The sequence below is a fragment of the Flaviramulus sp. genome (genome assembly GCF_982512915.1).
The window spans coordinates 1-57,671 of sequence record NZ_CEWOCJ010000017.1 but is presented as its reverse complement, the minus strand read 5'-3'; the positions used below and the strand labels follow the sequence as shown (position 1 = coordinate 57,671).

General features: G+C 31.8%; 55 protein-coding genes and 2 tRNA genes (1 of these 57 running past the window's edge). 26 read left to right on the top strand and 31 right to left on the bottom strand.

What is annotated here, in order from left to right; translation table 11 throughout:
- Together purB and AC1XJX_RS11060 are read right to left on the bottom strand one after the other, a co-directional pair.
- On the bottom strand, window positions 1-192 hold the 5' end (the start) of the coding sequence (gene purB, locus AC1XJX_RS11065; RefSeq protein ID WP_482004044.1) for an adenylosuccinate lyase. 1,152 nt of this gene lie to the left of the window's left edge; only the first 192 of its 1,344 coding nucleotides appear in the window; it begins with the start codon at window positions 190-192; its stop codon lies beyond the left edge, outside the window.
- A gap of 72 nt (window positions 193-264) precedes the next feature.
- Window positions 265-834 (bottom strand): adenylosuccinate lyase, encoded by a 570-nt coding sequence (locus AC1XJX_RS11060; RefSeq protein WP_482004043.1) that lies wholly within the window; start codon window positions 832-834, stop codon window positions 265-267.
- A gap of 41 nt (window positions 835-875) precedes the next feature.
- Between AC1XJX_RS11060 and AC1XJX_RS11055 the strand changes: the two genes are divergently transcribed.
- Both AC1XJX_RS11055 and AC1XJX_RS11050 read left to right on the top strand, forming a co-directional pair.
- A complete protein-coding gene (locus tag AC1XJX_RS11055) occupies window positions 876-1,349 on the top strand; it encodes a heme-binding domain-containing protein (RefSeq protein WP_482004042.1) in 474 nt (157 codons plus the stop codon).
- 76 nt (window positions 1,350-1,425) lie between these two features.
- A complete protein-coding gene (locus AC1XJX_RS11050) occupies window positions 1,426-2,664 on the top strand; it encodes a glycosyltransferase (protein WP_482004041.1) in 1,239 nt (412 codons plus the stop codon).
- Here AC1XJX_RS11050 and AC1XJX_RS11045 read toward each other — a convergent pair.
- Entirely contained in the window at window positions 2,661-3,107 is a 447-nt protein-coding gene (locus tag AC1XJX_RS11045; RefSeq protein WP_482004040.1) for a KTSC domain-containing protein, read from the bottom strand. The genes AC1XJX_RS11050 and AC1XJX_RS11045 overlap by 4 nt on opposite strands.
- A 111-nt stretch (window positions 3,108-3,218) precedes the next feature.
- On the opposite strand from AC1XJX_RS11045, the gene AC1XJX_RS11040 reads away from it, so the two are divergent.
- On the top strand, window positions 3,219-4,859 hold the full coding sequence (locus AC1XJX_RS11040) for an ABC-F family ATP-binding cassette domain-containing protein (protein ID WP_482004039.1): 1,641 nt from the start codon (window positions 3,219-3,221) through the stop codon (window positions 4,857-4,859).
- Window position 4,860: 1 nt separating this feature from the next.
- On the opposite strand, the gene AC1XJX_RS11035 is transcribed toward AC1XJX_RS11040, so the two are convergent.
- The gene (locus AC1XJX_RS11035; protein ID WP_482004038.1) at window positions 4,861-5,655 is read right to left on the bottom strand and encodes a transglutaminase domain-containing protein; all 795 of its coding nucleotides are present in this window, start codon (window positions 5,653-5,655) and stop codon (window positions 4,861-4,863) included.
- A 144-nt stretch (window positions 5,656-5,799) separates the two neighbouring features.
- Window positions 5,800-6,480: an SIR2 family NAD-dependent protein deacylase gene (locus AC1XJX_RS11030; RefSeq protein WP_482004037.1), complete on the bottom strand. Its 681-nt coding sequence runs from the start codon at window positions 6,478-6,480 to the stop codon at window positions 5,800-5,802.
- Window positions 6,481-6,505: 25 nt separating this feature from the next.
- On the opposite strand from AC1XJX_RS11030, the gene AC1XJX_RS11025 reads away from it, so the two are divergent.
- Window positions 6,506-7,162 carry a TrmH family RNA methyltransferase gene (locus AC1XJX_RS11025; RefSeq protein ID WP_482004036.1) on the top strand — a complete coding sequence of 219 codons (657 nt, stop codon included), beginning with the start codon at window positions 6,506-6,508 and terminating at the stop codon, window positions 7,160-7,162.
- Window positions 7,163-7,218: 56 nt separating this feature from the next.
- On the opposite strand, the gene AC1XJX_RS11020 is transcribed toward AC1XJX_RS11025, so the two are convergent.
- The 4 genes from AC1XJX_RS11020 to AC1XJX_RS11005 all read right to left on the bottom strand — a co-directional run bounded on the left by AC1XJX_RS11020 (window position 7,219) and on the right by AC1XJX_RS11005 (window position 11,984).
- Window positions 7,219-7,995 carry a carboxypeptidase-like regulatory domain-containing protein gene (locus AC1XJX_RS11020; RefSeq protein WP_482004035.1) on the bottom strand — a complete coding sequence of 259 codons (777 nt, stop codon included), beginning with the start codon at window positions 7,993-7,995 and terminating at the stop codon, window positions 7,219-7,221.
- A gap of 104 nt (window positions 7,996-8,099) precedes the next feature.
- Entirely contained in the window at window positions 8,100-9,938 is a 1,839-nt protein-coding gene (locus AC1XJX_RS11015; protein WP_482004034.1) for a DEAD/DEAH box helicase, read from the bottom strand.
- A 405-nt stretch (window positions 9,939-10,343) separates the two neighbouring features.
- A complete protein-coding gene (locus AC1XJX_RS11010) occupies window positions 10,344-10,919 on the bottom strand; it encodes a DUF6090 family protein (RefSeq protein WP_482004033.1) in 576 nt (191 codons plus the stop codon).
- A gap of 186 nt (window positions 10,920-11,105) precedes the next feature.
- Window positions 11,106-11,984, bottom strand: a complete 879-nt coding sequence (locus AC1XJX_RS11005) for a LysR family transcriptional regulator (RefSeq protein WP_482004032.1) — start codon at window positions 11,982-11,984, stop codon at window positions 11,106-11,108.
- 94 nt (window positions 11,985-12,078) lie between these two features.
- Here AC1XJX_RS11005 and hutH point away from each other — a divergent pair, with 94 nt between their 5' ends.
- From hutH to hutI, 3 genes are read left to right on the top strand one after another with little or no spacing between them, the layout of a single operon-like run.
- The gene (hutH, locus tag AC1XJX_RS11000; RefSeq protein WP_482004031.1) at window positions 12,079-13,569 is read left to right on the top strand and encodes a histidine ammonia-lyase; all 1,491 of its coding nucleotides are present in this window, start codon (window positions 12,079-12,081) and stop codon (window positions 13,567-13,569) included.
- Window positions 13,570-13,581: 12 nt separating this feature from the next.
- Window positions 13,582-15,579 carry a urocanate hydratase gene (locus AC1XJX_RS10995; protein WP_482004049.1) on the top strand — a complete coding sequence of 666 codons (1,998 nt, stop codon included), beginning with the start codon at window positions 13,582-13,584 and terminating at the stop codon, window positions 15,577-15,579.
- On the top strand, window positions 15,579-16,817 hold the full coding sequence (gene hutI, locus AC1XJX_RS10990; RefSeq protein ID WP_482004030.1) for an imidazolonepropionase: 1,239 nt from the start codon (window positions 15,579-15,581) through the stop codon (window positions 16,815-16,817). The genes AC1XJX_RS10995 and hutI overlap by 1 nt, the downstream gene beginning before the upstream one ends.
- Window positions 16,818-17,009: 192 nt before the next feature.
- On the opposite strand, the gene AC1XJX_RS10985 is transcribed toward hutI, so the two are convergent.
- From AC1XJX_RS10985 to AC1XJX_RS10955, 7 genes are all read right to left on the bottom strand, one after another.
- A complete protein-coding gene (locus AC1XJX_RS10985; protein WP_482004029.1) occupies window positions 17,010-18,707 on the bottom strand; it encodes an AMP-binding protein in 1,698 nt (565 codons plus the stop codon).
- Between the two features lie 161 nt (window positions 18,708-18,868).
- The gene (locus AC1XJX_RS10980) at window positions 18,869-19,588 is read right to left on the bottom strand and encodes a GNAT family N-acetyltransferase (RefSeq protein ID WP_482004028.1); all 720 of its coding nucleotides are present in this window, start codon (window positions 19,586-19,588) and stop codon (window positions 18,869-18,871) included.
- A 167-nt stretch (window positions 19,589-19,755) separates the two neighbouring features.
- Entirely contained in the window at window positions 19,756-20,604 is an 849-nt protein-coding gene (locus AC1XJX_RS10975) for an IS3 family transposase (protein WP_482004048.1), read from the bottom strand.
- Window positions 20,550-20,714: a hypothetical protein gene (locus tag AC1XJX_RS10970; RefSeq protein ID WP_482004027.1), complete on the bottom strand. Its 165-nt coding sequence runs from the start codon at window positions 20,712-20,714 to the stop codon at window positions 20,550-20,552. The genes AC1XJX_RS10975 and AC1XJX_RS10970 overlap by 55 nt, the downstream gene beginning before the upstream one ends.
- 13 nt (window positions 20,715-20,727) lie before the next feature.
- Window positions 20,728-21,063 carry a transposase gene (locus tag AC1XJX_RS10965; RefSeq protein ID WP_482004026.1) on the bottom strand — a complete coding sequence of 112 codons (336 nt, stop codon included), beginning with the start codon at window positions 21,061-21,063 and terminating at the stop codon, window positions 20,728-20,730.
- A gap of 268 nt (window positions 21,064-21,331) precedes the next feature.
- Window positions 21,332-22,564, bottom strand: coding sequence for a M48 family metallopeptidase (locus AC1XJX_RS10960; protein WP_482004025.1), 1,233 nt, complete (start codon window positions 22,562-22,564; stop codon window positions 21,332-21,334).
- Window positions 22,565-22,568: 4 nt separating this feature from the next.
- Window positions 22,569-23,363 carry a TrmH family RNA methyltransferase gene (locus AC1XJX_RS10955; RefSeq protein WP_482004024.1) on the bottom strand — a complete coding sequence of 265 codons (795 nt, stop codon included), beginning with the start codon at window positions 23,361-23,363 and terminating at the stop codon, window positions 22,569-22,571.
- Between the two features lie 80 nt (window positions 23,364-23,443).
- Between AC1XJX_RS10955 and AC1XJX_RS10950 the strand changes: the two genes are divergently transcribed.
- Window positions 23,444-24,235 (top strand): DUF6503 family protein, encoded by a 792-nt coding sequence (locus AC1XJX_RS10950; protein ID WP_482004023.1) that lies wholly within the window; start codon window positions 23,444-23,446, stop codon window positions 24,233-24,235.
- Window positions 24,236-24,268: 33 nt separating this feature from the next.
- Here the strand turns inward: AC1XJX_RS10950 and AC1XJX_RS10945 are convergent, their stop codons facing one another.
- From AC1XJX_RS10945 to AC1XJX_RS10935, 3 genes are all read right to left on the bottom strand, one after another.
- A complete protein-coding gene (locus AC1XJX_RS10945) occupies window positions 24,269-25,573 on the bottom strand; it encodes an amidohydrolase family protein (protein WP_482004022.1) in 1,305 nt (434 codons plus the stop codon).
- A gap of 12 nt (window positions 25,574-25,585) precedes the next feature.
- On the bottom strand, window positions 25,586-28,579 hold the full coding sequence (locus tag AC1XJX_RS10940; protein WP_482004021.1) for an amidohydrolase family protein: 2,994 nt from the start codon (window positions 28,577-28,579) through the stop codon (window positions 25,586-25,588).
- Window positions 28,580-28,674: 95 nt separating this feature from the next.
- Window positions 28,675-29,736 (bottom strand): DUF3810 domain-containing protein, encoded by a 1,062-nt coding sequence (locus tag AC1XJX_RS10935; protein WP_482004020.1) that lies wholly within the window; start codon window positions 29,734-29,736, stop codon window positions 28,675-28,677.
- A gap of 72 nt (window positions 29,737-29,808) precedes the next feature.
- Between AC1XJX_RS10935 and AC1XJX_RS10930 the strand changes: the two genes are divergently transcribed.
- Complete coding sequence (locus AC1XJX_RS10930; RefSeq protein ID WP_482004019.1) at window positions 29,809-31,269, top strand: aminoacyl-histidine dipeptidase; 1,461 nt, start codon at window positions 29,809-29,811, stop codon at window positions 31,267-31,269.
- A 136-nt stretch (window positions 31,270-31,405) separates the two neighbouring features.
- On the opposite strand, the gene yidD is transcribed toward AC1XJX_RS10930, so the two are convergent.
- The 5 genes from yidD to AC1XJX_RS10905 form a co-directional block, all read right to left on the bottom strand.
- The gene (gene yidD / locus AC1XJX_RS10925) at window positions 31,406-31,627 is read right to left on the bottom strand and encodes a membrane protein insertion efficiency factor YidD (RefSeq protein WP_482004018.1); all 222 of its coding nucleotides are present in this window, start codon (window positions 31,625-31,627) and stop codon (window positions 31,406-31,408) included.
- Window positions 31,628-31,733: 106 nt separating this feature from the next.
- Window positions 31,734-33,215 (bottom strand): cysteine--tRNA ligase, encoded by a 1,482-nt coding sequence (cysS, locus tag AC1XJX_RS10920; RefSeq protein ID WP_482004017.1) that lies wholly within the window; start codon window positions 33,213-33,215, stop codon window positions 31,734-31,736.
- A 32-nt stretch (window positions 33,216-33,247) separates the two neighbouring features.
- The gene (gene folE / locus AC1XJX_RS10915; RefSeq protein WP_482004016.1) at window positions 33,248-33,925 is read right to left on the bottom strand and encodes a GTP cyclohydrolase I FolE; all 678 of its coding nucleotides are present in this window, start codon (window positions 33,923-33,925) and stop codon (window positions 33,248-33,250) included.
- Window positions 33,926-34,094: 169 nt separating this feature from the next.
- A complete protein-coding gene (locus AC1XJX_RS10910) occupies window positions 34,095-35,621 on the bottom strand; it encodes an OmpP1/FadL family transporter (protein WP_482004015.1) in 1,527 nt (508 codons plus the stop codon).
- A gap of 26 nt (window positions 35,622-35,647) precedes the next feature.
- On the bottom strand, window positions 35,648-36,820 hold the full coding sequence (locus AC1XJX_RS10905) for a hypothetical protein (protein WP_482004014.1): 1,173 nt from the start codon (window positions 36,818-36,820) through the stop codon (window positions 35,648-35,650).
- A 99-nt stretch (window positions 36,821-36,919) separates the two neighbouring features.
- Between AC1XJX_RS10905 and proS the strand changes: the two genes are divergently transcribed.
- From proS to AC1XJX_RS10875, 6 genes are all read left to right on the top strand, one after another.
- Entirely contained in the window at window positions 36,920-38,398 is a 1,479-nt protein-coding gene (gene proS, locus AC1XJX_RS10900; protein ID WP_482004013.1) for a proline--tRNA ligase, read from the top strand.
- Window positions 38,399-38,546: 148 nt separating this feature from the next.
- Window positions 38,547-38,618 (top strand) — tRNA-Glu (locus AC1XJX_RS10895).
- A 27-nt stretch (window positions 38,619-38,645) separates the two neighbouring features.
- The gene (rpsT, locus tag AC1XJX_RS10890) at window positions 38,646-38,897 is read left to right on the top strand and encodes a 30S ribosomal protein S20 (RefSeq protein ID WP_482004012.1); all 252 of its coding nucleotides are present in this window, start codon (window positions 38,646-38,648) and stop codon (window positions 38,895-38,897) included.
- A gap of 307 nt (window positions 38,898-39,204) precedes the next feature.
- Window positions 39,205-39,747, top strand: a complete 543-nt coding sequence (locus AC1XJX_RS10885; RefSeq protein WP_482004011.1) for a YceI family protein — start codon at window positions 39,205-39,207, stop codon at window positions 39,745-39,747.
- A gap of 28 nt (window positions 39,748-39,775) precedes the next feature.
- A complete protein-coding gene (locus AC1XJX_RS10880) occupies window positions 39,776-41,041 on the top strand; it encodes a hypothetical protein (RefSeq protein WP_482004010.1) in 1,266 nt (421 codons plus the stop codon).
- Window positions 41,042-41,155: 114 nt separating this feature from the next.
- Window positions 41,156-41,734, top strand: a complete 579-nt coding sequence (locus AC1XJX_RS10875; RefSeq protein WP_482004009.1) for a hypothetical protein — start codon at window positions 41,156-41,158, stop codon at window positions 41,732-41,734.
- Between the two features lie 81 nt (window positions 41,735-41,815).
- Here AC1XJX_RS10875 and rho read toward each other — a convergent pair whose 3' ends face one another.
- On the bottom strand, window positions 41,816-43,432 hold the full coding sequence (gene rho, locus AC1XJX_RS10870) for a transcription termination factor Rho (RefSeq protein ID WP_482004008.1): 1,617 nt from the start codon (window positions 43,430-43,432) through the stop codon (window positions 41,816-41,818).
- 186 nt (window positions 43,433-43,618) lie between these two features.
- Here rho and AC1XJX_RS10865 point away from each other — a divergent pair, with 186 nt between their 5' ends.
- Window positions 43,619-44,029 (top strand): DUF4293 domain-containing protein, encoded by a 411-nt coding sequence (locus AC1XJX_RS10865; RefSeq protein WP_482004007.1) that lies wholly within the window; start codon window positions 43,619-43,621, stop codon window positions 44,027-44,029.
- A 180-nt stretch (window positions 44,030-44,209) separates the two neighbouring features.
- On the opposite strand, the gene AC1XJX_RS10860 is transcribed toward AC1XJX_RS10865, so the two are convergent.
- A complete protein-coding gene (locus tag AC1XJX_RS10860) occupies window positions 44,210-44,707 on the bottom strand; it encodes a metallophosphoesterase family protein (RefSeq protein WP_482004006.1) in 498 nt (165 codons plus the stop codon).
- A gap of 374 nt (window positions 44,708-45,081) precedes the next feature.
- Between AC1XJX_RS10860 and truA the strand changes: the two genes are divergently transcribed.
- Both truA and AC1XJX_RS10850 read left to right on the top strand, forming a co-directional pair.
- Entirely contained in the window at window positions 45,082-45,831 is a 750-nt protein-coding gene (truA, locus tag AC1XJX_RS10855; protein ID WP_482004005.1) for a tRNA pseudouridine(38-40) synthase TruA, read from the top strand.
- On the top strand, window positions 45,824-47,593 hold the full coding sequence (locus AC1XJX_RS10850; protein WP_482004004.1) for an ABC transporter ATP-binding protein: 1,770 nt from the start codon (window positions 45,824-45,826) through the stop codon (window positions 47,591-47,593). The genes truA and AC1XJX_RS10850 overlap by 8 nt, the downstream gene beginning before the upstream one ends.
- A 467-nt stretch (window positions 47,594-48,060) precedes the next feature.
- Here the strand turns inward: AC1XJX_RS10850 and AC1XJX_RS10845 are convergent, their stop codons facing one another.
- Genes AC1XJX_RS10845 through folP form a run of 4 tightly spaced genes read right to left on the bottom strand, consistent with a single transcriptional unit; the run spans window position 48,061 to window position 51,179 of the window.
- Window positions 48,061-48,852: a DUF3667 domain-containing protein gene (locus AC1XJX_RS10845; RefSeq protein WP_482004003.1), complete on the bottom strand. Its 792-nt coding sequence runs from the start codon at window positions 48,850-48,852 to the stop codon at window positions 48,061-48,063.
- On the bottom strand, window positions 48,852-49,637 hold the full coding sequence (locus tag AC1XJX_RS10840; RefSeq protein WP_482004002.1) for a diadenylate cyclase: 786 nt from the start codon (window positions 49,635-49,637) through the stop codon (window positions 48,852-48,854). The genes AC1XJX_RS10845 and AC1XJX_RS10840 overlap by 1 nt, the downstream gene beginning before the upstream one ends.
- A 35-nt stretch (window positions 49,638-49,672) precedes the next feature.
- Window positions 49,673-50,353, bottom strand: coding sequence for a hypothetical protein (locus tag AC1XJX_RS10835; RefSeq protein WP_482004001.1), 681 nt, complete (start codon window positions 50,351-50,353; stop codon window positions 49,673-49,675).
- A 1-nt stretch (window position 50,354) separates the two neighbouring features.
- On the bottom strand, window positions 50,355-51,179 hold the full coding sequence (gene folP / locus AC1XJX_RS10830) for a dihydropteroate synthase (RefSeq protein ID WP_482004000.1): 825 nt from the start codon (window positions 51,177-51,179) through the stop codon (window positions 50,355-50,357).
- Between the two features lie 104 nt (window positions 51,180-51,283).
- Here folP and AC1XJX_RS10825 point away from each other — a divergent pair, with 104 nt between their 5' ends.
- From AC1XJX_RS10825 to AC1XJX_RS10795, 7 genes are all read left to right on the top strand, one after another.
- On the top strand, window positions 51,284-51,820 hold the full coding sequence (locus AC1XJX_RS10825) for a DUF1599 domain-containing protein (RefSeq protein ID WP_482003999.1): 537 nt from the start codon (window positions 51,284-51,286) through the stop codon (window positions 51,818-51,820).
- A gap of 5 nt (window positions 51,821-51,825) precedes the next feature.
- On the top strand, window positions 51,826-52,920 hold the full coding sequence (locus tag AC1XJX_RS10820; protein ID WP_482003998.1) for a BT_3928 family protein: 1,095 nt from the start codon (window positions 51,826-51,828) through the stop codon (window positions 52,918-52,920).
- Window positions 52,921-52,946: 26 nt separating this feature from the next.
- A complete protein-coding gene (locus tag AC1XJX_RS10815; protein ID WP_482004047.1) occupies window positions 52,947-54,023 on the top strand; it encodes an ABC transporter permease in 1,077 nt (358 codons plus the stop codon).
- A gap of 6 nt (window positions 54,024-54,029) precedes the next feature.
- A complete protein-coding gene (locus tag AC1XJX_RS10810) occupies window positions 54,030-54,515 on the top strand; it encodes a TlpA family protein disulfide reductase (RefSeq protein WP_482003997.1) in 486 nt (161 codons plus the stop codon).
- A gap of 41 nt (window positions 54,516-54,556) precedes the next feature.
- Window positions 54,557-55,306 carry a triose-phosphate isomerase gene (gene tpiA / locus AC1XJX_RS10805; protein WP_482003996.1) on the top strand — a complete coding sequence of 250 codons (750 nt, stop codon included), beginning with the start codon at window positions 54,557-54,559 and terminating at the stop codon, window positions 55,304-55,306.
- A gap of 143 nt (window positions 55,307-55,449) precedes the next feature.
- The gene (gene prmA, locus AC1XJX_RS10800; protein WP_482003995.1) at window positions 55,450-56,286 is read left to right on the top strand and encodes a 50S ribosomal protein L11 methyltransferase; all 837 of its coding nucleotides are present in this window, start codon (window positions 55,450-55,452) and stop codon (window positions 56,284-56,286) included.
- Between the two features lie 32 nt (window positions 56,287-56,318).
- Window positions 56,319-56,594 (top strand): ATP-dependent Clp protease adaptor ClpS, encoded by a 276-nt coding sequence (locus AC1XJX_RS10795; RefSeq protein ID WP_482003994.1) that lies wholly within the window; start codon window positions 56,319-56,321, stop codon window positions 56,592-56,594.
- Window positions 56,595-56,596: 2 nt separating this feature from the next.
- Here the strand turns inward: AC1XJX_RS10795 and AC1XJX_RS10790 are convergent, their stop codons facing one another.
- Complete coding sequence (locus tag AC1XJX_RS10790) at window positions 56,597-57,391, bottom strand: sulfite exporter TauE/SafE family protein (protein WP_482003993.1); 795 nt, start codon at window positions 57,389-57,391, stop codon at window positions 56,597-56,599.
- Window positions 57,392-57,547: 156 nt separating this feature from the next.
- Here AC1XJX_RS10790 and AC1XJX_RS10785 point away from each other — a divergent pair.
- Window positions 57,548-57,621, top strand: a tRNA-Arg gene (locus AC1XJX_RS10785).
- The last annotated feature ends 50 nt before the right edge of the window (window positions 57,622-57,671 follow it).

The window sequence follows — 57,671 nt, the reverse complement described above, 5'->3', positions numbered from 1 at the left end:
TTCAAAAACTGAATTTTCAACAGCTTTAAGTTGTGGTAAAGGGATTTCACACAAAGCAATAAAGTATTCAATTTCAACTAAAACACGATATTTTATTAAAGCTTCTTCAGAAAAATAATTAGCTAATTCATTTACTTTATTTCTATATCTTCCATCAATTGGTGAGATGGCATTTAATGCTGATAATAACATATTTGCTTTGTTTTTTTGAAGTTGCAAAGATACAAAGAAAGTTAGAAGTGTAAAGTTTGAATTAATAACTTATTATTGGATTTTTTTAATTTTTTTTAAAATGTGCTTAGCTCTGGATTTATAACCAGCACTTTCGCTTTGAAAGTTTTGCTGTAAAATTTCAGACAGTTCCTCATAAATCCATTTTGAATTTTTTCCAAATAGAAAAAGTGTTTCCATTGTATAAGCTTTTGTGGCTGTTTTTTGATTGGAAATTAACCAATCAAAACAAGATTCAACAATGCGTTTTTCATACACGGGTAATAAGGTTTTTTTTATTGTATTTTGTTGCTTAGAAGAGAAAGTTGTTGCTATAAATTGACACACCTTTGCAACTGGTCGAACTGCAGAGTTTAAATGAATTTTATGGATATTCTTTGTAAAAAAATCTAAATGAGGTACCAAAGCATAAATATTATCATTAATAACAAACTCAAAAACCCAAGCAGCACGATAAGATACTTTATCATCAACCATAAACATAATTTCTAAAAGTTTCGGAAATAAGTTCATGTCTTTTAAAACCATATCGGCATATTTTAGCCTACTTTTTTTACTAGCATCAACAAAGCTCAATTCTTTATAGAATTCTTCAAGTGTCATGGAATAATTTTCATATTTTTATATTTCTAAATTTATTTAAAATGAAATTAATAAAAAAGATATTATTAGCATTATTGTTGGTGTTTGTTGTTGCTCAATTTTTTGGGCCAGAAAAAAATCTAGGAAACCTTAGTTCTATTGAGCCCTTTTTAGCTGAAACTAATCCGCCTGAAGATGTAAAACTAATTTTAAAAGAAACTTGTTATGACTGCCATAGTGATGTTACAAGATATCCTTGGTACAATAATATAACACCAGTTAATTATTGGTTGAATGATCATGTTAAAGATGGTAAAAAACATTTTAATATGTCTAATTGGGAAGGTAGTTCTGTGAAGAGAAAAGATCATAAATTTGAAGAACTTATTGAAATGGTTGAAGAAAAAGAAATGCCATTAGAGTCTTACACTTGGACACATAGTGAAGCAAAACTTTCAGACAATCAAATAAAATCAGTTGTAGATTGGGCAAAAAATGTACGAATGATGTATGCCCTTGAGCCAAAACCAGAGTAACTATTTCTGTTTTTTGGTTATAGTTTATATCCAAAAAAAATAGAAAATTTTACATTGAAAAAATATTTTTGAATTAGTGGTAAAAAACCTCTTAATAATCGGTTTTGTTTGGCCAGAACCAAAAAGTTCTGCTGCAGGAAGCAGGATTTTGCAGCTAATTGATGCGTTTCAGATTAGTGATTACAAAATAACTTTCGCTTCCCCTTGTTCAAAAAGTAAAAACGCTTTTGATCTTGAATCTATTGGGGTTTCTCAAAAAACTATAGAACTAAATAATCCTAGTTTTGATGTTTTTGTAAAAAAACTGAATCCAAACGTTGTTTTGTTTGACCGTTTTATGATGGAAGAACAATTTGGCTGGCGCGTATCAGAGCAGTGTCCGGATGCTTTAAGAATTTTAGATACCGAAGATTTACATTGCTTAAGAAAAGGAAGGCATCTAGCCTTTAAAGACAATAAGCCTTTTGATCTTTCTTATTTATTCAACGATATTGCTAAACGAGAAATTGCAAGTATATACAGGTGTGATTTGAGTTTGATTATTTCTGAGTCTGAAATGCAGATTTTAAAAAATGATTTTAAAGTTGATGAAGCACTACTAGTTTATTTGCCTTTTCAATTAGAAGTTATTAATGATGAAAGTTTTAAAAAACTTCCAGATTTTAACGAAAGACAGCACTTTGTAACCATTGGTAATTTTTTGCACGAACCCAATTATAATGCAGTTTTATATTTAAAAGAAACTATTTGGCCATTAATAAGAAAACAATTACCCAAGGTACATTTAAATATTTATGGTGCTTATGCTTCACAAAAAGTTATGCAACTACACAACGAAAAATATGGTTTTTTAATAAAAGGTTTTGCTGATGATGTGAATAAAGTTATGAAACTATCTAAAGTTTGTTTAGCACCTATTAGGTTTGGTGCTGGTTTAAAAGGGAAATTAGTAGATGCCATGCAAAATGGTACTCCTTGCGTAACTTCAACTATTGGAGCAGAGGGTATGTTTGGAGCATTAAACCCTAATGGTTTTATTGAAGATAATCCAGAAGAGTTTGCTAAAAAGTGTGTGCAACTTTATACCGATGAAATTCTATGGAAAGAAAAGCAACAAAGCGGATTTAATATTATAAATGTACGTTTTAATAAACCTTATTTTCAACATAAATTAATTACAATAATAAATGAGAATGTTAGATTTTTAAAGCAAAAACGCATGAATAATTTTACAGGACAAATGTTACATCATCATACCATTCAAAGCACCAAGTTTATGAGTAAATGGATTGAAGAAAAGAATAAAATTAATTAAGCTTCCACTTCACTTTTTTTAATTTTACGATACAAAAAGTTATTAAATATGTTGCGTTTGGCAAAACGCGTTAACTTATCAGCTTGACAAAGTTTGATGTATAATGCTTTATTTACACCAAAAAACTCATAAGTTTCACCATCTAAAAATGTTATTTCTAAAACCATGCCTTTGTGTTGCCAATCTATAATTGGCGCACAAATAGTTTCATTAAAAGAATCTAAATTAGCTGCTTTCGTTTCAGGAGAAATACTTACAAGAAAATGATATGCATCAATAATTTGTCGGCTTTTTAATTCTGCTTCGATTCCTTTTTCATCACCAGCTTGAAACTTATCAGGATGCCATTCTTTTACCAAATTTCTATAAGTAGTTTTTAGAGTTTTTAAACTCATATCATTCTCAATACCAAACAATTTCTTGTATTCACTAATACGTTTCATGTGATTTTTTTTCTAAATAAGGCGCGAAGATAGTCTTTTAAATGAATCTACTTTAATATTTCTTCATACTATCTTGTTTTTTAATAGCTTTGCAGCTTTCAAAAATATACTATGATTTCAGTTGATAATTTAGCAGTAGAGTTTGGTGGTAGTGCATTGTTTAGTGACGTGTCTTTCACTATAAATGAAAATGATAAAATTGCCCTAATGGGTAAAAATGGTGCAGGAAAATCTACAATGATGAAGATTGTTTCTGGAAAACAGAAAGCGAGTAGAGGGCATGTGCGTTTTCCAAAAGATGTCGTGATAGCCTACTTGCCTCAGCATTTGTTAACTAAGGATGATTGTACTGTTTTTGAGGAAGCTTCAAAAGCCTTCAATCATGTATTTACCATGCGGGACGAGATGGATCGTTTAAACAAAGAGTTGGAAACCAGAACAGATTACGAGTCTGATTCGTACATGAAAATTATTGAACAAGTATCAGATTTAGGAGAAAAATTTTATGCCTTAGAAGATGTTAATTATGATGCTGAGGTAGAAAAAGCATTAAGAGGTTTAGGTTTTAAACGTGAAGATTTTAATCGATTAACAAGTGAATTTAGTGGTGGTTATCGCATGCGGATTGAATTGGCTAAAATTTTATTACAAAAACCAGATCTCATTTTATTGGATGAGCCTACTAATCATATTGATATTGAATCTGTTATTTGGTTAGAAGACTTTTTGCTGAATAAAGCCAAAGCGGTTATGGTTATCTCTCACGACAAGGCTTTTATTGATAATATTACCAATAGAACTATTGAAGTGACTATGGGGCGTATTTACGATTATAAAGCAAATTATTCTCATTATTTACAATTAAGAGAAGATAGACGTTCACATCAAATTAAAGCATTCCAAGAACAACAAAAATTTATTGCTGATAACATGGCTTTTATTGAACGTTTTAAAGGCACCTATTCTAAAACGAATCAAGTGAGTTCTAGAGAACGTATGCTAGAGAAATTAGAAATTATTGAAATTGATGAGGTTGATACTTCTGCTTTAAAATTAAGGTTTCCCCCAGCACCGCGATCTGGAGATTATCCAGTAACGGTTAAAGATTTATCAAAATCTTATGATGAACATATTGTATTTAAAAATGCTAATATGTCTATTGCTCGTGGTGAAAAAGTATCATTTGTTGGACGAAATGGTGAAGGAAAATCAACGATGATTAAATCTATTTTAGGTGAAATCGATTTTGAAGGGCATTGTGCTTTAGGGCATAATGTAAAAGTAGGATACTTTGCTCAAAATCAAGCCTCTTTATTGGATGATAACTTAACTATTTTTCAAACGGTTGATGAGGTTGCAGAAGGCGATATACGTACGCAAATTAAAACTATTTTAGGGGGTTTTATGTTTAAAGGAGATGATATTGATAAAAAAGTAAGTGTACTTTCTGGTGGAGAAAAAACAAGATTAGCCATGGTAAAATTACTCTTGGAGCCAGTTAATTTATTGATTCTGGATGAGCCAACAAATCATCTTGATTTAAAATCTAAAGATGTTTTAAAAGAGGCTTTAAGGAATTTCGAAGGTACTTTGATTCTGGTTTCTCACGATCGTGATTTTCTGCAAGGGTTATCTCAAAAAGTTTTCGAATTTAAAGATCAACGTGTTATTGAGCATTTTGAAACCATTGATGACTTTTTGGTTCGTAATCGTATTGAGAATTTAAAACAGATAGATTTAAAAAATAAGTAAATTAAAATGAATCATCCAGCAGTTCGACCTTTATCGTTTGTTTAATCGGAATAGCTGCTGGTCCAAATTGATTAAACATAGGAACGTCTGCTGCATCTCGACCATAAGCAACAGATACATAGCTCCCTTTTTTTTGAGTTTGTGTAGCGTCAAAAATATACCACTGGTTACCCACAAAAGCTTCAAACCATGCATGCATATCCATCGGCTTCAATTCATGTAAATAACCAACTACCATACGTGCGGGGATACTTAAACTTCTGCATAATGCAATCCCTAAATGAGCTAAATCTCTGCATACGCCTTGTTGTTTGTAATTAACTTCTATAGCCGAAATAGGGTAGTTGCTACTTTCAGGAATATAAGCTATGTTGTCTTTAAGCCAAGTTTCAATAGCTTCTACTTGATTGTAACCAGGTAATTGATTTAATGTTATATTATTAGCTAAATCACTAAACCGGTCTGATTCACAGTATCTGCTTGGAAGTAAATAAATAAGAACATTATCTGGAAGATTTTCAATTTGTACAAAAGGCGCATTTTTTTCAATATTAACATCCTTTGATGTTTTTACATTAGCCTTAGTTGATATGGTAAATAAACCAGGAGGTGCTGTAATACGTTGGCATAAATTCCCGTAAGTATCTGTGTATTCGTAGGCTTTTATTTTTGGTTTAATAGTGTATTTTTCACTAGCAATCCATTGTTTTGCACCACTTCTAGGTCTTAACATTAATATAAATGGCGTGGGTATTTCAATGTTAAATACCAATTTACAGCTTACTCGTAATAACATAATCCATTTATATTTAAATATTAAATCTAATAAAAGTAGATTATAAAATTAGGATAATAAAACTGTATTTTACTTGTGTTTTATGTATTAATCTAGGTGGTATTTTAAAATAAGAATAAAAAAATCATCTTAAAATAACAAATATCATGGTATAAGTAGTTTTATCAATTGTTTAATACCAATTGTTGCAAGTTCTGGTATTACGGTTAAATTCTTTCCACTATTTATGCTTGGCTTTGGGTCAATAAAATAAGTTGGCGTGTTTTCTGGCACATAATGCATTAAACTGGCTGCAGGATATACTTGCATTGAAGTTCCTATAATAATCAAAATATCTGCGGTTTCACAAATTTCAACAGCATGCTCAATCATCGGAACATCTTCTCCAAACCAAACAATATGTGGCCTTAATTGATAACCTTTTTTGCACGTATCTCCTAAGATTAGGTCTTTTTTCCACTCTAAAACATCAGTTTCATTAAACGTGCTTCTTACTTTTAATAGTTCACCATGTAAATGGATAACACGGCTACTGCCAGCACGCTCATGCAAATCATCTACATTTTGAGTAATAATTGAAACGCTAAAACCTTTTTCTAAATTAGCTAAATATTTATGGGCCTCATTTGGTTTTACTTCAAATAATTGTTTTCTACGTTGATTGTAAAAGTCTAATACTAATTCTGGATTTTTTCTAAATCCCTCAGGGGTTGCAACTTCCATAACATCATGGCCTTCCCATAAACCATTTTCATCTCTAAAGGTTTTTATACCACTTTCGGCACTCATACCAGCTCCCGTTAGTATAACTATATGTTTTTTCATGTTATAAATTTACTAATTTTGGTGCATGATAGATTTAAAACTTTTAGAACATTTAGAAACATATTTAACCGACTCTAGAAAGCAAAAATTCTCAAATGTTTTATCACAACGCACCAAACATTTCACAGTAGCTACAGAAGATGTTTATCAACTACATAACACCAGTGCAGTTATTAGAAGTTGCGATGTATTTGGTGTGCAGGAAGTTAATATAATTGAAGAGCGAAACACGAAGCGTATTGATAGAGAAATTGCCATGGGAGCTCAGAAATGGGTAGATTTAAATAGATACAACTCTGTAAAAGCATGTATTTATGATTTAAAATTGAAAGGCTATCAAATTGTTGCTACAACACCACATACTAACGATACGTTATTACATGATTTTGATGTAACTAAAAAATCATGTTTTTTCTTTGGGAGAGAGACAGAAGGTTTATCTCAAGAAGTTTTAGATGCTGCAGATTGTTACTTAAAAATTCCAATGGTTGGTTTTACCGAAAGTTTAAATATATCAGTTTCTGCAGCAATTATACTTCAAGAGGTTACAACCAAACTAAAACAAACAAGTATTAATTGGCAATTATCGCAAAATGAAATTTTTGATAAACGTTTAGATTGGTGTAAAAAAACATTAAAAAGTTATGATGATATTGTTGCTCGTTTTTATGAAACTAAATGATACAAAAAGAGGAAATCAATATTGATTTCCTCTTTAATAATTTTTTTATATTAAGTTTATAATCTTTTACTTCTTCCTCTACTTAATAGTTTATATTCTTCATAACACTCACTTATGGCATCCAAAATTTGTAAATCGTTAGCACTTTGAATAAACCCTTTTGAGTAGTTACATTGGTTCACTATTTCATCCAAATCTATTCTATCTACTTGTAATAGTACGGTTAGCATTTCTCTATCAAAACGAGAGGCTAATAAATTTCTAATTTCATCATCCTCTTTCATCTGTTTCAGTTTGCGTAATTCGTTTGGTTTTTTTCCAAACATACGATACAAAAAATCTGCAGGATTAAAAATAGAGCCTATAACTTTGGTTAAGCCTGATGTTTTACCAGCTTCATAACCTTTACTTGATAAACCAGAAATACTATATCTGTAATTATCATTCATCACAGGTACTTGTTTAATATCTACTTCTAAATAGCCTGTTAGCTTTAATTGATTTACAACGACCTCTTCTAGAGCGAGAGCTAATTCTGTTAATTCTATGTTAGAACTTCCAAACTTTATCCAATCATTTGTTACTCTAACTTTTATAGATTTGAAACCTAAATATGAAAAGTGAAGGGTATCATTAACTTTAGCAGTAATGGAAAATTCTCCTTTGTTGTTTGAGGTAGTGCCAATAACTTGATTAAGATTAACGATGTTTACACTTTCTAAGGGTACATCATCGGAAGCATTAATAACTACGCCAAAAACTTTATCAATCTCTTGAGCTTTTCCTACAAAGGAAAAGCATAAAAGCATAAATAGGATTAGCGTATTCTTCATATAATTTTCTTAATCAGCACTAATTTTGCTATAAAAGTACTAAACTAAATAACAAAACTAGGTCTGAAAGTTTTATTTTGACTTAAAATTAACAAAAAAATGAGCTATCTTCTAGAACGTCTAGCTACAGAAGGTCTTGAACCAGAATCTGATCTTCGTGATCTATCTGAATTTGAATCACCTCCAGAACGTCTAGGTTTTGATCCACCCTCGCTTCTTCGTCTATCACCTCTGTTGCCAGAACTAGTTTTTCTCTCATCACGATTTCCACCACTTCTTTTTCTATCTTGTCTTCCGCCACCGCCTCCACCACGGTTTTCAGAAACTTCTACATTAACAAAACGACCTTCGTGTTTAAAGTCAGTAAAAAATGCTAAAACTTTTTCTTTAAGTTCGTTTTCAGTATTAAAAAACGAGAAGCTTTCTTTTGTTTCAACTTTAAAAACATCATCTCTACCAAGCTCTAATTGTTCTTTTAAGAAATCTTTTAACTTCATCCAATCAAAACCATCTTTACTACCAACATTTATAAAGTATCTTGTAGAATCAGATTTTCCACCAAAATCTCTTCTACCTTCACGACCATCTTCACGATCGTTATCTCTATCAAAAGAACCTTCAGCAATATTTAAGTTTTTAGATTTTTGGTAGTAATTATAGAAACGCGTAAACTCAACTGAGAAGAATTTTTTAATTAATTCATCCTTGGTTGTGTCTTCAAACATCTCTTTAATATTGGTAAGATATTTGTCAATTTCATGGTTAATCTCAGTGTTATGGATTTTATTTGCAAGCGACATTAATTGTACTTCGCATATTTCCATACCATCTGGAATATCTTTTTTCTCGAAGGCTTTATTGATGATACGCTCGATACTTTTTATTTTTCTAACTTCACTTTTTGAAACAATAACCATGGAAACACCCGTTTTTCCAGCACGTCCTGTACGTCCAGAACGATGCGTATAAGTTTCAATTTCATCAGGTAATTGGTAATTTATTACGTGTGTAATATCATCAACATCAATACCACGTGCTGCAACATCAGTAGCAACAAGCATCTGGATTTGGTTTTTTCTAAAGGCGTTCATTACCAAATCACGTTGGTTTTGGCTTAAATCACCGTGTAAAGCACCAGCATTGTAACCATCCTCTATAAGTTGTTCGGCTACTTTTTGGGTATCGCGTTTGGTTCTACAAAATACAACTGAAAAAATATCAGGATTAGCATCGGCTAAACGTTTTAAAGCATTGTATCGATCTCTGGCGTTTACTAAATAATATTCATGAGACACTTGGCTAGTACTTTCATTTTTATTTCCAACAGTTATTTCCTGTGGATTTTCCATGAATTTTTTAGCAATAACAGATACCTCTTTGGGCATGGTTGCACTAAATAGCCAAGTACATTTATCTTCTGGAGTGTTGGATAAAATATCTGTAATATCTTCATAAAAACCCATGTTTAGCATCTCATCAGCTTCATCTAAAACAGCATATTCAATTTTAGAAATATCAACTAAACGTCTACTAATCATATCTTTAATTCGCCCTGGTGTTGCTACAATAATTTGTGCACCTTTTTTTACATCTCTAGCTTGATCGGTAATACTCGACCCTCCATAAACAGCTACAACATTAAGTCCTTTACAATATTTACCATACAATTTCATTTCGTTGGTAATCTGTAAACAAAGCTCTCTAGTTGGCGATAAAATTAAACCTTGCGTTGTTCTGCTATCAATATTAATTTTTTGTAACATTGGGAAGCCAAAAGCAGCTGTTTTTCCTGTACCTGTTTGTGCTAATGCTACCAAATCAGTTTCATTGTTTAATAAAATAGGAATTGCTTTTTCTTGTACTTCACTAGGTTTTGTAAAACCTAAGTCTGTAATAGCTTGCAGTAAGTCTTCATTAAGACCTAGTTCTTGGAATGTGTTCATTCTTGTGTATAAGTATTCGATTATATTATGCAGTGCTACATAAGAAGGGAATCGACATACTTAAACCTAAACTTCTAGTAACACATCCTCACTCTGAGGAATTTTAATCCTTAACCCGGATTTCAAGCGGCAAAGATAAGCTTTTATTTGAATAAACAATTTTTTGCAGTTTTAAGATGCTTTAAGCATTCAAAAGTATTTTATTTTTTGGAATTCGTAAATTTAAACATTTCACTGCGCTATCTCCCTTGTCAGGGAGCTTAAACAATTAATCAGCGGTGCGCAAAGGCGAACCGTTCAAGTGTTAATACAATTATTTGAGAATTATTAGGTTTAATTAGTTGTTTTTATTAATTCGGACTGTTTAGTACTCAGGCTATGCGAAGTGTTCAGAATAGTTTTTATTTACTTATGTTTATTAATATAACCTTTATTATCGTCAAGTAAACTTGAGTAAGATTCTAAAAGCGTTTGCTCACCATCAATCACATCTGCTAATAAATGGTAAAATTTTATTTTTACTTCATCATTTCTTTCGTTAAGATTATCATAAACAAAATCCGCTAAACGTTTTATTTTATCAGAGAGAATATTGGTTTGTGATTCAATATCCAATAATTGCGATATAATTTGAAATTCTAATAGTTCAGCCTTATTAGAAATAAAAAATCTTAGGCTCACATTTTTTATAGATGCAACTTGAAAACCTCCCGAACTTGTTATTATTTCGCTTAGCGTCTGTTCATTATTACCAATTTCATTATCAATTATTTCATAAAGTTTTAGGTGTCTGTTTAATACACTATCTACTTCTATTTGACTTGATTTAATTTCATTTTCTATAGCCAATAGTGTCTTTTCGATATACTTCTCGTTGTCTACATTTTCTTTATAGTTACTTATCGAAACAGCAATTAATATACCAATTGCAACGATTACAATTTCTTGAAAAATGTATACGACCTTCTTTTTCTTTTTCATTTAACCCTATATTTATTTTGTACAACTACTTGATAATAAATTGTTTTAATAATTTATATCTGTTACTAAACGAAGATATATGATTTTTTTTTCAAAGTCAAATCCCAACTAAAACTATAAAATTTATTATTTAATTTCTGTTAGTCTTGAAATCATTCCATTAATCAAATTATTAAGAATATTAACTTACAATAAAGGAATGAATTTATCCAATATAGGATTTCTATTTTCTTTATTCCAAATTGCATAAAGTGTGGTTCTTTGCTTTATTTTATGTAATTCAATAAATTTTAAATTTGAATTGTTCTCGTTTATTAATGATTTTGGAACTATCGAAATACCAAAGTTGTTTTCTACCAATTTATAAATAGAACCTGCGTGAATAGTGTTATGAGAAACCAAAGGGCTAAAACCACTTTCATCAAAAATAGTCATCACTTTTTCATAATAGGAAGCACTATATTCTGGATCGAATAAAATAAAATGTGCTTCTTTAAATTGTGATAAATTTTTAAAGTTTGAAGCATCAATCGCATGATTTTTAGGTAAAACCAAACAAAAAGGCTCTTTTAAAATAGGATGACTTTCTAAACCTCTAGGGATTCTGTCGAGCCTTACAAACCCAATATCTATATCTTGGGCTAACAGTCCTTCAATTTGTTTGCTATTGTCCATTTCTTTTAAACTAAAGAGCACATTTGGATGATCTTTAGTGAATTTTAACAGCAAATTTGGAATAATTTTTTGCATTGCAGAACCTACATAGCCAAAGTTTAACTTACCGTCTTTACCATTTTCAAGCAACTTGGCGTGATTTAAAATAGTATCTAAGTTTTTTAAGTTTTTTGATAACTCTTCTTTTAGATACATTCCGGTAGGTGTAAGTTTTACTTGTCTATTATGTCTTTCAAATAATTTAACATCCAAATGTGCTTCCATTTCTTTTATTTGTCTGCTTAATCCAGGTTGAGAAATAAAAAGTGTTTCAGCAGCTTTTCTGAAGTGTAAAACATCTGCAATAGCTAAAAAATATTTGATGTGTCTAAATTCTAATTGATAACTCATGGTTATTAATTATTAAATATATTAGTATTAATAAGCATCAAAAATATCAATAAATTTGTAATAAACAGATTTAGATCTTATATTTATTCAGCACATGTTTGTATACGGAATTGATAAGCTTACAGTAGATAAAGTAATGGCAATAGCCAATGGATTATTAAAAGCCTCTTTATCTTATTATGCCGTTACTAAAATTATTGAGTGTCGAAGGAAGGTAGAAGTTATGGCAGCTTCAACCAAAGCCATTTATGGTATTAACACTGGTTTTGGACCATTGTGCGATGTTAAAATTTCGCCAGAACAAACAAGTTTACTTCAAAAAAACTTATTAATTACGCATGCCGTAGGGGTAGGGAAACCTATAGATAAGCAATTATCTAAAATCATGATGATTTGCAAAGTACATGCTTTAAGTAGAGGGTTTTCTGGTATTCGTTTAGAAGTTATAGAACGTATTATTTATTTTATTCAAAACGACTTATTACCAGTGGTTCCAGAGCAAGGTTCTGTTGGTGCTTCGGGAGATTTAGCACCCTTATCACACCTTTTTTTACCTTTAATTGGTGAGGGCGAATTTTGGATAGATGATGATTTGGTTCCAGCTATGGACGTTTTAAACAAGCATAATTTACAACCTATCGAGTTGCAAGCTAAAGAAGGTTTGGCTCTTATAAATGGTACACAATTTATACTAGCACATGCCATAACAGGCTTACATAAAATGGGGTATTTACTAGATTTAGCTGATGTAGCTGGCGCGATGAGTTTAGAAGGTTACCAGGGTAGCGAGTCGCCTTTTAAAGAATTATTACATAGCATTCGTCCCTTTAAAGGCAATTTAGTAGTCGCTGAGCGCATGCGTATGCTTTTTAAAGATTCTAATAATATAAAATCTCACGAAAATTGTGCACGTGTTCAAGATCCCTACTCTATGCGATGTATTCCTCAAGTACATGGGGCTTCAAGAAATGCCTATTATCATTTAGAAGAACTGGCAGAAATTGAAATGAATTCGGTAACCGATAACCCTATTGTATTAAGTGAAACAGAAGCTATTTCAGGAGGGAATTTTCATGGGCAACCACTAGCAATGGCTCTAGATTATAACTCAATTGCCGCATCAGAATTGGGAAATATTGCAGACAGACGTTGTTATCTTCTCCTTGAAGGTAAATATGGATTACCACGTTTACTAACAGCAAGCGGTGGTTTGAATTCTGGATTTATGATTCCACAATACACTACGGCGGCCTTAGTTACCGAGAATAAATCACTTTGTTTTCCGCCATCAGCAGATAGTATTCCAACCTCCTTAGGGCAAGAAGATCACGTGTCTATGGGTAGTATTTCTGGTCGAAAATTCAATCAAATTTTAGGAAATCTTGAAAAAATATTAGCTATCGAACTCATGTATGCAGCACAATCGATGGAGTTTAGAAGACCAAATACATTTTCTAAAATTATAGAAAGAAATTTCGAAATCATTAGAACTAAGGTAGATAAACTAGAAGAAGATCGTATTCTTAAAGACGATATCAATACCTTAATTTCTATGGTGAAAAATCAAGTTTTTATAGTGAAATAATTGCATATGAAGATGATTTTTAAAGAACTTATATTACAAGGTATTCCATCAACATTACCTAAAAAACCTACCATTTCTAAGGATGTTAATAGAGCGCCTAAACGAAAAGATATATTATCAGTTGCAGAAAAACAATTGGCCATAAGAAATGCGTTGCGTTATTTTACTAAAGATTGGCATAAAGAACTTGCTGTAGAATTTTCAGAGGAGTTGAAAGCCTTTGGTAGAATTTATATGTACAGATTTAAACCAGATTATGAGATGTATGCACGACCAATTTCTGAATATCCTGCAACATGTTCCCAAGCAGCGGCCATTATGCTCATGATTCAAAATAACTTAAATCCAGCAGTTGCTCAACATCCAGAAGAGCTCATCACTTATGGTGGTAACGGTGGTGTTTTTCAAAATTGGGCACAGTATTTAATAACGATGCAGTATTTAGCGCATATGACGGACGAGCAAACGTTGCATATGTATTCAGGTCATCCAATGGGCTTGTTTCCATCATCTAAAAATGCCCCAAGAGTAGTTGTTACTAACGGTATGATGATTCCTAATTACTCAAAACCAGACGACTGGGAAAAATTTAATGCTTTGGGTGTTACGCAATACGGACAAATGACGGCAGGTTCCTTTATGTATATTGGGCCGCAAGGCATTGTACATGGAACAACCATTACAGTAATGAATGCCTTTCGAAAAATCTTACCAAAAAGAGAATCACCTAAAGGAAAAATATTTTTAACTGCCGGTTTAGGTGGTATGAGTGGTGCACAACCTAAAGCTGGAAATATAGCTGGTTGTATTACTATTTGTGCAGAAGTAAATGCCAAGGCTGCAACAAAACGATACGAACAAGGGTGGGTAGATGTTTTAATCAACTCTATGGAAGCTTTAATTGTTAGAGTAAAAAAGGCTAAACAAAAAAACGAGATAGTTTCTATTGCTTATATTGGAAATATCGTTGAAATTTGGGAACGTTTTGATGAAGAAGCTATTTTTATTCACGTTGGTTCTGATCAAACTTCACTGCATATTCCATGGACAGGAGGTTATTATCCTGTAGATGTTTCTTATGAAGAATCCAACCGATTAATTCGTGAAGAACCTCAAGTTTTCAAAAAAAAAGTACAAGAATCATTAAGACGTCATGCTGCAGCCATAAATAAACATGCAGCAAAAGGCACTTATTTTTTCGATTATGGTAATGCTTTTTTATTAGAAGCATCAAGAGCAGGCGCCGATGTTATGGCACAAAATAATATCGATTTTAAATATCCATCGTATGTTCAAGATATTTTAGGTCCTATGTGTTTTGATTATGGTTTTGGTCCGTTTAGATGGGTTTGTGCCTCTGGAAAACCAGAAGATTTAGATAAAACTGATGAAATAGCGATGCATGTGCTTCAGGAAATTATGAAAACAGCTCCAGACGAAATTCGGTTGCAAATGCAAGATAACATCACTTGGATAAAAGATGCCAAAAATAACAACATGGTAGTTGGTTCTCAAGCACGAATTTTATATGCCGATGCTGAGGGTAGAGCCAAAATTGCCGAAGCTTTTAATAATGCTGTGGGAGAAGGCATTATTGGTCCAGTTATTTTAGGTCGCGATCATCACGATGTTAGTGGTACTGATTCTCCGTATCGAGAAACATCAAATATTTATGATGGCAGTAAATTTACAGCAGATATGTCCATTCATAATGTGATAGGTGATAGCTTTAGAGGTGCTACTTGGGTTTCCATACACAACGGTGGTGGAGTAGGTTGGGGAGAAGTTATTAATGGTGGTTTTGGGATGTTGTTAGATGGTACTAAAGAAGCCGAAAAACGTTTAAAAAGCATGTTGTTTTTTGACGTAAATAATGGCATTGCACGCCGAAGTTGGGCACGAAATGATGAAGCTATTTTTGCTATAAAACGAGAAATGTCTCGAACTCCAAATTTAAAAGTAACTTTACCTAATCTTGTTGAAGACGATATTTTAAATAACTTATTTTAATGGCTACACTATTTAAAAATATAAAAGAGTTAATTCAAGTAAGAAACAAACCTGTTACTTTTCTATCAGGAAAAGATATGAATAAGCTTCCAACCATAAAAAATGCTTTTTTAGTCATTAAAGATGGATTGATTAGTGATTTTGGAACTATGGAAAACTGTCCAAAGCACAATTTTTCAGAGGTTATTGATGCTACAGGGAAAATGATTTTACCCTCTTGGTGCGATTCGCATACACATATAGTTTACGCCGGAAACAGAGAAAACGAGTTTGTAGATAAAATAAAAGGCTTGTCTTATCAAGACATTGCCAATAAAGGCGGTGGTATTTTAAATTCAGCTAAAAAACTACAAGAAACCTCTGAAGACGATTTATACAACCAAAGTAAATCCCGTTTAGATGAGGTTATTAAACTTGGCACAGGCGCCATCGAAATTAAATCTGGCTACGGATTAACTGTAGAATCTGAGTTAAAAATTTTAAAAGTTATTAAGCGCTTAAAAGAAAATTATCCGCTACCAATAAAAGCAACTTTTTTAGGTGCGCATGCAGTTCCAAATGAGTTTAAAAATGATAAACAAGGATATATTAATCTTATTGTAAATAAGATGATTCCCTTAATTTCAAAATCTAGTTTAGCCGATTATATTGATGTTTTTTGTGAAGAAGGCTATTTTTCGGTACAAGATACTAAACGTATTTTAGAAGCCGGAAAAAACTATGGTTTACAACCTAAAATCCATGTAAATCAATTCAATGCTATTGGAGGAGTGCAGGCAGGTTTAGCATTTAATGCACTTTCACTCGATCATTTAGAAATAATGAGAGAAGAAGATGTAGAGTCTTTAAAAAACACCACTACAATGCCGGTAGCATTGCCAAGTTGTTCTTTCTTTTTAGGTATTCCTTACACTCCAGCCAGACAAATGATTGATGTAGGTTTGCCATTAGCAATTGCAACCGATTTTAATCCTGGGTCATCACCATCAGGTAACATGAGTTTTGTGGTGGCTTTGGCATGCATAAAAATGAAAATAACACCAGAAGAGGCTATCAATGCAGCTACTATAAACGGCGCTTATGCCATGGGTTTACAAACCAAAGTAGGTTCAATCACCAAAGGGAAATTAGCTAATGTAATATTAACAAAACCTATAAGTTCTTATAATTTTATTCCTTATGCTTTTGGGATAAATCAAATAGAAAAGGTTTATATAAAAGGACAAGAAATTATTTAATTATGGGCGTTTTAACACGCTTTTCGCTATATCTTTTTTTCGTACCTCAAAAAAGGATGCCGCTGCAATCGTTAACGCAATTATCTGCTAACTAAGAGCTTTCATTAGATGTTTTGGAGTGGTTCGTTTAACGGTTAGTGTAAGGTGCGTATCCCTTAGGGTATTCACTTTACACCTTGTTAGCTGCATGAGTCAATATTTTGCATGGAAATATTCATGTTCCTTATTTGTTGGGTTTAGACGATGACTGGCTTCGTTAGCTCTTAGTTCTATCCTTCTTATTTTTCCACTAATTGTTTTCGGTAATGATTCCGGGAACTCTATTATTCTTGGTACTTTATATTTTGCCAATCGTTTTTCAGAAAATGAAAACAGGTCTTCTGCCAATCGCTTACTTGGCGTAACGCCTTCTCTAAGCATAATAAATGCCTTTACTACATAGCCTCTCATTGAATGCGGGCTTGCTACCACAGCAGACTCTAAAATATCTTCATGTTCTATTAACGCACTTTCTACTTCAAATGGACCAATTCTATATCCGGAGGCTTTGATAACATCATCATTTCTGCCTACAAACCAAACATATCCATCTTCATCTTTATAGGCTTTATCGCCAGTATAGTATAAGTTATGTTTAAAAACTGTTGCCGTTCTTTCTTCATCATTCAGGTATTCTATAAAGAGGCCATTTATTCTTTCGTTGTCCAGTTGAATACAAATTACACCCTCTTCTAAAGGAGGAACTTCATTTCCATCATCATCAAAAATTCCAATATTATACAAGAATGTGGGCGTCCCCATTGACCCGGGTTTTAAGCGATTTCCTAAGAAATTACAAATCAATGCCGTTGTCTCCGTTTGTCCATATCCATCACGGATGGTAACCCCCGTAGCTTTTTCCCATTTGTCGATAACATCAGGGTTCAAGGGCTCACCCGCAGCACAACAAGACCTTAAGCTTAAATTAAAGTTACTTATGTCTTCTTGAATCAACATTCTTATTACCGTAGGCGAACCACAAAAGGTTGTAATCTTAAATTCTTCCATTGCCTTTAATTGCTCTTTTGCAACGAAACTGTCTACTTGATTCGCAAATATTGTTGCACCACAATTCCATGGAGCAAAGAAGCTGCTCCATGCAAATTTTGCCCAGCCTGGTGATGAAATATTATAATGGATGTCTCCTTTTTTACATCCCACCCAGGAAGATGTCGTTAAATGTCCAAAAGGATAAGTAAAGTGTGTATGAACAACAATTTTAGGTAGGCCTGTTGTTCCAGAGGTAAAGAAATACAGAAACGGATCATCAGATTTAGTTTTTACCGAAGTCGAATCAGCTTCTTCATCATGAATGTTTTCAAAACTATGCCAGCCTTCCTTTTCACCACCTAAAATAATCTTAAGTCCTATTCGTGCGCCATGCTTTTTTTCGGCTTCGTCAATTACTTCAACACAATCGCTGTGGGAAATAATAATCTTAGGCAGCAAGGTGTTAAATCTGTACAGCAAGTCATGAGCTGTGAGATTTGTAGCGGTAGGCATGATGATAAAGCCCCCTTTTATGGTCGCTAATAAACTTATCCAATTTTCAGGAATTAAGGGTAATACCGAGTAAATGGTGTCTCCTTGTTGTCCACCATTTTTTCTGATAAAATTTACCAGTTTATTTGATAATTTATAAACAGCTTCAAAAGAAAATACTTTTTTCGAATCTTTATATCTCCAAATCAGAGCATCAGAACTTCCACGATCCACCACATTCATGGGATAGAATATATCTTCTACCCAATTGAAGTATTCGGGTTTGTCGAGTGGTAAGTGAGAAAGTGTATTCAACTCTCCTTTTTCGATCTTACTGTTTACTTCTGTGAAAAAATTAAGTATATCCATTTTATATTTTTATTGCAACTAACGGTTGCAATATGAAGCGGCTGGCGCTTAAATTTACCTCCCTTTCAAACTGCCCGTATGTTTGTTTAAATTTCATTCGCTCAAATTAGCACTATCCCGCCAGCTGATTATATTGTCGTGTTAGCTTTAGTTGTTCCTATCTATTTCAATATTCGATAAGTTTCAATTTCTCCGTATGGTTTAAAGCCAAGCTTTGCATAAATTGTCTCCCCCATTAATGAAGCGTGGAGAACACAAATTTCAGCATTGCTTTCATTCGCTTCCAATAGCAATTTCTCAGTCATACTTTTTCCTATTCCCTTTCCTCTGCCTTTCGGAAGAGTTCCAATCATATGTAACCCTGCATTATTGTTAGAATCAAAAAATACAATTCCACAGCCTAAACATTCGATATCTTCTTGATAGGTAAATAATCTAACCGTTTTCGAGTTTTTGACAATCTCAAAAATCACATTCTGGTCAACAAGATACCCAAATGATTCTGAGGCAGTATTTGCAAATTCAATCGATTCTTTTTCTGTCTTTACTCTTTTGATTTTAGGGTCTGGGGACGATTTTTTTGAAAATAAGTCCAAATCAAAAGCCATATTCTTTTGTCCAAATACAAACTCAAAGTCTGAATCACTATTTAAACCATTGGGTTTTGTAATGGTAATTATTTCTGGCAGTTCGTTTTCCTTGCTAAGTGTTTTTATTTCTTCAATAACACCATAGTCCTGTCGTAAATCAAAAATCCGATTTGGCCAATCCGAACTATCCATTGAAACTGCTGAATATTTTTCTGTTTCAATCAGTCTGTTATTCAATTTTCCGATATGCTTCCAGAATTCATATAAGTTATCTATTATCTGATTATTCATTCATTTCGGATTACTTTTTATCAAAGATACTAAATTATCAAATCCAATCAATAACTTTCTTGGTTTAACGATGTATTATACTGATATAGGTTGACCTTTTTTACACGTTCAAAAGATTTTTTTTAGCCGTTTAAAAGGCAAAAACATAGTTTGAACTAGGTTCGTTTTTAAATCGTTAGTTCATGTAAATTTACTTTATTTTTTCGATACGACTTATATTTGATATTTGGATTAAGATGTACTTCGGCTGGTTTTCTTAAGTCCAGGCTAAAATGGGTTCTTAGATTGTTATAGATATGGACAGCTTGCTCAGTCATTTTTTGCGCAAGATCTGTGTTTTTAATGGTCTGTTTTAGCCCATATTCATATTTAAGGGTTCGGTTAATGGGTTCAGCTACTTCATTTTCGTAAGGGTCGTATTGCTCGGTCATACTCATTGTAATGCTATTGCTTTCAGCAAACTCAGTGTATTTGGGATTACAGTATTGAAAACCTCTGTCTGAGTGATGGATAAGCTTTTGACTAGGATATTTTCTATTTTTAATAGCCATAGCGAGCGCCTCTGTGCAAAGTGATGTTTTCATATGGTTGTCTAGATTGTAACCCATAATTTGCTTTGAATAAGCGTCGGTTACTAACGCAAGATAATTATGACCATTTTCGGTTTTAATGTATGTTATATCACTTACCCATAGTTGTCCTGGCCGATTAGGGACTTGGTCTTTTACTAAGTTTTTATATTTTTTAAACATATGGTTAGAGTTTGTTGTTGTGATGTAGTTTTTCGATTTAGGCACTAATAACTTATGTAGCTTTAAAAAGCGATAAAATTTATCTCTACTTATTTTAATATCAGCATTAATAAAGTCTTGTTTAAGCGCATCATAAAGTTTTATTCCACCGGTTTTAGAGCCTACTTTTTTACGGTAGTCCTTGACCATTACAATTAGTTTTTGATGATCTATTTGTTGTCTTTGTCTTGTTTTGCGTCGTTTGTAGAAGGCTTGTTTACTAATCCCAAAGCATTGATAGAGCCATTTTCTTTTAAACGTTTTTTCTTCTTTAGCTCTATCTCTTTTGCTAATGATTTACTCGTGGGTTTCTTATTTGATAAATAAGAACTCATGCATCCGCTTCGCTCAAGTGGGCAATGAGTTTTTTGACATATCGACACCAGTAATAAGTTCCATATCCGCAATAATATCTTGCTGAAAGTCTTTTACAAACTCCAGTTCTTCAATGCGTTCCCTTAGTTTTTTTATTTCATCGTTTTTACTCATACCTGAATTTTGTTGTACTAAGGTACTGTATTTTCTAATCCAATAAGAAATCGTTGTTCTAGGAACATCATATTTTTTGGATGCAAAGTTTGTAGAAATCTGACCATTCTGAATTTGGTCAACGACTAAAAGTTTGGTTTCTAAAGTTGCTTTTTGGTAGCTTTTTTTTAGCCAGTGTTCTTTTTTTGTTTTCATAAGTGACTATCAATAAATGATGAATTTTTAGTCAACCTATTTCAGGACGAGAGGATTTTAGTCATTGTAGCTAACGTCAAGATATGAAATCGTTTTAATATTTTATATCAGATGTTAAACGAAGTTAGGTGAAAATTTTTACAAAGTCAAGTTTCTATCTAAACAAAAATAACTTTACAAAGTGTCTTCTAATCTTAGAATACTATAATTTTATTTGATTAATCCTTGCTGTCTTTCTTCCTACAAAATCACAAAACTATTTAAACAATTACTTACCTAAATTTTTAATCCGTTCCAAAAGGGTGGGATGCGAATAATGCATAAATACGTATGCAGGATGTGGTGTTAAATTGCTCAAGCTATTTTTTGATAGTTTTTTAAGTGATGTAATAAGTGGTTCTGCCTTATAAGTGTTTTTCGCATAATCATCAGCTTGGTATTCAAATTTTCTAGAAAACATATTCATAATCAAGCCTGTAATTTCAGAAATGGGTGCGTATAGCATCCCAAAAGCAATTAGTCCTATATGGAAACTTGGTGCTTCAACACCTAGAGCATTTGATAATAAAGGATTTGAAATAAATAAAGATAAAATAAAAAGGGTAAATCCAGTTAATATGATGGAAGCAACTAAGTTAAAAATAATGTGTTTCTTTTTGTAATGTCCAACCTCGTGGGCTAATACGGCAACAATTTCTTCATCATCTAAATCGTTAATTAGTGTATCGTAAAGTGTTACACGTTTTTCGTTTCCAAATCCAGAAAAATAGGCATTGGCTTTGGTGCTTCGTTTTGAGCCATCAATTATAAATATTTTATCTAGTTTAAAACCTACTGTACTAGCATATTCTGAAATTTTATCTCTTAAACTACCTGCTTCTAAAGGTGTTTGTTTGTTAAATAAAGGGACTATAAGTTTAGAGTAAAACATATTCATAAACAAAGTGAATAGAGTAACTAAACCCCATGCGTACAGCCAAAAATAGTCTCCAGTAGATTGGTAAAACCAGATTATGAGGGCTAAAATGGCACCGCCTACAATAACCATCATGAGCCAACCTTTTATTTTATCTATAATAAACGTTTTTACGCTGGTTTTATTAAATCCAAACTTTTCTTCAATTACAAAGGTGCTGTAATATGAAAATGGCGTTGTGATGATATCGCTTCCTATCATAATAATTCCAAAGAAAATCAATGCAATAAGTATCGGGTTTTCTGTAAAATCTCTAGCGATATTGTCTATAAACTCAAACCCATCAAAAAACAAAAATCCTAAGGTTAGTATTAATGAAAACGTAGATGTTAAAACTCCAAATTTGTATTTAGTAGCTTTATAATTTTGAGATTTTTTATATTCAGTTTCATCATAAACATCATGCAAATCGTCAGAAAGGTCATCATTAAAATGTTTCGCGTTAAGCGCATCTAGTATTTTATCAACAATAAAATTTATAATAATTATTCCAATAATGATGTAAAAAAGTGTAGTAGCTGTCATTTTTTTATTTAAAATTTCGTTGTCGTTTTGCTTCAAAAATAAGAATTCCTGCAGCAACCGAAACATTCATCGAATCAATTTCTCCTTGCATTGGGATGATAATATTCTGAGTAGCACTTATGCGCCAAGCTTCGCTTAGGCCAGTTGCTTCTGTGCCAACCACAATGGCAGTTGGTTTTTTGTAATCTTGGGTGTGGTATGCCACAGATTCTTGTAAAATAGCCGTATAAATATTGATGTTTTTTGATTTTAAAAAGCTAATAATTTCTGTAGTGCTGCCTGTAGCAATTTGATTTGTAAACACACAACCTACACTAGAGCGAATAATATTTGGATTGTATAAATCGGTTTTTGGATTAGCTATAATAACTGCATCTACACGAGCGGCATCGGCTGTTCTTAAAAGTGCGCCAATATTCCCTGGTTTTTCTGGGGCTTCTGCAACAAGTATAAGGGGGTTTTTAGTATCGAATTTCAGGTTTTTAATATCATGAGATTTGCTTTTTGCAACGGCTAAAACGCCCTCTGTAGTGTCTCGATAAGCTAGTTTTTGATAAACCTCTTTAGAGATCTCAATACTATTAATTTGCTGGTTAATTAAAACGTCTTTTTGTTCCTCAGAAAATAATTCGGGATAAAACAAAATAGTTTCAATTTGAAAACCGCCTTTTAATGCTAATGAAATTTCGCGAACACCTTCAATTAAAAACAAACCTGTTTTTTTTCGTTCTCGCGACTTATCTTTTAATTGAATAAGTTGTTTTATGTATGCGTTTTGTGTGCTGGTAATTTCTTTCATAATTCAAAAACAAAAGTAACAGTTTTAATGTAATTATTTTGAATTAACTTCGTCAAAGCTATAAGCTAAAATCAATTTTAATGAAATTTAGAGCACTTATTTTAGGAGCTATTTTAATGATAGTATCTTGCAAAAACAAAACTACATCAACTGTTGATTATTCTAAAGAAACATTAGAGGTTATTACAAGTGTGTATCCTGAGAATATATCGAAAGTGTTTGATGCGCACGGAGGTATTGATAAATGGAACTCTTTGAAATCTCTTGAGTTTACTATGAACAAACCAAATGGCGATGAAATAACAACTACAGATTTAAAAAACAGGAAGTCTTTAATTAGGATGCCTAATCACATAATTGGATTTGATGGTTATAGTGTTTGGTTAAAAAATAAAGATACAGCACAGTATAAAGGAAATCCTAAATTTTATTATAATTTGATGTTTTACTTTTATGCGATGCCTTTTATTTTAGGGGATGATGGTATTAACTACGAAACCGTTGCGCCTTTAGTTTTTGAAGAAACAAGTTATCCGGGGATAAAAATAACTTATGAAAGTGGTATAGGAGAATCACCTGAAGATGAATATATCGTATACTACGATTCAGAAACCCATCAAATGGTATGGTTGGGCTATACGGTAACTTATTTTTCTAAAGAAAAAAGTAACGAGTTTAATTTCATTAGATATAGTAACTGGCAAACAGTAGAAGGTTTATTATTACCTGAAATGTTAACTTGGTATAATTACGAGAATAATTTACCAACCACAAAACGAAATGATTTACAGTTTACTGATATAAAAGTAACAAAAGATAAACTTAATTCGGATATTTTCGCATTACCCGAGGATGCCCAAATTATGGAATAAAAAAAGCGAGCTAATTAGCTCGCTTTTTTTATGTTATTTTTTACTGTATTTGTCTGAATATCGCTTCCAGAGTTTGGTGTGGTGAGATTCTAAACTCACAAGTCGCCCATCGATATAGGCATGCGTAATGATATTTGTTCGCATATCTAAAGCATCACCTTCTGATATAAAAAGTGTGGCACTTTTTCCGCTTTCTAGAGTTCCATAAGCATCATCAATGCCTAAAATTTTAGCAGTATTAGATGTAATTAATTGTAAAGCTTGTTCTTTAGTTAAACCGTGTGCTACTGTTGTGCCAGCATAAAAAGGAAGGTTTCTAGAACTCATACGTTCCATTCTGCCACCGGCTACTTGTAATGCTACTAAAACACCTTTGTCTACTAATTCTTTAGCTGCCTTATAGGGCAAGTCATAATCATCATCTGTATTATTAGGAAGGGTGTGAGTTCGATTTAAAACAACCGAAACATTATTTTCTTTTAACATATCAGCTAATTTATAAGCTTCTCTACCACCAACTATAGTTACATGTTTTATATCATTTTCTTTTGCAAAACCAATCGCATCTACAATACCTTTCTCATCATCAACATTTATGTAAAGTTTTTTAGAACCATCAAAAAGTCCTTTTAAAGCTTCAAATGATAAATTTGTAATAGATTGATTTTCTTTAAAATATGCTTTTGCGTTATTAAAATTATCTGTTATTTCTTTAATTTGAATTGCATACTGATCATTCATTTTTATAGAAGGAACTTCACCTAACCACCAACGACCTCTAGAATAGTTGTTTGGCCAGTTCATGTGGATGCCTTCATCTACCTTGATAGCAGCATCTTCCCAGTTCCATGCATCAAATTGAACGATAGATGAGGTTCCAGAAATACGACCACCACGAGGTGTTATTTGACCTAATAAGACACCATTTGGTCTCATAGATTCTACTATTTTTGACTCGGCATTGTAAGCAATTAAACTTCTAATATGCGGATTCCAACTTCCTATTTCTTCTTCATCATCAGAAGCTTTTACAGCATCAATTTCAACCAACCCTAAAGTAGAATTAGGAACTATAATACCAGGATAAACATGTTTACCTTTAGCATTTATTACCTCACCAAGTCTCTCAATTTTTGTAGCAGCACTTCCAACAAAAGTTAATTTTCCGCCATCAAACATAATAAGTGAGTTCTCAATCACTTTACCATTTCCTAAATGCGCTGTTGCACCTTCAATAGAAATAGCACTAGTTTGTTTTTTAGCTGGCGTTTGTTGAGCTTGTGTTGTTCCAAATAGAACAAAGCATACTAAACTTATATATAAATTAAAATATTTCATTTTTTTCAGGTATTAATTAAATTCATGGTCAAGATAATCACAATGCATAATTTCTTTTTCTTTCTTCTTTATTGGTTGTGTTTTCAAGCCTTTATTTTTTGCTTGTAACATATCATTAATTAGGGCGCTTTTCTCTTTTAAGATATCATCTCTCATCATTTTATCGCGGTCTAAATCAAAATATGTAACACCTTCAATTATTGTTTTTTCGGCTTTAGCATAAATAGACATCGGATGATCTGTCCATAAAACAACATCGGCATCTTTACCAACTTTAATACTACCTACACGATCATCAATATGTAATAATTTTGCAGGGTTTAAGGTTACAAATTTCCAAGCTTCCTCTTCACTCATGCCTCCGTATTTAATAGTTTTTCCAGCTTCTTGGTTTAATCTTCTAGACATTTCAGCGTCATCACTATTAATGGCTACGGTAACACCGGCATTATGCATAATAGCAGCATTGTGAGGAATAGCATCAATAACCTCGTATTTATAAGCCCACCAATCACTAAAAGTAGAACCACCAACACCATGTTCGGCCATTTTATCAGCAACTTTATAACCTTCTAAAATATGTGTAAACGTATTGATATTGAAGTTGAATTTTTCGGCAACCTTCATAAGCATATTTATTTCGCTTTGAACATAAGAATGACAAGAAATAAATCTTTCTTTATTTAAAATTTCAGCAAGTACATCCATTTCTACATCTTGTCTGTAAGGTTTGCCACTTTTTTTTAACTTGTCATATTCTTGAGCTCTACTAAAATAATCGATGTATACTTGTTCAACACCCATTCTGGTTTGAGGAAAACGAACACCATTACTAGATCTTGATTGTTTTACATTTTCCCCTAAAGCGAATTTTATAAACTTTGGTGAATTATCATAAATTAAATTATCAGCTGATTCTCCCCATTTAAGTTTTATAATAGCTGAACGACCACCTATTGGATTTGCAGATCCATGTAAAATTTGTATGGAAGTAACACCACCTGCAAGGTTTCTGTATAAATTGATATCTTCATCATCAATAACATCTTCAATACTTACTTCTGCTGATGAATTTTGTCCACCCTCGTTTACGGAAGATGTTCCAATATGAGAATGTTCATCAATAATACCAGCCGTTAAATGTTTTCCTTTGGCATCAATTACTTTAGCACTTTTATCAGAAAGATTGGAGCCTATTTTTGCAATTTTACCATTTTTTATAAGAACATCTGTATTGGTTAAAATTCCATCTTTTTCGTTAGTCCAAACTGTTGCATTTTTAAAAAGTAAGGTTTCTTGCTGTGGCAGCGTTTTAAAACCGTAAGCCATATTTGGATATGTTACAGGAGCCATGGCGTTGTTTTCATCAATAGTAACCTCTTTTTTATCAGAACCTGTTTTGGATTCATCCTCTTTTGCTGAACTTACTTTTTTAGCTAAAAAATTGGTTTCATTTCCATCAGGAAAAATAGCTTTACCTTTAAATGAATCATCTTCAGAAACTTGAGCTCTAACTCGAATAAATTTTTGTGCTGTTGTATCACCAGTAGTCATAGAAATTTGAACCCAATCATCTTCAAAACTTATTTTTGAACCAAAAGATTGCTCATTACTTTTTATTTTAGATTTCAATTTTTTGGATTCACCTTCAACAGACATATTATATGTAGTGCCAGCTAATGAAAACTCATAATCACCACTAAGGTCTTTAGTGTTCATATTACTAATAACATTTTGTTGCCCTTGCACCCAGTTTTCGTAAAGTGTGGTTTTTTCGTCAAAAATATCACCAGAAGTAATTAAAAAATTAGCATACGCTCCAGTATTTAAACTTCCTATGGTAGATGATTTACCTAATATTTTTGCAGGAATAGAAGTAAGCGCTTCCAAAGCTTTTTCTTTAGATAGTCCATGTTTAATGGCTAACATAAGTTTGTCTTTAAAATCTTTTGGAGATTTTAATTGGTGTGTAGTTAAAGCGAAATTGATATTGTTTTCGGCTAATATTTTAGGGTTGTTAGGCTCTTGATTCCAAGCTCTCATGTCACTCAGAGATAATGAGTTTGATAAAAAGACATTCTCTACATCATAAGCATCTTTAAAGTTTATAGGAATGATAAATGTTGCGTTTGTGTTTTTAATTTCTTGTATACGCTCGTATTCATCACCACCACCTAAAAGTACGTATTGTATTCCAAATTGATCACCAACTTTATCAGCTCTTAAAGCATCGGTTCTACTTCCAGCTCCAAAAATTTGAACCAATCCTTTATTTTTATTTAAGGCTTCAATGGACAAGTCTTTTGTTTTACTTAACCCTTTAGTATACCAATCTGCGTCCAGATATAATTGGCGTAATAGCGCAATACTTCCCATAATAGAATTTGGGTATGCTTGTGCAGAAAGTGCACTTCTGCTAAAAGATAAATACTGTGCAGAATTTTCTTGAAGGATACGCGTTTCATTTCCGTCTTTGTCATTTAAAGCCACAAGTGTACCAGTTCCTCTATGTATCCCATCAGGTATGTGAGTATTTACAACTCCAAAACCAGCTTTCATTAAATCTTGAGCTTTTTTAGAATCAAACTCAAATTTTGAAAGGGCCGTATTCTCAGGCATGACATGATCATTCCAATAATAACCAGTTCTACTAGCGTCGTATTGAGGTGATTGACTTCTACTCCTTCTATCTGCTTCTGGTTTTTTAATTCCAAAATCTGAATAAATATCAATAAAAGAAGGATAAATACTTTTACCTTCAAGATTGATAACCGTTGTGTTTTTTGGTATTGATATGTTTGTTCCAGCAGAAAGTACTTTTCCATCCTTAATTAACATGGTTCCGTTAGAAATTGATTGGCCAGGAGAAACATAAATTTTTGCATTGGTAAAGGCTGTGTAATTGGTGTTGGTTGTTTTAACACCGTCATTTTTCGGAAAATAGTCTTGTCCAAACAATGTTGTACAGCATAATAAGCCCAGGGCTCCTATGAAGTTTTTAATCATAAATAAAAGAGGTTAGTTAATATTTCCTTAAAAATAAAGTTTAAAACTGAGATTTATTGTTAAATAAAAAAGTTTTAACGTTTGTTTAAGATACTTTATTCTTCATAGAAATAATTAGTAAATAAGGCTACCACATAACTATAACTTTCCATGCCTTTACTTTGTTTGTTTGCTTTTAAAAAATTACTATAAAATATTTTAAAGTAAGGTTCTAAAGGGTTTTGATGTGCTTCCCAAAAAAGTCTCACTTCCTCGTAGTTTTTTAAAACACCTTTATTAACATTGGTAATCATTTTTTCAAATAACTCAGAATCTCTATTGTAAATCTCATTTAAACAAAAGCGAAGTGCAAAAGCATAACCAGTATAATTAAAATAAATATTTTCGTGTTTTATAGCAGCTAAACATCCAATAAAATTAGCTTCGTTTTCTGCAGCATAACCCAATTGATGTGCTATTTCATGGGATGCTGTGGTAGGGTATTTATATATTGGTATCAAGCCATCAACTTGGGCTTCATTAGTTAATGGGTTTAAATAGCCACTAAATCCCATATAGGTAAGCGGATAACTAAACAATGAGGTTTTAATGCTTTTAGGATGATATTCTAAATGAGGAAATATCTCTTTTAAGTTTTCATAACCTTGAGGGACTAAATTTAAAAGTTCACTTTTAGTAAAAGGTATGTCTGCTTTTAAGGTATCATTTTTTGTGATTTTTAAATGTAATTGATTTGTTTTTTGGATGAGTTTTTCAGTAACCGTAATAAGTTGCTCTGTTGTGTAATTTGATTTTAAATTTAAACTTTTATAAAGGGGTAATCTGTAATAATTTAAGCCCCAAAATAGGTGAAAGGCAAAATAAATGATGGATACCGTAGAAAAAACATCAATAAACCAGTTTTTTGTGTCTTTTCTGAGTCGCTTTCGGTTATTAATAATCCATCGCAATACATAAATTATAGTTATGGTATAAACTAAATCTCCAAAAGAGATGGGAAACCATCCTAAAGTATATCTAAAAAACTTCGATATAAATGGGTAAAAACCATTGCTATAAAATTGCTCAACAAACTCTGGAAAGTTAGAAATTAGCTTAACTAATAAATATTGTGGAATTATGGTAAGTGCAATTAAGGTTTTTTTGTTTTTCAGCATATTCAAAAATAGGGAAATGTTTATAATTCCTAACTAGAATAACTACCTTTGTATCATACTAATTTTAATGCTATGGATTCAGAAATTAGAAAACTTAAGCCAGAACAACTTTGGAATAAATTTGCCGATTTAAATGCTGTACCTCGTCCTTCAAAAAAAGAAGCTCGTGTTATCGCTTTTATGAAAGATTTTGGTAAAAACCTAGGTTTAGAAACTATAGAAGATGAAGTTGGTAATGTAATTATAAGAAAATCTGCAACTCCAGGAATGGAAAACAGGACTACTATTGTAATGCAATCACATTTAGATATGGTTCACCAGAAAAATAGCGATACGATTTTTGATTTTGATAATCAAGGAATAGATATGTATGTTGATGGTGATTGGGTACGTGCAAAAGGAACTACTTTAGGTGCAGATAATGGATTAGGAGTAGCTACTATTATGGCTATTTTAGAAAGTAACGACATATCTCACCCTGCTATTGAAGCGTTGTTTACCATAGACGAAGAAACCGGAATGACAGGCGCGATGGGATTGAAAGGTGGTTTACTTACTGGTGGAATTTTACTAAACTTAGATACTGAAGAAGATGATGAAATTGGAGTAGGTTGCGCAGGAGGTATCGATGTTACTGCCACTAGAACTTATAATGAAGAGGAAACTCCAGAATTTAAAATAGGCTTTAAAATTTCTGTAAAAGGATTGCAAGGTGGGCATTCTGGAATGCAAATTCATGAAGGTTTAGGTAATGCCAATAAAATAATGAATCGATTACTTTTTGATGGATTTGAAAATTTTGGTTTGCGAATTTCTGAAATTGATGGTGGTAGTTTAAGAAATGCTATTCCACGAGAAAGTAATGCTTTGTTAGCAATAGATGCCATTCATGAAGTTATTTTTCTTGAAGAAATGGAAGTTTTAGCTAAAACCATTAAAACTGAGTTAAAAACCATGGAGCCTGATTTGCAAATTTCGGTTTCCAAAACGGAAACACCAGAAAAAATAATGGATTTAGGTGTTCAGGAAGGTTTAACAAGAGCTATTTATGCTGCTTTAAATGGGGTTTATAGAATGAGTGCTGATATACCAAATTTAGTTGAAACTTCAAATAATATAGCTAGGGTATTAGTAAAAAATGGTCACATTCATATTGGTTGTTTAACCCGATCTTCGGTTGAGACTTCTAAACTAGATTTAGCCAATACACTTCGTGCTACCTTTGAGTTAACGGGTTGCGAGGTTGAATTCTCTGGGGATTATCCTGGTTGGACTCCAAATATGGATTCTCCAATATTAAAAGTGATGAGCAAGCTTTACGAAGATTTAAATGATGAAAAACCACACGTGGCGGCTTGTCATGCAGGTTTAGAATGTGGTATTTTAGGAACTAATTACCCAACTATGGATATGATAAGTTTTGGACCAAACATTAAAGGAGCACATTCACCAGATGAACGTGCACAAATTTCATCAGTTCAAAAATATTGGAAGTTTGTATTAGAGATTTTAAAGCACATTCCGTTTAAGTAAAAAAAATATTTAAATCTCTTTTAGTCAAGGCTCCATACATAATTTTAAATAAAATAAAATTATATCTATTTGTTATTTGATGTTATACCAACTTAGGTGATTTTATTTTTACAAAGTCAAAATGATAACTAGAGCCCTAGGGAACCGGATCGTAGCCACCTCCTCCCCAAGGATGACAACTAAAAATACGTTTTATCGCAAGCCATCCACCTTTAACTAGACCATGTTTCTTTAAGGCTTCCTTTGAGTAATGAGAACAAGTTGGTTGAAATCTGCAAGTTGCAGGTGTTAATGGAGATATCAATGTTTGATACACTTTTATCAAAAACAAAAACGGTGCAATTAGTATTTTTTTCATTTTGACAATTCTGCATTTAAATTATCTATAAAGTTAAACTGCGGCAGGAATCTATCTTTAATTAAGAATTGAATTCCGCATCAAGAGCAGAATGATAAACACGCGATTAGTTAATTGAAAACGTGGTGCCTTCTTTACTGTCTTTTAGCTGAATTCCAACTTCTGCTAATTCATCACGAATTTTATCAGACATGGCAAAGTCTTTATTCGCTCTAGCATCTTGTCTTAATTTAATTAATAAATCAACAGCACCAGTAAGTTTATCAGTGGCAGTATCATTTTTAGCAGAATTTGTAAGTCCTAAAACATCAAAAACAAAAGCACTAATGGTCTCTTTAAAAATTTTAAAATCTTCAGCGTTTATTGTTTGAGTTCCTTCTTTAATTTGATTGATATATTTAGCAGCTTCAAATAAATGAGCAATTAAAATAGGGGAGTTAAAATCGTCATTCATAGCATCATAACATTTCTGTTTCCATGCTAAAACATCCATAGTTGATATTTTAGAAACTTTTAAATTATCTAATAAATTAACGGCATCCATCAATCTATAAAACCCTTTTTCACTTGCTAATAGACCATCATCAGTTAAATCTAAAACACTTCGGTAAGACGACATCGCATTAAAAAAACGAATTACACTAGGAGCATAAGCTTTACTAAAAAACTTATTCTTTCCTGATAATAATTCATCGGGATTAACCGTGTTTCCAGTAGATTTAGACATGCGCTGTCCGTTTAATTCTAGCATATTAGCATGCATCCAATAGTTTACAGGTGATTTTCCTTTTGCGGCTTCATTTTGAGCAATTTCACATTCGTGATGCGGGAATTTCAAATCCATTCCGCCACCATGTATATCAAATTGCTCACCTAAATACTTGGTGCTCATAGCAGTACATTCTAGATGCCAGCCAGGAAATCCATCACTCCATGGCGAAGGCCAGCGCATAATATGTTGGGGTTCTGCTTTCTTCCAAAGTGCAAAATCTTGCGGATTTTTTTTATCGCTCTGTCCATCTAATTCACGTGTATTATGAATTAAATCTTCCAGTTTACGCTTGCTTAGTTTACCGTATTCATTCGTTTCATTAAACTTATATACATCAAAATAAACCGATCCATTTACTTCATAAGCAAAGCCATTATCAATAATATTTTTTATGAGTTCAATTTGCTCAATAATATGACCAGTTGCAGTAGGTTCTATACTAGGTGGTAAAAAATTTAATATGTTTAATATGTTGTGAAAATCAACGGTGTAACGTTGCACCACTTCCATAGGTTCAATTTGTTCTAAACGTGCTTTTTTAGTGATTTTATCTTCACCAATATCAGCATCGTTTTCTAAATGTCCGGCATCAGTAATATTTCTTACATACCTTACTTTATATCCTAAATGTTTTAAATACCTAAAAATCATATCAAACGACATGAATGTTCTTACGTTACCTAAGTGTACATTACTGTAAACCGTTGGTCCGCAAACATACATACCCACATATCCTGGTTCAATGGGTTTGAAAATTTCTTTTTTTCCAGTTAATGAATTGTATAGTTTTATTTGATTTTCTTGATATAATTGCATGCTGATTTATTGGTGTGTTGGAACAAATTGAATTAAAACTTAGTATCTAATTTGATATAATCTAAAAATTCTCTTCTTACAGCTTTCTCTTTAAACTTTCCGCCAAATTCTGAAGTTACAGTGCTGCTTTCTATATCCCTAATACCTCTAGAATTTACACATAAATGTTTGGCGTCAATTACGCAAGCTACATCTTGAGTATTTAAAACTTCTTGAAGCTCTTTAACTATTTGAATAGTTAAACGCTCTTGTACTTGAGGGCGTTTTGCATAATAATCAACAATCCGGTTCATTTTAGAAAGCCCTACAACAGTACCTTTAGAAATATAAGCAATGTGAGCCTTTCCTACAATAGGTAATAGATGGTGCTCGCAAGTTGAGTAGAGTGTAATGTTTTTTTCAACAAGCATTTCGCCATATTTGTATTTGTTTTGAAAGGTTGAAGCGCTTGGTTTTTTACTAGGGTCTAAGCCTCCAAAGATTTCTTTAACAAACATTTTAGCAACCCTATTAGGTGTGCCATTTAAACTGTCGTCTGTTAAATCTAAACCCAGGGTTTCCATTATATGGCGAACATCAGATTTAATTATTTCAATTTTCTCTTCATTTGAGAGTTCAAAAGCGTCTAATCTCAGTGGGGTATTTGATGAAGTTCCAACATGGTCTTCTCCTAAAGAATCATAATTTTCTATGTTATTGTCAATTTTCATCAGTAAAAAACATCTTTAATTAAGTTTGCAAAGATAAACAATTCCGTTTTGTTATAATTTATCTTAACAAACAATTATCGGGTAGTCATGGTCTCATTATTTTTTATTAAAAAAATAAAAAGCTTGAACTTTTGAGGTTCAAGCTTTTATGATATGACTAATTTTTATTTTAAATATTAAAGCTTAATGATAAAGTTATATTTGAAATTTTTCTATCTATAGTAGCGGTTTCAACAAGTCCAGAGTTAAATAAAGGTGTTTCAAATGATCTGTCAGATTCATCAAATGTTATATCTAATTTTGTATTTCCAAAATTATAACCTAAGCCAAGTGAGTAACCTGTCAAATCACCTACGGTTACTCCATTTAGGTATGGGCTTTCTTCAAAGCGGTAACCTCCTCTAAAACTCCATTGTTTTACTTTGTACTCACCGCCAACTCTATAGGTAGCAGCATCCGTAAATACATTACTCATGATGTTATTTTGATCAGCATAAAAAGCATCATTAGTTGGTCTGAATTCTGTTTTACTGAAATCTTTTTTAGAGTAATCAAAACTTATTAAACCTTGTTTTGAAAACACATATGCCAAACTTCCAGTTATTTTAGATGGTGTTTTAAGTCTGTATTGAGGATAAATATTAACAACATCAGGAAAAATATCTGTAAATCCATTTATACCATCTGTAGCTAAATATTGGGTTGCTTCTTCTTCAATAGTATACCAAGTTGGAGAATCATAAGTTAATCCCACTCTAAATTCTGGGCTTAATTTCATAATACCACCTAATTGAAAAGAAAAACCATTACCTCTAGTTGATAAATTATTTTCAAACTCAATATAATCAACTAAAGATCCTGCATTAGAATTTTCTTCAAATAAAAGAGTAGTGCGTTGGTAATCAATAAAATGTGTATTTAAGTTTAAGCCTAAATACAAATTGTCTTCGTATTGGGTTGCAAAGTTAAAAGTAACTTTACCATTATAACCAGTAGCAGCATAGCTGTAATCATGACTAAAATTACCGGGTGACACATTTGAAGTATAAAGGGTATTAGCGTCATCATTAATATCATCTGGTTCTAGTATAAATGATTCGAAGCCCAGAAATGCTTGTTGATGTGCAAAGCCATAAATTTCTCCTATATCTTGGTAGGCTCTGGATAAAGATTCTCCTGGTAGAGCCGATATCTCGTCCAATCTTTTTCCGTCTGCAAAATCGTAAAAATAACTAGCAATTGAGTTGCTAAATTGTCCATCATCATTTGTGTTATTGCCAAAAGCAAACCAATTATCTTCATGGTTATTAGTTTTGTCGTAAGCGATCGATAGGGTGAATTTTCTCCAAGGAGAATTGTTGGTATTTGCAAAAACAAAGGCAGCACCACCTTGATTGATATCAAAAACAGATTCGTTAGAGTTACCAAAACCATTGAAGTAACTTGTATTATTTTTAATATATATGTTTGAAACAGAAAATGATGCTTGACTTTGACTAAACACAGCTGAACCAGCAGGGTTTAAACTCACAGCACTCATATCACCTCCTAATGCACCAAATGCCCCACTTAAGGCTCTAAAGCGAGCAGTTCCTTGAATTTCACTTTGTGAAAAGCGTAACGCATCACTAATGTCTTGTGCGTAAAGTGTAGACATAGATAGCATACCTATGAATAGTAAATGTAACTTTTTCATACAGTTTTTTCTTTTATTATGATAAATTAACCACGTCTACCACCGCTTCTTGACGATGAACCAGAACTACTTCTGCTGCTGCTGCCAGATGATCTGGTTGAAGAGCCACTAGAAGAACTAGAACTTCTACTTGGTGTGTAGGTTGAATTTGAACTTCTATTAGATGAAGGTTGATTATAACTCGAATTATTTGTTGAAGATGACCTTCTAAACGTGCTTCCGGAATTAGAATTACTTCTCACTGTTGGTGAAGAATATCTATTTGTAGAATTTGTAGATGGTGTTCTTACTGTTGATGAAGCTCTTCTTTCGATATTAGAAGAAACTCTTGTACCATTTGAGTTATAATTTCTTCTGTCTGCAGAAACACCATTAGAACTTATACTAGATCTTCTAGATATATTATATTTTGAAGTCACGGTATTTCTTGATGTTACAGAGCTACGCCTGTTAGTGTTTATGCTATTAATACTATTTCTGTTACTTACAGAATTAATATCTCTACTTGAATAATTACTACCTCTTCTGGTGGCGCTTAATGAAGAACTTCTTCCGTAATATGAATTTCCGGCCCAGGCATTGTTTCTTCCCCAGCCATTATTCCAACCCCAGCCAACGTTCCAGCCAAAATTATTCCATCCCCATCCATTATTCCATCCAAAGTTATTCCATCCCCAATTATTCCATCGGTTCCAGCCCCAGTTTCCACGATATATTGAAGGTCCCCAGAAAGGATCATACCAGCCAGCACCCCAACCATTATTTAAAACCCAACCAGCATTTAAACCCCAATTATTCCAACCAAAGTTATTCCATCCGTTATCTATGTAATTTATAGTTACACTATTACTATTTTGACCCCAACCAGCATAACCATTATAATTATTAGCTATACTATCATTTTCAACAAAATTATCATTTTGATAACTATCTATGTCTGTAAAAATAGCGTCATCATCATAAAAATTTTCAGATTCAATGGATTTGGTTTTAAAATAGTTTGTGTAATAACTATTGCTAGCTTCAGTATTTGCCTCAACAACTTTTTCCTCGTTAATTACTAGTACTTTTGTATCGCCATAAATACCATCGTTATCTACTCCAACATATTGATATGAACCGCAAGATGATAAACCTATTAGTAATATTAGTATTGCTAAATGTGGTATTTTTCTATTTAAGTAGTTGTTAAATTGCATATCTCTAGATTTTAATTGTTGGACATAACAAAAATAGTTAGTTTTGCTGAACTATTTTTTTATTTAACATAATCACAATATTTGTGCCAAAATATAAGTATGAGTAAAAAACTTACTAGTAGATCAGAAGATTATTCAAAATGGTACAACGAATTAGTTGTAAAAGCAGACCTTGCGGAGAATTCTGCTGTTAGAGGTTGTATGGTTATAAAACCTTACGGATATGCTATTTGGGAGAAAATGCAAGCAGAATTAGATAGAATGTTTAAAGAAACGGGTCATCAAAATGCTTATTTCCCATTATTTGTTCCTAAAAGTTTATTTGAAGCCGAGGAAAAAAATGCTGAAGGATTTGCAAAAGAATGTGCTATTGTAACTCACTACAGATTACAAAACGATCCTGATAAACCGGGTAAACTAAGAGTTGATCCAGATGCTAAGTTAGAAGAAGAGCTCATTGTTAGGCCAACTAGTGAAGCAATTATATGGAATACTTACAGAAACTGGATTCAATCATACCGAGATTTACCATTATTAATTAATCAATGGGCTAATGTAGTGCGTTGGGAAATGCGTACACGTTTGTTTTTGAGAACTGCAGAATTTTTATGGCAAGAAGGTCATACAGCACATGCTACAAAAGCAGAAGCTATAGAGGAAGCAAAATTGATGAATAATGTGTATGCTACCTTTGTTGAGAATTTCATGGCAATTCCAGTAATACAAGGTTTAAAAACTGAAAGCGAGCGTTTTGCAGGTGCTGAGGAAACTTTTTGTATAGAAGCTTTAATGCAAGATGGAAAGGCTTTACAAGCTGGAACCTCACATTTCCTAGGGCAAAATTTCGCAAAAGCGTTTGATGTTAAGTTTGCTAATAAAGAAGGTAAGCAGGAATATGTTTGGGCTACTTCATGGGGTGTTTCAACCAGATTAGTTGGTGCTTTAATCATGACTCATAGTGATGATAATGGATTAGTATTGCCTCCAAGTTTAGCACCAAATCAAGTAGTGGTAGTGCCAATATATAAAAGTGAAGAAGAGTTAGAAGCTGTTACAAACGTTGTAAATAGTATTATTAAAGATTTACGTAACAAAAATATTTCTGTAAAGTTTGATAATAGAGATACTTTAAGGCCAGGGGCTAAATTTGCCCAACACGAATTACAAGGTGTACCATTAAGAATAGCTATTGGTGCTAGAGATCTAGAAAACGGAACAGTTGAGTTAGCTAGACGAGATACATTATCAAAAGAAATTGTCTCATTAAATGGTTTAACTATTAAAGTTGAAGGATTATTGACTGAAATTCAAGATGAATTATTTAAAAAGGCATTAAGTTTTAGAGATAATCATATTACAGAAGTTGATACTTTTGAAGCATTTATAGAGGTTTTGGAGACCAAAACAGGTTTTATTTCAGCACATTGGGATGGTACTTCAGAAACCGAAGAGAAAATAAAAGAGTTAACAAAAGCAACCATTAGATGCATTCCATTGGAAGCTAAAGAAGAAAACGGGGTTTGTGTTTACTCTGGAAAGCCTTCAAAACGTAGAGTATTGTTCGCAAAAGCATACTAAATTATTTTTTTTTAAAAAAAAATTATATAGCACTTGCAACATTTAAAAATAGTTGTATTTTTGCATCCGCAATGGAAACATTGTAAGTTATTTGAAACGTATTGTAAGACTTGAATTAATATTTAAAAATTACATACCAAAAACAAATGGCCCGTTCGTCTATCGGCTAGGACGCCAGGTTTTCATCCTGGTAAGAGGGGTTCGATTCCCCTACGGGCTACAATTTTTAAAAAATAAAAAATACAAAATGGCAAATCATAAGTCAGCATTAAAAAGAATTAGAAGTAGCGAAGCGAAGCGTGTTGTAAATAGATACAAACACAAAACGACTCGTAATGCTATTAAAAAATTACGTGAGATAACTGATAAAAAAGAAGCTGAAGTATTATTTTCTTCTGTTTCATCTATGTTAGATAAATTAGCTAAGAAAAACATCATACATGCCAACAAAGCTGCAAACCTTAAATCTGGTTTAGCAAAACACGTTTCTGCATTATAATAAAGTTATAAACTTTACACATACATAAAAGCTTCTCAGAAATGAGAAGTTTTTTTTTGTTTCAATTTTCATATTTATTTTTTAGTTACTAAATCAAACTTTTTGTGTTATTTATGTTTAACATGAAATATGAATTTATAACTTTTCTTTTTAGTTTTTGGATTTCAAACTAAATAATTAAGATTTCTTTATATGATAAAAATCATATTTTCTTAGTTTGTTTCAATAGAACTTTGCATAGTAATAATAAATCAGAACTACTATGTGTACTATTAAAAATAAGTGTTTTGTTAGCCAATTAAGCTTAATGGTGTTTTTCTTATTAACACCCAATTTGTTTCAAGCACAAGAATTCAATTTAATAAATAGTGAATCTTCCCTAAAAGTATTTGGTACTTCTAGTTTACACGATTGGCATATTGATGCTGAAACTAAAAGTGGTAAGCTGGTATTTAATAATCTGGAAACTGCTGAAATTTCAACTTGTGATTTCAAAGTGATTTCCGAAAGTCTAAAAAGTGGAAAAAAATCTATGGATAAAAACACTTACAAGGCTTTAAATACAGAGTCTCATAAATCTATATCATTTCAACTTATTGAAGTAAAAGAAATTATAAAAAATGGTTATGGTAACTTTTTACTTAAATGTACAGGAAATTTAACAATTATAGGTGTTAAAAAACTAGTTTCAATAGAATTTAATTTAGAAGCTAAAGATGATAAAATATCCTTATCAGGAGAAAAATCTATAAAAATGACAGATTTTAATATAGAACCTCCAACAGCTTTATTTGGCACAATAACTACCGGAGATGACTTAACCATAAAATTTAAAACAATTTATAAATAATCAATTAATCAATTAAACATTAGAAATCATGAAAAAATTATTTAAAAGTAGTATACTAATTATTGCATTACTTATTGGAGCTGGTTTTTATGCTCAAAATAGGAACTTAGACAATTACAGACAACCTGATAAAAATGGGGTTAATGTATTTGAAGCACCCAAAGATAGCGTTTCAACTTTTACGGATGTAAAAGTTAGAATAGGAGGTTCTTCAACCCTACAATATCAAGCCTTAGACCATGAAAATTCTGGAGACGTGCCTTTATCTGGTATTGGTGCTAACTTTAATTTGGCAACTGCTAATTTAGATTTAGATGTAGCTTTAGCTGATGGTGTTAGAATGCATTTACGTACTTATTTATCTTCTCGTCATCACCCAGAACCTTATGTTAAAGGAGGGTATTTTCAAATTGATAAATTAGATTTTATTAGCGAAGGTTTCTTAGGAGATTTTATGAAATATGCAACCATTAAAATTGGGCATATGGAAAATAATTATGGTGATGCACATTTTAGAAGATCTGATAATGCTCAAACCATTTATAATCCTTTTGTTGGTAACCTTATAATGGATGCTTTTACCACAGAAGTTGGTGCCGAATTATACTACCAACGTAATGGTTTAATTGCTATGGTAGGTTTAGCTAATGGTAAACTAAATCAATCTATTGTGGAGTCTTCTGCTGGAAACACGGGTGGTGCTTCATTTTTAGCAAAATTAGGATTTGATAAACAACTAAATGATGATTTAAGAGTACGATTAACAGGATCTCTTTACAATACAGGTTATGTACCTAATTCATATTTATATAATGCAGATAGAACAGGTTCAAGATATTACCACGTTTTAGAGCCAGCAACAGCAACTAGTGATAATTTTAGATCTGGTAGATACAATCCAGCTTTAAGAAATAAAATCACAGCCATTATGATTAATCCATTTCTTAAATATCAAGGATTAGAATTCTTTGGAACTATAGAATCAGCTAAAGGAAATAGAACAGGTTTAGATCAAAGAACAGCCAATCAATTTGCAGGTGAACTTATTTATAGATTTGGAAGCAACGATAACTTATTTGTTGGTGGAAGATATAATGTTGTTGATTCTGAAGAGGAAAGTGGAGAGGATGTTAAAATTAAAAGAACTCAACTTGGAGCAGGTTGGTTTATGACTAATAATATTTTATTGAAATTAGAATATGTTAATCAAACTTACGATGGATTTGCTGTTGGAAGTGTATTAGATTCAGGGAAATTTAATGGATTAATGCTTGAAGCTGCTATTAGTTTCTAAAAACTAGTTAATTAAAAAGTAAGTCTAAAAGTATAATAAAATAAATAATTTAACTTCAAGACTTACTTTTTTAAATTTTTATTAAAATTGACAACCATTTAAATATTTAATAACATGAAAAAGATATTGTTTTTAGTTTATGTACTCGCAACATTAGCTTTTACTGTTGTTATAGAAGGTAGCACATCTGTATTAATAACCCCTAGTAGCAAATTGCTTATTAAAGGAAAAACAAATATTAATACGTTTAAATGCCAGTTTGATATTTTGAAATTAAAAAAACCAATTCCAGTTTTTTTTAAAAAAATAAATGATAAAATGGTTTTTGAAAACACTACTTTAGTTTTGGAAAATGACTGTTTTGATTGTGGTGGTAAAGGAATAAATAATGATTTTCAGCAACTTTTAAAATCTGATATGTATCCGGAAACACTTATCAATTTAAAAGAAATCTCTATTGATAATACATCTGAAAACACGGTACAAGCCTTATTAGAAATTAGAATAGCAGGCGTTACTAATGCCTGTAAAGTACCAATAAAATTAACAGGAGAGGATACTTTGCTAGTAGAAGGCGTTTTAAATTTGAATATCTGTGATTTTAATTTGGAACCACCTAAAAAAGCCTTAGGTTTAATAGTAGTAAAGGATATTATTGAAATTAATTTCCAGTTAGTTGTTCAAGAGTATTAATTTATATACAATACGAGTTCAAATAAAAAAGCCTTAACATCATTAGTTAAGGCTTTTTATTTTAATGTTTATTTACTAGTATTATCCATTCATGGAAATTAAAAATTCTTCGTTATTTTTTGTTTGCTTGAAACGGTCATTGATAAACTCCATTGCTTCAACAGGATTCATATCAGCTAGATATTTTCTCATAACCCACATACGTTGAATGGTATTTTCGTCTAATAATAAATCATCACGACGCGTGCTCGAAGATGTTAAATCAATAGCAGGGAAAATTCTACGATTCGATATTTTTCTATCCAACTGTAACTCCATATTACCAGTACCTTTAAATTCTTCAAAAATAACTTCGTCCATTTTAGAACCAGTTTCAGTTAATGCCGTAGCAATAATGGTTAAAGAACCACCATTTTCTATATTTCTAGCAGCACCAAAGAAACGCTTAGGTTTGTGTAAAGCGTTTGCATCCACACCACCAGAAAGTATTTTACCAGATGCTGGTTGTACGGTATTGTAAGCTCGAGCTAAACGCGTAATGGAATCTAAAAGAATCACAACATCGTGTCCGCATTCCACCAAACGTTTTGCTTTTTCTAAAACAATATCAGCAATTTTCACGTGCTCATGTGCTTCTTTATCAAAAGTTGATGAAATTACCTCACCACGCACATTACGTTGCATATCAGTTACCTCTTCAGGACGTTCATCAATTAATAAAATCATTAAGTAAACTTCAGGATGATTGGCAGCAATAGCATTTGCAACATCCTTTAAAAGCATGGTTTTACCAGTTTTAGGTTGCGAAACAATCATACCACGTTGTCCTTTACCTATAGGAGAAAACAAGTCCATAATTCTAGTAGATATGGTGCTTTGTTTTTCTGCAATATTAAATTTTTCCTTAGGAAACAATGGTGTTAAATGCTCAAAAGAAACTCGGTCTCTTACAACTTCTGGTTTTTGCCCATTAATTTTAACAACTTTTATTAAAGGAAAATATTTCTCACCTTCTTTTGGAGGTCTTACATGTCCTAAAACAGTATCTCCTTTTTTCAATCCAAATAAACGTATTTGAGATTGAGACACATAAATATCATCTGGTGATGATAAATAATTATAATCAGATGATCTCAAAAAACCATAACCATCTAGCATAATATCTAAAACACCTTCACTTTCAATAATAGCATCAAACTCAAAATCAGGATCGCGATAGCGATTTCTGTTGTCTTTATTACCAGTATCTACATTACCATTTTTTTGGTTTTTATGCTGATTTTTATTTTGATTTTGTTGATGAGGTTTTTGTTGATTCTCGTTTTGAGGTCTAGGATTCGGTTTGTTAATAGGTTTATTAGGTCTTTGCTGATTTTCAGCCTTTTCGGTAACCTCAACTTTATTATCTTTAGTTGGATTTTCTACGTTAATTACAGGTGTTTCTTTTACTATTTTTTCAACACGCTGTCTTGGTTTTCTTGGTTCTTGTTTTCTTGGTTCTGGTTTTGGTTGTGGAGGTGCTTCCGGTGCCACTTCTACAACTGCTTTAACAGTATTTGGATCTGCAGCTTGTTGATCCAATATTTGATATACTAAATCTATTTTTTTTAATGAACGATATTTAGAAACGTTCAATTTTTTTGCAATCTCCTGTAAATCAGAGAGCTTTTTTTCTTTTAATTGTGAAATTTCAAACATTGATGTTTAATTGAATATTTTATTTTGAATATAAACTTGAGTTATTCTGAAAAAAATTGAATTTTTATTCTGAAGATTAATCGCTTGTTATTGCGATTGTTGAGAATTATTACTGCAATTATACAACTTTATTTTAATTTTTAGCATTAATTCTATTATTTTTGCGGTCTAGTTTTTTAAAATTACATGCTACAACGTATTCAAACTATATACCTTTTTTGTGCCGCAGGAATTTCTGGAGGTCTTCCATTTGTAACTCATTTATGGATTATAAATAATGGTACTAGTGTGTTTGCTAAAGATGATGCCCTTTATTTAGCCTTGTTCTTAGGCTCTGCCATATTATCTTTAATAGCTATTTTTATGTACAAAAATAGGAAGTCTCAATTTGTTTTGGGTCGACTTAACATCATATTAAACTTTATTTTACTAGGATTTTTCGTGTATCAATCTCTAAAGGTATCTGGAGAAACGGCGGTTTCTGAGAAAGGTATTGGGATGCTTCTTCCTATTGTTTCTATCGTGTTTTTGGCATTAGCCAATAAGGCCATCAAGAAGGATGAAGATCTTGTAAAATCTGTTGATAGATTACGATAAACCTAACATCTTAGTAGTATTAGTGCGTTAAAACCCAAAGTATAAACTTTGGGTTTTTGTATTTTGTTACTACAAGTATTTTTCTTAGTTATTTTATTGGTATTTATAATTTGAGCCTAACCCAACGGTCGGGCTTTTCGAGCTAAACGGTAACTTTATTAAATCCCTAACGCAAAAAGTTTAGTACCTTTTATCAAACTCTATCACTTCCAAATTATCAATTTTACTACCATCAATCGTAAAACGCAACATAGTTCGAGTTTTATGAAATCCATGTTTACCAACCGCACCAGGATTCATATGTATTAAGTTGAGTTTTTTATCAGGCATCACTTTTAAAATATGCGAATGTCCACAAATAAAAATCTTTGGTGGGTTTTGTTTTATCTCTGTAATTACTCGAGCATTATATTTTGGTGGGTAGCCACCAATATGGGTTATCCAAACATCTACAGCTTCACACATAAAACGGTTATGCTCCGGGAATTCTACACGTGTTTTAGCATCATCAATATTGCCAAACACCGCACGTAAAGGTTTTAAATTTTTTATAGTATCTGTTACTTTTAAATCGCCAATATCGCCAGCATGCCATACTTCATCTGCTTGTTTTATATACTTTAAAATGTCGTCGTCTATATAACTATGTGTGTCAGAGAGTAATAATATTTTGGTCATAAATTATTATAACGAGTATGATTTGTTTGTAAAGTTATAGATTATTGATTTAAAATGATATACGGTTGTTGGAGATTATCACTTTAATTTGTCAGAAAAAAATAATAACTTCGTTTAACATTCGATAAAAAACATTAAAACGATTTCATTTCAGTTCGTTAAACGAATTTCTCTAAAAATAAAAAAAAATCAAGTTCAATTGCTTTGTTTATAGCGGTTTAAAGTCTAAAGCTAATTTACAGTGCGTACTTATAGTGTATATCCCAACCCGTATGTAACACCAAAAATATCTTTTAATATTTAATTAAGATACGGGTGTACGCAAAAACAGCAAAACTAGCTATCTTTGTTGTTTTAAAAACAGATTCCTCACTTTGCGATATTTTATACAACTTTCTTATAATGGTAGTACATATCACGGTTGGCAAAATCAACCCAATGCAGTATCGGTACAAGAAGTTTTAGAGAAGGGTTTAACTACGTTGCTTAACCAGGAAATAAGTATAATGGGAGCCGGAAGAACGGATGCTGGTGTACATGCCACAGAAATGTTTGCGCATTTTGAAACGGATGGCTTTTTTAATTCGAATGATTTAATTTTTAAACTGAATTCGTTTTTGCCTAAAGATATTGCGATACAAGATATTTTTAAAGTAAAATCTGAAGCGCATTCGCGTTTTGATGCGTTAAGTAGAACGTATTTGTACAGAATAAGTTTGGATAAGAGTCCGTTTAATTTTGATGCGGCCTACTTTGTTAAGCAGTCTTTAAATGTGGATTTGATGAATGAGGCTTCAAAAGTTTTATTGACGTATAAAGATTTTCAATGCTTTTCGAAAAGTCAAACCGATGTAAAAACGTATCATTGTGATATTATGGAAGCCGAATGGTTTTTTAAAGAAAACGAGTTGCATTTTGTAATTAAAGCCAATAGGTTTTTACGAAACATGGTAAGAGCTATTGTGGGTACGATGATTAATGTTGGAATTGGGAAATTAACTATTGAAGATGTACATGCCATTATACAATCTAAAAACAGGAGTGAAGCAGGTTTTTCTGTACCTGCTCATGGATTGTATTTAACTAACATAGCGTATCCGGAGGATATTAAAATACATGAGTGAAACAAAAGAAAATATTTTTGATTTTAATCTTTTTAAGCGTCTTTTTCAATATATAAAGCCTTACAAAGGGATATTTTTCGGGCTTTTAATATTGGTTGTTTTACTAGCCATTTTTAGTACGGCAACACCTTATATTACCAAAGATGCTATCGATGATAGTATTACAAACAAAAAGGAAAAGGGCTTTTTGTTTTACATTATTATCATGTTTGCGGTTTTAATTTTGCAAACTGTTTTTCAGTTACTTTTTATTTATTACGCTGCTTGGTTAGGACAAAACTTAGTAATGGATGTTCGTGTAAAATTATTTGATCATCTGCTTCGTTTTAAAATGAAGTATTACGACAATTCTTCTGTAGGTATTTTAATCACGCGGGCCGTAACAGACATGGAGCGTATTGCTGATATTTTTGGTGAAGGCTTATTTATGATTTTTAGAGATTTACTGACCATGGGCGTTGTTTTTGGGGTGATGCTTTTTATAAATGTGAAGTTGAGTTTGATTGTTTTAATTATGCTTCCACTGTTACTTTACGCTACACGCTTGTTTCAGAAATACATGAAAAAGGCTTTTGAGGAGGTAAGAACCGAGGTTTCTAATTTAAACTCTTTTGTGCAAGAGCGTTTAACAGGTATGAAAATATTACAGTTGTTTACGCGTGAAGATACCGAGTATAAAAAATTTATAGTTATAAATGAGCGACACAAAAAAGGCTGGCTTAAAACGGTTTGGTATAACTCTATTTTCTTTCCAATTGCCGATTTGGTTTCTTCTATTAGTATTGGTTTAGTGGCTTGGTATGGTGGTTTAAATATCGTTTTAGAAAATAGTGCTGTATCTCAAGGGGATTTAGTAGCTTTTGTGATGTTTATACCTATGCTTTTTAGGCCGTTACGACAAATTGCTGATAAGTTTAATACCCTACAAATGGGTATGGTAGCTGCTACCAGAGTTTTTAAAGTTTTGGATACTACTTCTCAAATAGATGATGCCGGAACTTATGTGGCAGAATCGTTTAAGGGTAATATTAAGTTTGATAATGTGTACTTTAATTATGTTGAAGATGAAGCGGTTTTAAAGGGTATTTCGTTTGAAGTAAAATCTGGCGAAACCATTGCTATAGTTGGTGCTACAGGTGCAGGAAAATCTACTATTATTAATTTATTGAATAGATTTTACGAAATAAAAGACGGTGTTATATCAGTTGATGACATTAATATCAAAGAGGTAACCCTCGCATCATTACGTACCCAAATAGCCTTAGTATTGCAAGATGTATTTTTGTTTGCTGATACTATTTTAAACAACATTACTTTAAATAATCCTGAGATAACTGAAGCGCAGGTTTATAAAGCTGCAAAAGACATAGGTATTCATGATTTTATTATGAGTTTACCAGATGGTTACCATTATAATGTTAAAGAACGCGGTGTGATGCTATCATCTGGTCAACGCCAGCTTATATCGTTTTTAAGAGCTTATGTAACCAATCCAAGTATTTTGGTTTTAGATGAAGCGACTTCTTCTGTCGATTCGTATTCCGAACAACTTATTCAAAATGCTACCGATAAAATCACAAAAGGCAGAACATCTATAGTGATTGCCCATCGATTAGCAACTATTAAAAAAGCAGATAAGATTATTGTTATGGATGCCGGAAATATTGTAGAACAAGGTACCCATGACGAATTGCTTAAAAAAGAAAACGGGTGTTACAGAAACCTTTACGAGGTGCAGTTTATACAAGATGAGGTTGCTTAGTTTCTTTTTAGCCTAAATACCAAGTAAACACCAATTACAATACAAGCAATCATTAGTACCTATTGCCAAACTAGTGTTCCATTGGAAATCTCAATAGTACTAGCATATCTCATTAAAACTAAGCCCGCCCAAAATTTAGGAGCCAAAGTTCTAGAGTAGTATTTGTTATATAGTCTAGTTTTGCTAATCTTAAAGCTTCATCCTTAGGTTTTTCATCTTTTATGTTTTTATATTATTCGCAAAAGGTTTCCAAAGTTTTTGGTACAGATTATAGAGCCTCTTATTATTTTATCAACCTTAATGTGGAATATAAATTTAAAGAAAGTAAGTTTTCTGCATTTTTTAGAATAAATAATATTTTTAATAATAAGTCTTTTAATATATTGTTATTTAACAAACGTTATAGAATTTACTTCAAGTACAGCATTGATTTAGAGATATTTTATGTTGGGTTTAAATTATAGAATTTAAAGTCCCGCAGCTGCTTTTTGTGCTTCAATCATTTGTTGGATATCGCCATTTAAAAACATAATTATTATCATAATGACTATTACGACAACAAATACAATTCCTAATACAACAAAAAACAACAGGGATCTTAAAAAGATATTTGTAAAGTTGAGATTGTAAATTCTTTTTAAACAATAAGCACAATATAATATCATCAAAGGAATAGATATCATACTAAAAACAGCTTGATTGATACCAAAAGAGGAAACGATGATTCCGAAAACTGCTGTTACAATAGACATTTGAGCTTGAATATATAAGAAGGTTACAACCAATTCTGTGTAATTGTATTTTTTTAATCCTATAAAAGTAACCCTTGCAATAATGGCGTAAATAGGTACATAAAGCATCATAAAAAGCGACATGTACTCTTGAACAAAATTCATGTTTTTTCTTTGAAATTCTTCTTGTCCAGGAGCAGTAAACATCGTGTAATCCATGGCTTCTGGAAAAAACTTATTTAATATTAAAAGGTATAAACCTGAGATGGTTATGGCTAAACCAAAATAGCTTATCGGGTTAACATATTTTTTTCTAACGCCATCAATGTAACCTCCAATAACATCTTCAGGCGTTTTAAATAAATTTATAAAGGTTCTTAAGAGTTTATTATCGTAATTAAAAAATGTCTCGCTAATATGCTCAAACAAATTTTTTAAAGTCAGTCTGTTTCTAATTATTTTACCGCCACAATTTGGGCAAAATTCATTGGTTTCAATTAAACTTGTATTACAATTTTTGCAGTTCATTAGCTTAAATCTTTTTTAATCATTAAGTTAAGTTGGGTAGAGTCTTCAAAAACTATAAACTCTCCATCTTTAAAATACGAAATATGTCCAGTTTCTTCACTAACTACCAATGCCAAAGCATCTGTTTTTTCAGTAACACCAATAGCAGCTCTGTGACGCAAACCAAAGCGTTTTGGGATGGTTTTTTCATTGTTTACAGGAAGAATAACTCTGGTAGCTTTTACAATATTATTACTAACTACTATGGCGCCATCGTGTAATGGGCTATTTTTAAAAAATATACTTTCTATGATAGGTTGGGTAACTTTTATATTCATTTCGTCTCCCGAGGAAGATAAAAAATCGAGGTTGTTATTTCGCTCAAAAACAATTAAAGCACCTGTTTTAGACATGCTCATTTTGTTACAAGCCGAAATAATGGCATCCACATCTGTGTCACTTTTAGTTTCAGTTTTTAAAAAACTAAATTGTTTTAAAAATTTTCTTCTCCTATTAAAATTAGTAGATCCAACCATGAGTAGAAACTTTCTTATTTCTGGCTGAAAAACGACAATTAAAGCAATGATGCCTACCTTCATAAAACCACCAAAAATCCCAGTAAGAAGCTCCATTTTAAGGAAACCTGTAAGTCGCCATGCGCCATAAATAATGATAATGCCTAAAAAAATATTAATAGCTACAGTGCCCTTTACTAATTTGTATAAATAGTAGAGTAGTAGTGCAACTAATATTACATCTATAAAATCTACAACCGAGAATTTTAAAAGGTCTTTAAAAATATCCAAAGGTGATGGGTTTTTGTAAATTTAGTAAAAAAGGGTTAATAAATAAATTCATGATTTGATATTCCAATATTCTCTATATCTAGTTCAGAAATTATTGATTTAATTGAGATGTAATCTTGAAAAGTTAGATTTTTATCAAAATTCATTATAAATTCAACCACTCTATCTTTTGGTGTTAAATTTTTTAGTTGATTTATTAAGTCAGTTTTATTGCTTGTTGTATTTATATAATTATCAATAAAGCCCATAATTTCAATTTTATCAATCGAATTAAATACAATACTTAATCTTAATTTATCCAAAAAATTTGGGTTTTCAGAAAAATACATTCCTGCTGGTTCTTCATGAAAAATAACATCCGTAAATTCAATAAAACCTAAATTATTTTTACTGATATCATTACAAGTAAAATAGTTTTTGGAGTTTTTATTTTTATGTCCTGAGTTTTGTTTTTTCTCTTGAAGGAATTTAATACAAGGAATTACTTGTTTTAATGTTAATCGTTTATCAATATTAACTAACCAATTGGTGGTACTAATTAAGTTTTTCCGGTTGAGTTCTAAACTATCTTTTTGAGTTTCATCATAAAATAAATAGGCTGCCGAAACATCGTTTATTTCAGTTATATCTGAGTGATTTATTTCTGGTAATTGAATTACCTTATCATTTCTGCAGGAAAAAAATATAAATAGTAACCCTGTAAAAAAATATCTCATTTTAAGTTTTTAATGATGTTATTAACTTAATGCATTCCATTGCTTCTCTTACATCGTGCACACGTAAAATGGAAGCACCTTTTTGTAATGCTACTGTATTTAAAACTGAGGTACCATTTAAGGCTTCTTTAGCTGAGGTTTCGAGTTTTTTATAAATCATTGATTTTCTTGAAACGCCTACTAGTAAAGGTTTTTCAATCATTTTAAATAACTCCAATTGGTTTAGTAATTCATAATTCTGTTCTAATGTTTTTGCAAAACCAAATCCGGGATCAATAATAATATCAACAATACCTATGTTTCTTGCGGCATTAATTCTTTCAGAAAAATAAAACAGTATCTCTTTTACTAGATTTTCATAAACCGTCTGCTGTTGCATAGTTTTGGGTGTTCCTCGCATGTGCATCATAATGTACGGTACATGCAAATCAGCAATCGTTTGTAGCATGTTAGCATCTAATTTCCCTGCAGATATATCATTAATTATAGAAGCGCCAGCATCAATACATTGTTTAGCAATATAACTTCTAAAGGTGTCAATCGAGATTATGGCATCAGGAAATTTACTTATTACTAAATCTAAAATTGGAATTATGCGTTTCAATTCCTCTTCCTCACTTACATTGTCTGCATTGGGTCTAGAGCTGTAAGCGCCAATATCAATAAAAGTAGCACCTTCATTAAGCATTTTTTCAACTTGATTTAAAATCTTGGTTTGGTCTTTATATAAACCACCATCGTAAAATGAATCGGGAGTAATATTTAAAATACCCATTACTTTGGGTACTGATAAATCAATCAGTTGGCCTTTACAATTAATAGTCATTCATATAGTTTAGTAAGGTGTTCGAATATAGTTTAAAACTTTAAACTAGAAACCTTGAAGGTTTTAATAATTTATGCGAAATTTACGCAAAATTCAATTTATTTATGCAAGATACTTCAAAACAATACGATGCCGTAATAGATACCTGTAAAAGTTTGTTTACAAAAAAAATGAGTGATTACGGTTGCGCTTGGAGAATTTTACGTTTACCATCGCTTACCGATCAAATTTTTATAAAAGCACAACGTATTAGAGGTTTACAACAAAATGCTGTAAGAAAAGTTGATGAAGGTGAAGTAAGCGAATTTATTGGTATTATAAATTATTCAGTTATGGCATTAATTCAATTAGAAAAAGGGGTTGTTGAGCAACCCGATTTAACTAATAAAGAGGCCACAGAATTATACGAAAAGCAAGTAGCTATTACAAAAAAATTAATGGAAGATAAAAACCACGATTATGGTGAAGCGTGGCGTGATATGAGAGTGAGTAGTTTAACGGATTTGATTTTACAAAAATTATTAAGAGTAAAGCAAATTGAGGATAATCAAGGAAAAACTATTGTTAGCGAAGGCATTGATGCCAATTATCAAGATATGATAAATTATGCTGTTTTTGCTTTAATTCATTTAAATAATTAATCAAAATGAAAATATTAGTAGCAATTTCAAGAATATTTGTTGGTGTTTTATTCATCATTTCTGGATTTATAAAATTAAACGATCCCTTAGGTTTTTCTTATAAATTACAAGAATATTTTAGTCCAGATGTTTTAAACCTCTCTTTTTTAGAGCCCTATGCTTTAATGATTTCTGTTTTAGTTGTTGTTTTTGAAGTTGTTTTAGGCGTGTTTTTAATTATTGGTTACAAAGCTAAATTTACGGTTTGGAGTTTATTGGCTATGATTGTTTTTTTTACATTCTTAACTTTTTATTCTGCTTATTTTGATAAAGTTAAAGATTGTGGCTGTTTTGGAGACGCCTTAAAATTAACACCTTGGGAAAGTTTCACTAAGGATGTTGTTTTATTGTTTTTCATCTTGATTCTTTTCTTTGGGGTTAAACATATAAAACCAGTTTTTACAAAATTGCCAACTTCTATTTTAGCACTTTTAACTTTTATTTTTTGTTTATGGTTTGGCTATCATGTATTGATGCACTTACCATCGATAGATTTCAGAGCCTATAAAATAGGTGCTAATATTTCTGAAGGGATGGCTACTCCAGATAATGCCCCAAAGCCAGTAATTGAATATGCTTGGAAGTTTAATGTAAATGAAGAAGAAAAAATAATTACTACAAATGGATCATATCCAACAGTAAAAGGAAATTTTATAAGTGTTGATACTAAATTTATTGAAGAGGGTTATATACCACCAATTCAAGATTTTTCAATTGAATCTGAAGATGAAAATCTAACAGAATACTTTTTAGATAAAGATAATTTAATAGTGGTAGTTTCGTATAGTTTAGAGCATATCGAAAGAGAAGGCGCCATGAAATTGAAAGCTTTACAAGACAAAGCTAGACAAAATGGTTATGAAATTATAGGTTTAACCGCTTCTGGAGAAGAAGCTAAAAAACGTGTAAACAAAACATATAATATTGATTTTAGTTGGTATTTATGCGATGAGAAGGCTTTGAAAACAGTCGTACGGTCAAATCCAGGAATTTTAGAGTTAGATAAAGGTACTGTCATGCAAAAAGTACACTGGAATGACGTTGAAGATTTAGAATTTTAGTTTAAACTAACACAAAAAGCTAACAACTGATAGGCTACTTATTAAATAAAATCACTTACGCACTACTTACCTTGTTTGGAGTAGTAACTGTTATTTTCTTTTTATTTAATGTACTACCTGGAGATCCAGCACAAATGATGTTGGGGCAAAATGAAGACAGTAAACAATTAGCTTTAGTAAACCAAAAATATGGGTTTGATAAACCTATCAGTACCCAATATTTGTATTATTTAAATGATCTATCACTAATATCTTTTCATTCAAATAAATCTGATAATTACACCCATTTAAAACAAGGTAAATACGATGCTTTTAAATTATGTGTTGTTGGAAATACAACTATGGTTTTAAAGTTTCCATATTTAAGAGAATCTTTTACAAAACAAGGTAAAAAAGTAAGTCAAGTGTTAAAAGAAACATTACCAAACACTTTTGTTTTGGCAGTTACTGCAATTACGATTGCTATTATTTTAGGTATTGTTTTTGGTATTATTTCAGCATTATATAAAGACAGGTGGCTTGATATAATCATTCAGATTTTTAGCACTTTAGGGATGAGTATTCCCTCATTTTTTAGTGCTATATTATTCGCTTGGTTTTTTGGGTATGTGTTGCATAATTACACCCATTTAGAAATGACGGGTAGCCTTTATGAATTGGATGATTTTGGAGAAGCTATGCATATTAAACTTAAAAACTTACTACTTCCTGCAGTTGTTTTGGGTATTCGTCCCTTAGCAGTTGTTATTCAATTAATGCGTAATTCTTTATTAGAAGTTTTTAATCAAGATTATATTAGAACAGCAAGAGCTAAAGGTTTAAGTGAGTTTCAAATTATTAAAAAGCATGCTTTAAAAAATGCCTTAAACCCTGTTGTTACAGCAATTTCTGGTTGGTTTGCATCCATGTTGGCAGGCGCAGTTTTTGTCGAATATATTTTTGGTTGGAATGGTTTAGGAAAAGAAATAGTTAACGCCTTAAATACACTTGATTTGCCTGTTATTATGGGTTCAGTATTAATTATTGCTTTATTGTTTATAATAATCAATATTTTTGTAGACATAATTTATGTTTGGTTAGATCCAAAAGTGAAGCTTGAATAATTTTACATGAAAAAAGGCTATTACATATTCGTACTAATAATTTGTTGTTTTAGTTGTAATAAAGAAATTCCAACACAGTTTTCAGAAACGGCTTTAAACGATACATTTATTACTTTACAAGGTAATTCAATAACTTTTAAAGACGTTTTAGAAAGACACAAAGGAGAAACCTTAGTAATAGATATCTGGGCATCTTGGTGTAGCGATTGTATAAAAAATATGCCAAAAGTTAAAGCCTTACAAAATCAATATAAAGATGCAACTTTTTTGTTTTTATCATTAGATAGAAATCAAAATGTATGGAAAAGAGGTATTTCAAAATATCAAATTAAAGGCGAGCATTATTTTATGCCATCAGGTTGGGATGGTCCTTTTGCAGAGTTTGCAGATTTAGATTGGATACCTCGTTATATGATTGTAGGACCCGAAGGCGAAATAAAACTTTTTGAAGCAGTAAAAGCAGATGATAAACGAATAAAAGAACTTTTATAATAATTAAATAAATCCCTAATTTAAAAAGGGTGATTGAAAAAATGAGAAAAAATATCGTAGCAGGAAACTGGAAAATGAATAACGATTTAGCACAAACGGAAGCGTTATTAACAGCATTAAAAAAACAAGCAAAAACATCAAACGCAGAAGTTATGGTAGCACCAACTTTTACCAATTTATATCCTGCTTTTGAAGCATTAAAAGAAACTAGCATAGAAGTTATTGCACAAAACATGCATTTTGCCGATAATGGTGCCTATACAGGCGAAATTAGCGCAAGCATGTTAAAGAGTATAGGTGTTAATACCGTTATTTTAGGACACAGCGAGCGAAGAGAATATTTTAACGAAACCGATGCTTTATTAGCTAAAAAAGTAGATGCTGCCTTAAAAAATAATATGCGTGTTGTTTTTTGTTTTGGTGAGATCTTAGCCGATAGAAAATCAGGAAATCACGAGGCTATCGTAGAAAGCCAAATTAAAAATGCCCTGTTTCATTTAGAAGTTTCAGCATTAAAAAATATCGTGTTGGCTTACGAGCCAGTTTGGGCCATTGGTACAGGCGAAACAGCAACACCTGAGCAAGCACAAGATATGCACGCCTTTATCAGAAAAACATTAACAAATCAATATGGGCAAGAGGTTGCTAATAGCATCTCTATTCTTTACGGTGGTAGTGTGAAGCCAAATAATGCCAAAGAAATTTTCGGCAAACCAGATGTAGATGGCGGTTTAATAGGTGGAGCAGCACTTAATGCAGAGGATTTTTTTGCTATTGTAAATGCATTTTAATTAAAAAATAAAGGCGAGGGCGTTACCCTAAAAAGGGTCGCGCTTTTCGCTATATCTTTTTTTTCGTTCCTCAAAAAAGGATACCGCTGCAATCGCTAACGCATTTAAAACAAATAATATCGTAAACAACCAACTTATCACACATGTCAAACATCATATATATAGGGTATTATTTTAAAGTAAAGCCCATACAACCAGCCGTTGAAATTCTTATTGCAGAATTAGGCTATGCAGGTTTTGAAAGTTTTGTAGAAAACGAAGATGGTGTAACAGCCTACATTCAAAAAGATGATTGGTACGAGGCTATTTTAAAGGATATTCAAATTTTAAATTCAAATGAATTTGAAATTACTTTTACTTTTGAAGATATTGAGCAAACAAATTGGAATGAAGAATGGGAGAAAAACTTCAATCCTATTGTAGTAGATGATATTTGTGCAGTAAGAGCGCCATTTCATAATAAGTTTGAAACACAATATGATATCATCATCGAGCCAAAAATGAGTTTTGGTACGGGGCATCACGAAACAACACATATGATGATTCAACATATTTTAAAAAATGATTTTAATAATAAATCAGTTTTAGATATGGGCTGTGGAACTGGAGTTTTAGCCATTCTTACCGAAATGAAAGGAGCAAAACCTATTGACGCTGTAGATTACGATAATTGGTGTTATTTAAACAGTATGGAAAATGTAGAACGAAATAATTGCAAGCATATCACCGTTATTGAAGGAGATGCAAATGTTTTGCCAGGGAAGACATATGATATTATTATAGCAAACATAAACCGTAATATCTTATTACAAGACATGCCAATTTATGTGTCCTGTTTAAATAAAAATGGTACATTATTTTTAAGTGGTTTTTACAACGATGACGTTGAAATTATTCAAGCTGCTTGTGAAAAACATATGTTAAAATTTCAAGAAAAACTTGAAAAAAATAATTGGGTTGCATTAAAATTTTTAAATTAGTAAAAAGATTAAAGTTTTAAGATTTCAAAACAATGAGTACAAAAGAAAAAGTATCAGAAGAATTATTATTACAAGAAGAAATTTCAACACAAAATGAAATCGTATTACATAATGATGATGTTAATACTTTTGATCATGTAATAGAAACATTGATGTATGCTTGCGATCATACGCCAGAGCAAGCAGAACAATGCTCTTTAATAGTTCATTACAATGGGAAATGTACCGTAAAAACGGGTCTTTATGACGATTTAAAACCACGATGCTCCATGCTTTTAGAAGCTGGTTTAAGTGCAGAAATAGTGTAACCTTACTCTTTTAATTCCTTATAAATTATGTAAAAGGCCATTAAAAGCACAAAATATCCAAAGCTTTTTTTGAGTTTTTCACCACTTATAAATTTTGATAAGAATACTCCTAATATAATTCCAATTATTGAAATTGAGGTGAATATTAAAAGAAAAGCCCATTCAATTTCTAACGTTTGAACATCACCCATAAAACCAATCAACGAGTTTATTGTTACAATAATTAAAGAGGTTCCTACAGCTTTTTTCATTGGTAAATTAGCCCAAAGCACTAAGGCAGGAACATATAAAAAACCACCACCTGCACCAATAACTCCAGTTATGGTTCCAATAGTTAAACCTTGTAGAAATGTTTTGTAATAAACTTGTTTTTCATGACTTACCTCATTTAACTTACTTTTTTTAATCATCGAAACGGAAGCGAAAAGCATGATGATTGCAAAAAATATCATGATAGCCATATCTTTTGTAAGGTTGTAATCTCCAAAAGAAATAAAATTTTCTGGAATCCATGGCACCAAATACCTTCTAGAAATATAAACAGCCATAAAGGATGGGAATGAAAATGCTAAACCAATTTTAAAATCAACCAAACCTTCTTTGTGTTTTTGAAAGGTTCCAACCATAGAGGAAGTTCCAACTACAAACAAGGAGTAAGCAGTAGCTACGACAGGATTGTAACCCAATAAATAGACTAGTAAAGGCACAGTTAGAATGGAACCACCACCACCAATAAGCCCCAAAACTAAACCAACAATTAAGGCACCAACATAACCTAATATATCTAATGTGTCCATTTTATTTCAATAATTTAATTTGTATGATTACAATATAAATATTCTATATAATGAATAGTTTTATGAAAATTTCAATTCAAAAGTAATCAATTACAAATTTGAAATAAATTTTTAGTAGGTTTTTAATAAAAATACTATATTTGCACCCACAAAAATGGCCTCGTGGCGCAACTGAATAGCGCACTTGATTACGGCTCAAGAGGTTACTGGTTTGAATCCAGTCGAGGTCACTAAACGGGACAAATTCTTAATATTAGGATTGTCCCGTTTTTCATTTCTT

Coding starts and splice junctions, on each gene's coding strand:
- AC1XJX_RS10930 (WP_482004019.1), top strand. CDS start 29,809: ATGGATTCAGAAATTAGAAAACTTAAGCCAGAACAACTTTGGAATAAA.
- AC1XJX_RS10995 (WP_482004049.1), top strand. CDS start 13,582: ATGATTTTTAAAGAACTTATATTACAAGGTATTCCATCAACATTACCT.
- rho (WP_482004008.1), bottom strand. CDS start 43,432: ATGTTTGAAATTTCACAATTAAAAGAAAAAAAGCTCTCTGATTTACAG.
- AC1XJX_RS10835 (WP_482004001.1), bottom strand. CDS start 50,353: ATGAGATATTTTTTTACAGGGTTACTATTTATATTTTTTTCCTGCAGA.
- AC1XJX_RS10880 (WP_482004010.1), top strand. CDS start 39,776: ATGAAAAAATTATTTAAAAGTAGTATACTAATTATTGCATTACTTATT.
- AC1XJX_RS11035 (WP_482004038.1), bottom strand. CDS start 5,655: ATGTTATTACGAGTAAGCTGTAAATTGGTATTTAACATTGAAATACCC.
- hutI (WP_482004030.1), top strand. CDS start 15,579: ATGGCTACACTATTTAAAAATATAAAAGAGTTAATTCAAGTAAGAAAC.
- AC1XJX_RS10950 (WP_482004023.1), top strand. CDS start 23,444: ATGAAATTTAGAGCACTTATTTTAGGAGCTATTTTAATGATAGTATCT.
- AC1XJX_RS10970 (WP_482004027.1), bottom strand. CDS start 20,714: ATGAGTTCTTATTTATCAAATAAGAAACCCACGAGTAAATCATTAGCA.
- AC1XJX_RS10980 (WP_482004028.1), bottom strand. CDS start 19,588: ATGAATAATCAGATAATAGATAACTTATATGAATTCTGGAAGCATATC.
- AC1XJX_RS10860 (WP_482004006.1), bottom strand. CDS start 44,707: ATGACCAAAATATTATTACTCTCTGACACACATAGTTATATAGACGAC.
- AC1XJX_RS11025 (WP_482004036.1), top strand. CDS start 6,506: ATGATAGATTTAAAACTTTTAGAACATTTAGAAACATATTTAACCGAC.
- AC1XJX_RS10905 (WP_482004014.1), bottom strand. CDS start 36,820: ATGCAATTTAACAACTACTTAAATAGAAAAATACCACATTTAGCAATA.
- AC1XJX_RS10965 (WP_482004026.1), bottom strand. CDS start 21,063: ATGAAAACAAAAAAAGAACACTGGCTAAAAAAAAGCTACCAAAAAGCA.
- AC1XJX_RS11060 (WP_482004043.1), bottom strand. CDS start 834: ATGACACTTGAAGAATTCTATAAAGAATTGAGCTTTGTTGATGCTAGT.
- folP (WP_482004000.1), bottom strand. CDS start 51,179: ATGACTATTAATTGTAAAGGCCAACTGATTGATTTATCAGTACCCAAA.
- folE (WP_482004016.1), bottom strand. CDS start 33,925: ATGAAAATTGACAATAACATAGAAAATTATGATTCTTTAGGAGAAGAC.
- AC1XJX_RS10865 (WP_482004007.1), top strand. CDS start 43,619: ATGCTACAACGTATTCAAACTATATACCTTTTTTGTGCCGCAGGAATT.
- tpiA (WP_482003996.1), top strand. CDS start 54,557: ATGAGAAAAAATATCGTAGCAGGAAACTGGAAAATGAATAACGATTTA.
- AC1XJX_RS10955 (WP_482004024.1), bottom strand. CDS start 23,363: ATGAAAGAAATTACCAGCACACAAAACGCATACATAAAACAACTTATT.
- hutH (WP_482004031.1), top strand. CDS start 12,079: ATGTTTGTATACGGAATTGATAAGCTTACAGTAGATAAAGTAATGGCA.
- AC1XJX_RS10875 (WP_482004009.1), top strand. CDS start 41,156: ATGAAAAAGATATTGTTTTTAGTTTATGTACTCGCAACATTAGCTTTT.
- AC1XJX_RS11010 (WP_482004033.1), bottom strand. CDS start 10,919: ATGAAAAAGAAAAAGAAGGTCGTATACATTTTTCAAGAAATTGTAATC.
- AC1XJX_RS10790 (WP_482003993.1), bottom strand. CDS start 57,391: ATGGACACATTAGATATATTAGGTTATGTTGGTGCCTTAATTGTTGGT.
- AC1XJX_RS11030 (WP_482004037.1), bottom strand. CDS start 6,480: ATGAAAAAACATATAGTTATACTAACGGGAGCTGGTATGAGTGCCGAA.
- AC1XJX_RS10935 (WP_482004020.1), bottom strand. CDS start 29,736: ATGCTGAAAAACAAAAAAACCTTAATTGCACTTACCATAATTCCACAA.
- AC1XJX_RS10825 (WP_482003999.1), top strand. CDS start 51,284: ATGCAAGATACTTCAAAACAATACGATGCCGTAATAGATACCTGTAAA.
- AC1XJX_RS11005 (WP_482004032.1), bottom strand. CDS start 11,984: ATGAGTTATCAATTAGAATTTAGACACATCAAATATTTTTTAGCTATT.
- AC1XJX_RS11015 (WP_482004034.1), bottom strand. CDS start 9,938: ATGAACACATTCCAAGAACTAGGTCTTAATGAAGACTTACTGCAAGCT.
- AC1XJX_RS11020 (WP_482004035.1), bottom strand. CDS start 7,995: ATGAAGAATACGCTAATCCTATTTATGCTTTTATGCTTTTCCTTTGTA.
- AC1XJX_RS10985 (WP_482004029.1), bottom strand. CDS start 18,707: ATGGATATACTTAATTTTTTCACAGAAGTAAACAGTAAGATCGAAAAA.
- AC1XJX_RS11045 (WP_482004040.1), bottom strand. CDS start 3,107: ATGAAACGTATTAGTGAATACAAGAAATTGTTTGGTATTGAGAATGAT.
- AC1XJX_RS11040 (WP_482004039.1), top strand. CDS start 3,219: ATGATTTCAGTTGATAATTTAGCAGTAGAGTTTGGTGGTAGTGCATTG.
- AC1XJX_RS10795 (WP_482003994.1), top strand. CDS start 56,319: ATGAGTACAAAAGAAAAAGTATCAGAAGAATTATTATTACAAGAAGAA.
- rpsT (WP_482004012.1), top strand. CDS start 38,646: ATGGCAAATCATAAGTCAGCATTAAAAAGAATTAGAAGTAGCGAAGCG.
- proS (WP_482004013.1), top strand. CDS start 36,920: ATGAGTAAAAAACTTACTAGTAGATCAGAAGATTATTCAAAATGGTAC.
- AC1XJX_RS10945 (WP_482004022.1), bottom strand. CDS start 25,573: ATGAAATATTTTAATTTATATATAAGTTTAGTATGCTTTGTTCTATTT.
- AC1XJX_RS10850 (WP_482004004.1), top strand. CDS start 45,824: ATGAGTGAAACAAAAGAAAATATTTTTGATTTTAATCTTTTTAAGCGT.
- prmA (WP_482003995.1), top strand. CDS start 55,450: ATGTCAAACATCATATATATAGGGTATTATTTTAAAGTAAAGCCCATA.
- AC1XJX_RS10820 (WP_482003998.1), top strand. CDS start 51,826: ATGAAAATATTAGTAGCAATTTCAAGAATATTTGTTGGTGTTTTATTC.
- AC1XJX_RS10885 (WP_482004011.1), top strand. CDS start 39,205: ATGGTGTTTTTCTTATTAACACCCAATTTGTTTCAAGCACAAGAATTC.
- AC1XJX_RS10910 (WP_482004015.1), bottom strand. CDS start 35,621: ATGAAAAAGTTACATTTACTATTCATAGGTATGCTATCTATGTCTACA.
- yidD (WP_482004018.1), bottom strand. CDS start 31,627: ATGAAAAAAATACTAATTGCACCGTTTTTGTTTTTGATAAAAGTGTAT.
- cysS (WP_482004017.1), bottom strand. CDS start 33,215: ATGCAATTATATCAAGAAAATCAAATAAAACTATACAATTCATTAACT.
- AC1XJX_RS10845 (WP_482004003.1), bottom strand. CDS start 48,852: ATGAACTGCAAAAATTGTAATACAAGTTTAATTGAAACCAATGAATTT.
- AC1XJX_RS11055 (WP_482004042.1), top strand. CDS start 876: ATGAAATTAATAAAAAAGATATTATTAGCATTATTGTTGGTGTTTGTT.
- AC1XJX_RS10810 (WP_482003997.1), top strand. CDS start 54,030: ATGAAAAAAGGCTATTACATATTCGTACTAATAATTTGTTGTTTTAGT.
- AC1XJX_RS10940 (WP_482004021.1), bottom strand. CDS start 28,579: ATGATTAAAAACTTCATAGGAGCCCTGGGCTTATTATGCTGTACAACA.
- AC1XJX_RS10960 (WP_482004025.1), bottom strand. CDS start 22,564: ATGACAGCTACTACACTTTTTTACATCATTATTGGAATAATTATTATA.